This is a genomic window from Actinokineospora terrae (assembly GCF_900111175.1).
GTDB classification, from domain to species: domain Bacteria; phylum Actinomycetota; class Actinomycetes; order Mycobacteriales; family Pseudonocardiaceae; genus Actinokineospora; species Actinokineospora terrae.
Genome location: NZ_FOGI01000017.1, coordinates 115344 through 158325 on the forward strand (window position 1 = coordinate 115344; position 42982 = coordinate 158325).

General features: G+C 71.3%; 38 protein-coding genes, 1 rRNA gene and 2 pseudogenes (1 of these 41 running past the window's edge). 29 read left to right on the forward strand and 12 right to left on the reverse strand.

The genetic code is table 11. The features are described from left to right. Positions 1 to 449 carry the start of a PucR family transcriptional regulator gene (locus BMY07_RS31010; RefSeq protein WP_092786428.1) on the reverse strand. It extends 682 nt beyond the left edge of the window, so the window shows 449 of its 1131 coding nt (coding positions 1-449); its start codon is at positions 447 to 449; its stop codon lies off the left edge, out of view. Between the two features lie 264 nt (positions 450 to 713). Between BMY07_RS31010 and BMY07_RS31015 the strand changes: the two genes are divergently transcribed. The 10 genes from BMY07_RS31015 to BMY07_RS31060 are packed head-to-tail and all read left to right on the forward strand — an operon-like array spanning position 714 to position 10540. Then, the gene (locus BMY07_RS31015; protein ID WP_143073729.1) at positions 714 to 1490 is read left to right on the forward strand and encodes a hypothetical protein; all 777 of its coding nucleotides are present in this window, start codon (positions 714 to 716) and stop codon (positions 1488 to 1490) included. Positions 1491 to 1527: 37 nt separating this feature from the next. Continuing rightward, positions 1528 to 2610, forward strand: a complete 1083-nt coding sequence (locus tag BMY07_RS31020) for an ABC transporter ATP-binding protein (protein ID WP_092786432.1) — start codon at positions 1528 to 1530, stop codon at positions 2608 to 2610. Next, a complete protein-coding gene (locus tag BMY07_RS31025) occupies positions 2607 to 3389 on the forward strand; it encodes an MlaE family ABC transporter permease (protein ID WP_092786434.1) in 783 nt (260 codons plus the stop codon). The genes BMY07_RS31020 and BMY07_RS31025 overlap by 4 nt, the downstream gene beginning before the upstream one ends. Next, positions 3389 to 4198, forward strand: a complete 810-nt coding sequence (locus BMY07_RS31030) for an MlaE family ABC transporter permease (RefSeq protein WP_092786436.1) — start codon at positions 3389 to 3391, stop codon at positions 4196 to 4198. Before BMY07_RS31025 ends, BMY07_RS31030 begins: the two co-directional genes overlap by 1 nt. Beyond that, positions 4195 to 5397 (forward strand): MCE family protein, encoded by a 1203-nt coding sequence (locus tag BMY07_RS31035; protein ID WP_092786438.1) that lies wholly within the window; start codon positions 4195 to 4197, stop codon positions 5395 to 5397. Before BMY07_RS31030 ends, BMY07_RS31035 begins: the two co-directional genes overlap by 4 nt. After that, positions 5394 to 6416 carry an MCE family protein gene (locus BMY07_RS31040; RefSeq protein ID WP_092786440.1) on the forward strand — a complete coding sequence of 341 codons (1023 nt, stop codon included), beginning with the start codon at positions 5394 to 5396 and terminating at the stop codon, positions 6414 to 6416. Before BMY07_RS31035 ends, BMY07_RS31040 begins: the two co-directional genes overlap by 4 nt. Then, positions 6413 to 7405, forward strand: coding sequence for an MCE family protein (locus tag BMY07_RS31045; RefSeq protein ID WP_245782762.1), 993 nt, complete (start codon positions 6413 to 6415; stop codon positions 7403 to 7405). Before BMY07_RS31040 ends, BMY07_RS31045 begins: the two co-directional genes overlap by 4 nt. Continuing rightward, entirely contained in the window at positions 7405 to 8376 is a 972-nt protein-coding gene (locus tag BMY07_RS31050) for an MCE family protein (RefSeq protein ID WP_092786442.1), read from the forward strand. The genes BMY07_RS31045 and BMY07_RS31050 overlap by 1 nt, the downstream gene beginning before the upstream one ends. Beyond that, positions 8376 to 9341, forward strand: a complete 966-nt coding sequence (locus BMY07_RS31055; protein ID WP_092786444.1) for an MCE family protein — start codon at positions 8376 to 8378, stop codon at positions 9339 to 9341. Before BMY07_RS31050 ends, BMY07_RS31055 begins: the two co-directional genes overlap by 1 nt. After that, complete coding sequence (locus BMY07_RS31060; RefSeq protein ID WP_092786447.1) at positions 9341 to 10540, forward strand: MCE family protein; 1200 nt, start codon at positions 9341 to 9343, stop codon at positions 10538 to 10540. Before BMY07_RS31055 ends, BMY07_RS31060 begins: the two co-directional genes overlap by 1 nt. A gap of 46 nt (positions 10541 to 10586) precedes the next feature. Here the strand turns inward: BMY07_RS31060 and BMY07_RS31065 are convergent, their stop codons facing one another. Then, on the reverse strand, positions 10587 to 11135 hold the full coding sequence (locus BMY07_RS31065; RefSeq protein ID WP_143073730.1) for a hypothetical protein: 549 nt from the start codon (positions 11133 to 11135) through the stop codon (positions 10587 to 10589). Between the two features lie 367 nt (positions 11136 to 11502). Here BMY07_RS31065 and BMY07_RS31070 point away from each other — a divergent pair, with 367 nt between their 5' ends. After that, positions 11503 to 12825 (forward strand): PucR-like N-terminal domain-containing protein, encoded by a 1323-nt coding sequence (locus tag BMY07_RS31070; RefSeq protein ID WP_092786451.1) that lies wholly within the window; start codon positions 11503 to 11505, stop codon positions 12823 to 12825. A gap of 99 nt (positions 12826 to 12924) precedes the next feature. Continuing rightward, positions 12925 to 14205 carry a PucR family transcriptional regulator gene (locus tag BMY07_RS31075; protein ID WP_092786453.1) on the forward strand — a complete coding sequence of 427 codons (1281 nt, stop codon included), beginning with the start codon at positions 12925 to 12927 and terminating at the stop codon, positions 14203 to 14205. Between the two features lie 13 nt (positions 14206 to 14218). Here the strand turns inward: BMY07_RS31075 and BMY07_RS36005 are convergent, their stop codons facing one another. Further along, the gene (locus BMY07_RS36005; RefSeq protein WP_143073731.1) at positions 14219 to 15361 is read right to left on the reverse strand and encodes a PucR family transcriptional regulator; all 1143 of its coding nucleotides are present in this window, start codon (positions 15359 to 15361) and stop codon (positions 14219 to 14221) included. A gap of 194 nt (positions 15362 to 15555) precedes the next feature. Between BMY07_RS36005 and BMY07_RS31085 the strand changes: the two genes are divergently transcribed. Then, entirely contained in the window at positions 15556 to 16683 is a 1128-nt protein-coding gene (locus BMY07_RS31085; protein ID WP_092786457.1) for a hypothetical protein, read from the forward strand. A 151-nt stretch (positions 16684 to 16834) separates the two neighbouring features. Here the strand turns inward: BMY07_RS31085 and BMY07_RS36310 are convergent, their stop codons facing one another. The 4 genes and pseudogenes from BMY07_RS36310 to BMY07_RS31095 form a co-directional block, all read right to left on the reverse strand. Beyond that, on the reverse strand, positions 16835 to 17110 hold the full coding sequence (locus BMY07_RS36310) for a proprotein convertase P-domain-containing protein (protein WP_425426376.1): 276 nt from the start codon (positions 17108 to 17110) through the stop codon (positions 16835 to 16837). 144 nt (positions 17111 to 17254) lie between these two features. Beyond that, a pseudogene (locus tag BMY07_RS31090) lies at positions 17255 to 18055 on the reverse strand (S1 family peptidase); the annotation flags it as partial. A gap of 71 nt (positions 18056 to 18126) precedes the next feature. Further along, the gene (locus BMY07_RS36315) at positions 18127 to 18558 is read right to left on the reverse strand and encodes a proprotein convertase P-domain-containing protein (protein ID WP_425426377.1); all 432 of its coding nucleotides are present in this window, start codon (positions 18556 to 18558) and stop codon (positions 18127 to 18129) included. Next, positions 18541 to 19737: pseudogene (locus BMY07_RS31095) on the reverse strand (M14 family metallopeptidase); the annotation flags it as partial. The gene BMY07_RS36315 and the pseudogene BMY07_RS31095, both read right to left, overlap by 18 nt. A 621-nt stretch (positions 19738 to 20358) precedes the next feature. Here BMY07_RS31095 and BMY07_RS31100 point away from each other — a divergent pair. The 4 genes from BMY07_RS31100 (at position 20359) to BMY07_RS31115 (ending at position 23956) form a co-directional block, all read left to right on the forward strand. Further along, a complete protein-coding gene (locus BMY07_RS31100; protein WP_143073732.1) occupies positions 20359 to 21258 on the forward strand; it encodes an XRE family transcriptional regulator in 900 nt (299 codons plus the stop codon). Between the two features lie 236 nt (positions 21259 to 21494). Next, positions 21495 to 21818, forward strand: coding sequence for a hypothetical protein (locus BMY07_RS31105; RefSeq protein ID WP_092786461.1), 324 nt, complete (start codon positions 21495 to 21497; stop codon positions 21816 to 21818). Between the two features lie 115 nt (positions 21819 to 21933). After that, the gene (locus BMY07_RS31110; protein WP_177215898.1) at positions 21934 to 22872 is read left to right on the forward strand and encodes a carbohydrate kinase family protein; all 939 of its coding nucleotides are present in this window, start codon (positions 21934 to 21936) and stop codon (positions 22870 to 22872) included. 241 nt (positions 22873 to 23113) lie between these two features. Beyond that, positions 23114 to 23956, forward strand: a complete 843-nt coding sequence (locus BMY07_RS31115; RefSeq protein WP_092786465.1) for an SAM-dependent methyltransferase — start codon at positions 23114 to 23116, stop codon at positions 23954 to 23956. Between the two features lie 398 nt (positions 23957 to 24354). On the opposite strand, the gene BMY07_RS31120 is transcribed toward BMY07_RS31115, so the two are convergent. Continuing rightward, positions 24355 to 25398 carry a LysR family transcriptional regulator gene (locus BMY07_RS31120; RefSeq protein ID WP_092786518.1) on the reverse strand — a complete coding sequence of 348 codons (1044 nt, stop codon included), beginning with the start codon at positions 25396 to 25398 and terminating at the stop codon, positions 24355 to 24357. A 70-nt stretch (positions 25399 to 25468) separates the two neighbouring features. Between BMY07_RS31120 and BMY07_RS31125 the strand changes: the two genes are divergently transcribed. Beyond that, positions 25469 to 25774, forward strand: a complete 306-nt coding sequence (locus BMY07_RS31125) for a nuclear transport factor 2 family protein (protein WP_092786467.1) — start codon at positions 25469 to 25471, stop codon at positions 25772 to 25774. 1 nt (position 25775) lies between these two features. On the opposite strand, the gene BMY07_RS31130 is transcribed toward BMY07_RS31125, so the two are convergent. Next, positions 25776 to 26555, reverse strand: coding sequence for an EI24 domain-containing protein (locus tag BMY07_RS31130; RefSeq protein ID WP_177215899.1), 780 nt, complete (start codon positions 26553 to 26555; stop codon positions 25776 to 25778). Between the two features lie 79 nt (positions 26556 to 26634). On the opposite strand from BMY07_RS31130, the gene BMY07_RS31135 reads away from it, so the two are divergent. The 9 genes from BMY07_RS31135 to BMY07_RS31175 all read left to right on the forward strand — a co-directional run bounded on the left by BMY07_RS31135 (position 26635) and on the right by BMY07_RS31175 (position 37271). Next, positions 26635 to 28506 carry an ABC transporter ATP-binding protein gene (locus BMY07_RS31135; protein ID WP_245782765.1) on the forward strand — a complete coding sequence of 624 codons (1872 nt, stop codon included), beginning with the start codon at positions 26635 to 26637 and terminating at the stop codon, positions 28504 to 28506. A 174-nt stretch (positions 28507 to 28680) separates the two neighbouring features. Then, on the forward strand, positions 28681 to 28929 hold the full coding sequence (locus BMY07_RS31140) for a hypothetical protein (RefSeq protein WP_092786470.1): 249 nt from the start codon (positions 28681 to 28683) through the stop codon (positions 28927 to 28929). Positions 28930 to 29664: 735 nt separating this feature from the next. Continuing rightward, positions 29665 to 30744, forward strand: a complete 1080-nt coding sequence (locus BMY07_RS31145) for a sensor histidine kinase (RefSeq protein WP_092786472.1) — start codon at positions 29665 to 29667, stop codon at positions 30742 to 30744. Continuing rightward, positions 30741 to 31505 carry a LytR/AlgR family response regulator transcription factor gene (locus BMY07_RS31150; RefSeq protein WP_092786474.1) on the forward strand — a complete coding sequence of 255 codons (765 nt, stop codon included), beginning with the start codon at positions 30741 to 30743 and terminating at the stop codon, positions 31503 to 31505. The genes BMY07_RS31145 and BMY07_RS31150 overlap by 4 nt, the downstream gene beginning before the upstream one ends. 724 nt (positions 31506 to 32229) lie before the next feature. Beyond that, complete coding sequence (locus tag BMY07_RS31155) at positions 32230 to 32580, forward strand: hypothetical protein (RefSeq protein WP_092786476.1); 351 nt, start codon at positions 32230 to 32232, stop codon at positions 32578 to 32580. Next, a complete protein-coding gene (locus BMY07_RS31160; protein WP_092786478.1) occupies positions 32577 to 34328 on the forward strand; it encodes a sodium/solute symporter in 1752 nt (583 codons plus the stop codon). Before BMY07_RS31155 ends, BMY07_RS31160 begins: the two co-directional genes overlap by 4 nt. A gap of 64 nt (positions 34329 to 34392) precedes the next feature. Then, the gene (locus BMY07_RS31165) at positions 34393 to 34740 is read left to right on the forward strand and encodes a DUF485 domain-containing protein (protein WP_092786480.1); all 348 of its coding nucleotides are present in this window, start codon (positions 34393 to 34395) and stop codon (positions 34738 to 34740) included. Further along, positions 34737 to 36359 carry a solute symporter family protein gene (locus tag BMY07_RS31170; protein WP_092786482.1) on the forward strand — a complete coding sequence of 541 codons (1623 nt, stop codon included), beginning with the start codon at positions 34737 to 34739 and terminating at the stop codon, positions 36357 to 36359. The genes BMY07_RS31165 and BMY07_RS31170 overlap by 4 nt, the downstream gene beginning before the upstream one ends. A gap of 261 nt (positions 36360 to 36620) precedes the next feature. Continuing rightward, positions 36621 to 37271: an HNH endonuclease family protein gene (locus BMY07_RS31175; protein WP_092786522.1), complete on the forward strand. Its 651-nt coding sequence runs from the start codon at positions 36621 to 36623 to the stop codon at positions 37269 to 37271. A gap of 49 nt (positions 37272 to 37320) precedes the next feature. Here BMY07_RS31175 and BMY07_RS31180 read toward each other — a convergent pair whose 3' ends face one another. Beyond that, complete coding sequence (locus tag BMY07_RS31180) at positions 37321 to 38037, reverse strand: S1 family peptidase (protein WP_092786484.1); 717 nt, start codon at positions 38035 to 38037, stop codon at positions 37321 to 37323. Between the two features lie 425 nt (positions 38038 to 38462). Here BMY07_RS31180 and paaZ point away from each other — a divergent pair, with 425 nt between their 5' ends. Beyond that, on the forward strand, positions 38463 to 40490 hold the full coding sequence (paaZ, locus tag BMY07_RS31185; protein WP_092786486.1) for a phenylacetic acid degradation bifunctional protein PaaZ: 2028 nt from the start codon (positions 38463 to 38465) through the stop codon (positions 40488 to 40490). Between the two features lie 48 nt (positions 40491 to 40538). On the opposite strand, the gene BMY07_RS31190 is transcribed toward paaZ, so the two are convergent. Together BMY07_RS31190 and BMY07_RS31195 are read right to left on the reverse strand one after the other, a co-directional pair. Next, complete coding sequence (locus BMY07_RS31190; protein WP_092786488.1) at positions 40539 to 41420, reverse strand: hypothetical protein; 882 nt, start codon at positions 41418 to 41420, stop codon at positions 40539 to 40541. Positions 41421 to 41540: 120 nt separating this feature from the next. Beyond that, entirely contained in the window at positions 41541 to 42110 is a 570-nt protein-coding gene (locus BMY07_RS31195) for a snapalysin family zinc-dependent metalloprotease (RefSeq protein ID WP_092786524.1), read from the reverse strand. 677 nt (positions 42111 to 42787) lie between these two features. Here BMY07_RS31195 and BMY07_RS31200 point away from each other — a divergent pair. Beyond that, a 16S ribosomal RNA gene (locus tag BMY07_RS31200) occupies positions 42788 to 42982 on the forward strand; the annotation flags it as partial.

Below are 42982 nucleotides of genomic sequence, written 5' to 3' on the forward strand. Positions count from 1 at the left end.
TCGGCGGTGGCGTAACCCGCCATCGCGGTCGCGCACAACGCGTCGACGTGCGCGAACACCAGGTCGGCCAGGTCGAACAGCTCCGCGGTGGGCACGCCCGCGCCGCGGCCGAGTTCGCTGACGCGCCGCCACACCACCCGCGCGCCGACCCGCACCGCGGTCTGCAACGCGTCGAGCGTGCGGCCCTCGGCGTGCTCGACCCGCGCCGCGTACCGCAGGGCGGCCGCCCTCGTCGCGTGGTCGCCGTCCGGGCGCACCACCGCGGCCACCGAGTCCAGCAGCACCTGCCCGACCCGCCCGCGCAGCGGACCCGCGTACTCCGGCACCGCGGCCTGGATCTCGGCGACGACCTCCGCGACCAGCTCGGCCGGGCGGATCCGCCGCGCCACCTCCGCCGGGAGCGCCGCCCACAGCTCGGCGGGCCGTCCGGTGTCCGGCGTGCCTGCCAAGGTCCACCTCCCGCGGCGGGGTTGTGCTCGGCCGACGATAAATTCGCCCTTCCGCCGGTGTCAATCACCGCCCCCGGTTCAGCGGATCGCGACAAACCCGCGGTTCTCGGATCCCGCGCACAAAGCCGGGACCCGGTTTTGCGCGTGCGGTGACAACAACCGCGACCGGCGAAACGCGTCGTTGTCCGCCGTGGTGACCCGCTGGTAACGTCCCCGGAACCGGCGCGGAAAGCGTTGCGGCACAACGGATCCGGGGTGGTGACGATGACGCGGTCCGCAGTGGCGCGCCGGTGGGCGCTCGCCGCGGTGGCGGGGGTGGCCGGGCTGGTGGCGCACGTGGGCGTCGCCGATGGCGCCCCGGCGGTCATTCCCACGACGACAGCGGAATCGACCCCGCCCGCGCAAACCCCCGCCGCGGAGCCCGTCGAGGCCAAGCCTGTTGCACCAGCTGTCCCATCGGTGGACAAAGCAGCTGATCTGCCGTACAACTTCGACCTGACCGTCACCACCCGGCTGGCGAAGCTCAACTCCGACGTGGTCATCGGCCCCGGTTCGTTCCGCTCGGTGATCGGTTTCCTGCCCGGCCCCGACGGTCGTCTCCCCTTGACCGGCGACCTCGACCTCCCCCCGGCCAAGGCCGCCATGGTGGCCTTCCGGTTCATGCCGGTCACCAGCACCATCACCCTGACGCCCGCGGGCCAGGCGACCGGCAGCGCGGTGCTCACCATCGACGGCACCCCGAACGCCAACGCCGACATCGACGTCACGCTGCGGGTGGACCTACGGGTCTCGGCGGTGTTCCAGGACGGGCTGCCGCTGGCGGTGGGGGACGGGTGCCGCACGGTGAGCCCGCTGGAAATCCGGTTGCGCGGCAAGGTGCTGGTGGTCCCCGGCTCGGTCAGCACGCTCACCAGCACCGTCACCATCCCGCCGTTCACCGGCTGCGGCACCACCGAGGACCTCGACCCGCTGGTCACCGGCCTGGTCTCCGGCCCGGGCACCGGGCTGACCAACCGGCTCGTCACCCGGCCGCCGGTCTAGGGGGCGGGGATGGGCGTCGAGCCGAGCCGGAGGCGAGATGGGCGTTGAGGTCGTGGTCGAGGGGTTGGGCAAGTCGTTCGGCACGCAGGCGATCTGGCGGGACGTGACGCTCACCCTGCCCGCCGGTGAGGTCAGCGTGCTGCTCGGGCCGTCCGGCACCGGCAAGTCGGTGTTCCTCAAGTGCCTCATCGGGTTGCTGCGCCCGGAGCGCGGCCGGGTGCTGATCAACGGGGTCGACCTGTGCACGTGCGCCGAGCGCGACACCTACGAGATCCGCAAGCTGTTCGGCGTGCTGTTCCAGGACGGCGCCCTGTTCGGCTCGATGTCGGTCTACGACAACATCGCCTTCCCGCTGCGCGAGCACACCCGCAAGAGCGAGAAGGAGGTCAACCGGATCGTCATGTCCAAGGTGGACATGGTGGGGATGCTCGGCGCCGAGCGCAAGCTGCCCGGCGAGATCTCCGGCGGCATGCGCAAGCGGGCCGGGTTGGCCCGCGCGCTGGTGCTCGACCCGAGCATCATCCTGTGCGACGAGCCGGACTCCGGCCTCGACCCGGTCCGCACCGCGCTGCTGAGCCAGCTGCTCATCGACCTCAACGCCCAGCTCGACGCCACCATCCTGATCGTCACCCACAACATCACCGTCGCCCGCACCGTCCCGGACAACCTTGGCATGCTCTTCCGCCGCGAACTGGTGCTGTTCGGCCCCCGCGAACTGCTGCTGACCAGCGACGTCCCGGTGGTGGCGCAATTGCTCAACGGCCGCAAGAACGGCCCGATCGGCATGTCCGAGGAGCGCGACACCGCCGAGGACCCCGCCCTCCCACCGGAAGATCCGGACAACGTCCGCGGCATCGTCCCCCAGCTCGAACCCACCCCCGGCCTCCCCCGCCGAGACGCCGTCCGCCGCCGCAAACTCCGCCTCATGCAGTCCCTGCACACCCTCCCCACCCCAGCCCGACAAGCAGTCCTCACCACCATGACCCCCACCGACCTGGACGACTACGACACCTGGCGCCGCCGCACCTCCGCCATCCCCATCGCCACCCGGAAAACCACCACCCCGACAACCCGCGTCGAGGAACCGGCCCCCAGATCCCGTTGGTGGAGCAAGCGATGACCGCTCCTGCCCGGGCGCTCACCGGCGTCCTGCGCGAGTTCGGTGCCCTCTTCTCGATGGCGCTGGACGTGGTCGTCGGGGTGTTCCGGAGGCCGGTGCGGGTCAGAGAAGTGGTGCAGCAGTTCTGGTTCATCGCCAGTGTCTCGATCCTGCCCGCGGCGTTGGTGTCCATCCCGTTCGGTGCGGTGATCACGCTGCAGTTGGGGTCGTTGACCGCGCAGATCGGCGCGGACTCGTTCAACGGTGCCGCCAGCGTGCTCGCCGTCATCCAGCAGGCCAGTCCGATCGTCACCACGTTGGTGGTCGCGGGCGCGGGCGGGTCGGCGATCTGCGCGGATCTCGGGTCGCGCACCATCCGCGAGGAGATCGACGCCATGCGGGTCCTGGGGGTCTCGCCCGTCCACCGGCTCGTCGTCCCGCGGGTGGTGGCGGCGATGGCGGTCGCGGCGCTGCTCAACGGGATGGTCAGCGTCGTCGGGGTGTGCGGGGGCTATGTCTTCAACGTCGTGGTGCAGGACGGTACGCCCGGCGCGTTCCTGTCCAGCTTCTCCGCGCTCGCGCAGCTGCCGGACCTGTGGGTCGGCGAGCTCAAGGCGCTGGTGTTCGGGTTCCTCGCCGGGCTGGTCGCCGCCTACCGGGGCCTCAACCCCAGGGGCGGGCCGAAGGGCGTCGGCGATGTCGTCAACCAGTCCGTGGTGATCACCTTCCTGCTGCTGTTCTTCGTGAACTTCGTGATCAGCGTGGTGTACCTGCGGATCGTCCCGGCGAAGGGGGCCTGATGATCACCAGGACCGCGGGCGCGCTGGAGCGGCTCGGTGACCAGCTCCGCTTCTCGTTGCGTGCGCTGGCGTGGGTGCCGTTCACGGTGACCCGCTACTCCCGCGAGGTCGTGCGGCTGCTGGCCGAGGTCAGCTTCGGCAGCGGCGCGCTCGCGGTCATCGGCGGCACGATCGGCGTGATGGTCGGGCTGAGCGTGTTCACCGGCACCGTCGTCGGGCTGCAGGGCTTCTCCGCGCTCAACCAGATCGGCACCTCCGCCTTCGCCGGGTTCCTCTCCGCCTACTTCAACACCCGCGAGATCGCGCCGCTGGTGGCCGGGCTGGCGCTGTCGGCGACCGTGGGCTCCGGGTTCACCGCGCAGCTCGGCGCGATGCGGATCTCCGAGGAGATCGACGCGCTGGAGGTGATGGCCGTGCGGTCGATGCCGTACCTGGTGACCACCCGGATCGTCGCCGGGTTCGTGGCCGTCATCCCGCTCTACGTCATCGGCCTGCTCACCTCGTACCTCGCCGCCCGGGTCACCACCGTGGGCGTCTACGGCCAGTCGGCGGGCACCTACGACCACTACTTCTCGCTGTTCCTGCCGCCGGAGGACGTCCTCTGGTCGTTCGTGAAGGTGCTCGTGTTCAGCGTCGCGATCATCCTGACCCACTGCTTCCACGGCTACCGCGCCGCAGGCGGTCCGGCCGGAGTCGGTGTCGCGGTTGGACGGTCGGTGCGCACGGCCATCGTCGTCGTGTCCATCTTGGACTTCTTCCTCAGCCTCGCGATCTGGGGCGCCACCACGACCGTGCGGGTGGCGGGATGAGCCGCCGGGCCCGTGACCGGGCGCTCGGACTGGTCTTCGTCCTGCTGCTCGGCGCGCTCGGCTGGCTCGCGGTCGCGGTGTACGCCAAGCAGTTCACCTCCGCCGCCGTGGTGACGCTGCGCGTGGACCGGGTCGGCAGCCAGCTCAAGACGAACGCGGACGTGAAGGTGCGCGGCGTGGTCGTGGGCGCGGTCCGGGCCGTGCGGACGACCGGGGACGGCGTGGTCGTGGAGTTGGCCATCGACGAGGACAAGCTGGCGCAGTTGCCCAGCAACAGCACCGCCCGGCTGCTGCCCAAGACCCTGTTCGGCCAGCGCTACGTCAGCCTGGTCCTGCCCGCGGAGCCCGCAAGACCGCTGGCGGACGGCGATGTCATCCGGCAGGACAAGACCGTCCGCGCGATCGAGGTCGAGAAGGCGTTGCGCGACCTGATGCCGGTGTTGCAGGCGGTCCAGCCGCAGAAGCTGTCGAGCACCCTCGGCGCGCTGTCGCAGGCGCTGGCGGGCCGCGGGAAGTCGTTGGGGGAGACGCTGGTCGGGCTCAACCAGTACCTCGACCGGCTCAACCCGATGCTGCCGCAGGTCCAGGCCGACATCACCCGCCTCGCCGACACCCTGGCCGTCTACGAGACCGCCGGACCGGACATCGTCGACCCCCTCAACGGCCTGACCACCACGACCAAGACCTTCGCCGAGCAGCGCGACAGCGTGGCCGCCCTGCTCGCCACCATGACCGACACGGCCACCGACGTCGAGGCCTTCGTGCGCGCGAACCGGACCAACCTCATCGGCCTGTCCGCCGCGGGCCGACCCACCCTGGAACTGCTGGCCCGCTACGCGCCCGAGTTCCCCTGCCTCACCGAAGCGGCCGTCGCCCTCAAACCCAGGATCGACGCCGCGCTCGGCAAGGGCACCAACGAACCGGGCCTGCACGTCCGGCTCACCACCAAGCCCAGCCGCGGCCCGTACCAGCCGGGCCGCGACGCCCCCACCTACACGGCCACCGGCGGCCCCCGCTGCTTCACGGCCGGACTCAGCCAGGGCGGGTTCGTGCCCGCGGTGGCGAACTCACCGCAGGAGGGCCGGTTCATCGCGGAGCTCATCGCACCGGTCGAAGGGGTCAGTCCGAGCGAGGTCGGCGACTGGGGCGGGCTGCTCGTCGGGCCGTTGCTGCGCGGGGCGGAGGTGGAGCTGTCATGACGGAGAGCCTGCGCGGGCCGCTGGTCAAGGGTGCGATCTTCACGGTGGTGACCGCCCTGGCCACGGCGGTCCTGGGGATCACCATCGCCAACGGCGGCACCGGCGACACCGCGACCTACAGGGCCCGCTTCACCGACGTGACCTCCCTCAACGAGGGCGACGACATCCGGATGGCCGGGGTGCGGGTCGGCCGGGTGCGCGACATCTCGGTGGTGGACCGCCGCTTCAGCGAGGTGGAGTTCGAAGTGGACCGCCGCTACGCCCTCGCGCCCTCGGTGACCGCGACCGTCCGGTTCCGCAACCTCATCGGCCAGCGCTACATCGCCCTCGACCAGGGCGGTGAGTCCGGGCGGCTGGCCGAGGGCGTCACGATCCCCTTGGAACGGACCCGTCCCGCGCTCGACCTCACCGCCATGTTCAACGGCTTCAAGCCGCTGTTCCAGGCGCTGTCACCGGACGAGGTGAACAAGCTGTCCCTGGAGGTCGTCCAAGTGCTGCAAGGGGAAGGTGGCACGGTCGAGAACCTCTTGCGGCACATCGGTTCCCTGACCACGTCCTTGGCCGAGAAGGATGACGTGATCGGCCGGGTCATCGAGAACCTCAACACCGTGCTCGCCCAGGTCGACGCCAAGGACGACCAGCTGTCCACAGTGGTGCTCACCGCCCAGCAGCTGGTCAGCGGGCTCGCCGCCGACGCGAAGCCGATCGGCGACGCGATCGACGGCATCGCCGCGCTCACCAACGCCACCGCCGGTCTGCTCGACCAGGGCCGCGAACCCCTGCGCCGCGACATCGACGCCCTCGGGTCGTTGTCGAAGACGCTGGCCGACAACACCCCCGCGTTCGAGCAGTTCCTCGACCGGCTGCCCGTCAAGTACGAGGCCATCGGGCGGACCGCGTCCTACGGGTCCTGGCTCAACTTCTACCTCTGCTCGACCACCACCGACGCCGCGCCCGCCCCCGGCCAGACGCCGGGTGACCTCGGCATCCCGATCACCGACGCGAGGTGCCGCCCGTGAAGGCGTTCCAGGACCGCGACCCCGTCCGGATGGGCCTGGTCGGTGTGCTGCTGGTCGCGGTCACCGCGCTGGTGGTGCTGGGCTGGGAGCACCTGCCCGCGCTCGGCGGCACCACCTACCAGGCCCAGTTCCGCGAAGCCGTCGGGCTCAAGCCAGACGACGAGGTGCGGGTCGCGGGCGTGAAGGTCGGCGTGGTCACCTCGGTCGAGCTGACCGGCACCCACGTCACCGTCACCTTCCGGGCCAGGGACGTCTGGCTGGGCGACCGGACCGTGGCCGCCATCAAGATCAAGACGTTGCTGGGGCAGAAGAACCTGGCCCTCGACCCGCTCGGCACCACCGAGCTGGACCCGGACACCCCCATCCCGCTCGACCGGACCGTGACCGCCTACGACGTCAACGACGCGTTCGCCGACCTGGCCACGACCACCGGGCAGATCGATACGGGTCTCCTGGCGGAGAGCTTGCGCACCCTGTCGCAGACCTTCGACGCCACCACCCCGCAGAGCGTCCGCACCGCCCTCGACGGGCTCTCGCGCCTGTCGCACACCATCTCCAGCCGCGACCAGGACCTCAAGCGGCTGCTGGAGAGCGCCAAGGGCGTCAGCACGACGCTGGCCGACCGCGGCGAGCAGTTCCAGGCGTTGATCACCGATGGTGACACGCTGCTCACCGAGTTCGCCCGCCGCCGTGACGCCATCAGCGGGCTGCTCACCGGGACCAGGGACCTGTCCCGGCAGCTCTCCGGGCTGGTCGCGGAGAACCAGGCGCAACTGGCACCCGCGTTGCGCCAGTTGGAGCGGGTCACGGAAGTGTTGCGCCGCAACCAGGACGACCTCGACCGCAGCCTGCGCCTCGCCGGACCGTTCTACCGGCTCGTCGGCAACGCGGTCGGCAACGGGCACTGGATCGACAGCTACATCTGCGGCCTCATCCCGGTCGCCGACGGGTCGGCGGGCTGCGTCCCGCCCAAGGCAGGGGGGCGCTGATGGCACGCCGCGTGCTCAAGTTCCTGGCGCTCGGCGCGGTCGCGGTGCTGCTCGTGGTCGTCGGCACGGCCGCGCTGTTCGACACCGGCAAGTACCGCACCGTGACCGCCTACTTCACCGCCGCGATCGGCCTCTACCCCGGATCGGACGTGCGGGTACTCGGCGTGGCGGTCGGGACGGTCGACGCCGTGCAGCCGCTGGGGCCGAACGTGAAGGTCACCATGACCATCGACGCCGCCGCGCCCGTGCCGCCCGACGCCACCGCGCTGGTCATCACCCCGAGCCTGGTCAGCGACCGTTACGTCCAACTCGCCCCGGTCGCCACCGACGACCGCCGCATCCCCGATGGCGCCGTGATCCCGCAGACCCGCACGGTGGTCCCGGTCGAGCTGGACCAGCTGTTCTCCAGCCTCGACCGGCTCACCACCGCGCTGGGCCCGGACGGCGCCAACGCCGATGGCGCGCTCAGCGAGCTGATCCGCACCAGCCAGGCCTACCTGGAGGGCAACGGCGCCGACATGGGCCGCACGATCCGCGACCTCGGTGACCTCGCCCGCACCCTCAACGGCTCCCAGGACGACCTGTTCACCACCGTCGACGGCCTGTCCCGGTTCACCGCCGTGCTCGCCGCCAACGACCGCCAACTGCGCCAGGTCAACGAGAAGCTGTCCACCGTCACCGGGTTCCTGGTCGACGAACGGGCGAACTTCGACGCGGCACTGCACGAGCTGGCGGGCGCCCTGGGCGTCGTGCAGGGCTTCGTGCGGGACAACCGCGGCCTGGTCAAGTCCGATGTGGACAACCTGGTGGTGATGACCCGGCTGCTGGTCGACCAACGCGCGTCGCTGGCCGAGGCGCTGGACGCCACCCCGCTCGCCCTGTCGAACCTGCTGCGCGCCTACGACCCGGCCACCCGCACCATCGACAGCCGGGCCAACCTCAACGAGTACTCGACGCCGGGAGGCCGCTGATGCGAGTGCTGACCCTTCTGTTGGTCGCGATCCTCGCCTCCGGGTGCGGCTCCGGGCTCTACGGCGTCGACCTCCCGGGCGGCGCGGACGTGGGGGACCGGCCGTACCGGGTCGCCGCGGTGTTCCGGGACGTGCTCGACCTGGTGCCGCAGGCGGGGGTGCAGGTCGAGGACGTCCCCGTGGGGGAGGTGGAGCGGATCGACCTGGAGCCCGATGGGCGGTCGGCGCGGGTGACGATGGTGGTCAACGGCTCGGTGCGGCTCTCGGGCACCGCGCTGGCCCGGCTGCGGCAGTCGAGCGTGCTGGGGGAGAAGTTCGTCGAACTCGACGACCCGGTCGAGGAAGCCAGGGCGGGCACGCTGGTCGACGGCGCCGTCATCCCGTTGGAGCGCACCAACCGCAACCCCGAGATCGAAGAGGTGTTCGGCGCGCTGTCGATGCTGCTCAACGGTGGTGGCGTCGCCCAACTGCGCGAGATCACCCGCGAGCTGAACAACGCCCTGGGCGGCAACACCGGCGACATCCGCGCTCTGCTGTCCAATCTGGACACCTTCGCCGGTGGCCTGGACACGCACCGCGCCGAGATCACCCGCGCGCTCGACGGCCTCGACCGGCTCTCGAGGTCGCTGGGGGAGCGGGCGCCGCGGATCGCCGGGCTGCTCGACGGGCTCGGGCCGGGCATCCAGGTGCTGGTCGACCAGCGCGGCCAGTTCGTCGGCATGCTCACCGCGCTCGACTCGCTGTCCGGGGTCGCGACCGACACCGTCACCCGCGTCCGCGCCGACCTGGTCGCCTCGCTGCGCGCGCTCGAACCCACGCTGCGGCAACTGGAGAAGGCGGGCAACCAGCTCCCGCAGGCCATGGACCTGCTGTTCACCTTCCCCTTCACCGACGCCGCGCTCGACGCCATCAAGGGCGACTACCTCAACGCGCACCTCGCGTTCGACTCCCGCGGCGGTCGCTGATGATCACGCGGCGGGTCCGGGTGCAGGTGGTCGCGTTCGTGCTGATCGCGCTGGTCGGCGTCAGCTACGTCGGCGCGCGCTACGCGGGGCTGGACACGCTGTTCGGCGCCAACGCGTACGTGGTGAAGGCGCGGCTGGCGGACTCCGGCGGCGTGTTCACCAACGCCGAGGTGACCTACCGGGGCGTCGGGATCGGCCGGGTCGGTGAGTTGCACCTGGTCGCGGACGGCGTCGAGGTGGACCTGCGGCTGCGCGACGACGCGCCCCGGGTGCCGGCGGACGTGGACGTCATCGTCGCCAACCGGTCCGCGGTCGGCGAGCAGTACCTCGACCTGCGCCCGCGCCGCGACGGCGAGCCGTACCTGCGCGACGGGTCGGTGATCTCCCGCGACCGCGCCACGCTCCCGCTGCCCAGCGAGACCGTGCTGCTCAACCTGGACCGGCTCGTCGAGTCCGTGCCGGGTGACGAACTGCGGTCGGTGGTCGACGAGCTGTACCTGGCCACCCAGGGCACCGGCCCCAGCCTGCAAGCGCTGCTGGACGCCTCCACCAGCGTCACCAAGGCCGCCACCGAGCACCTGCCGCAGACGACCGCGCTCATCACCGACGCGGGCACCGTTCTCGCCACCCAGGTCGCCACTGGCGCCGCCATCAAGGACTTCGCGGCCAACACCAAGCTCATCGCCGAGCAACTGGGCCGATCGGACGGGGACCTGCGCGCCGTCCTGGCCACCGCGCCCGGGGCGGCAGCCGAGATCAGCACCCTGCTCCGCGACACCGGGCCGACCCTGGGTGTGTTGTTCGCCGACCTGCTCACGACCGCGAACGTCCTGGCTCCCCGTCGCGCGGGTCTGGAGCAACTGCTCGTCGCCACACCCCAGGCTGTGGCCGCCGCTGCGGATGTCATCCGACCCGATGGCGCCCACTTTGCCCTGACCACAACGTTTTTCGACCCCATGCCGTGTGTGGCGGGTTACGAGGGCACCCGGTACCGCAATGGCCTCGACACCTCTCCGGCCCCGTGGAACACCAACGCGCGGTGCGCCCTGCCTCCGGGGGCGGGCAATGTGCGTGGTTCCCAGAACGCCCCGTCACCGGGAGTGCCCCCGGCCACCAAACCCGGCAGCTACCTCCCCACCCAGGACACGCCGCGCCTCCGCAGCTCCCTCACCGAGCTGCTTTCCCTGGACGGCGGCTGAAGTCGGGCGGGAGCCGGAGATCTCGGCTCCCGCCAGGTGGTGAGGGTCAGGAAACCCCATCCAGGGTGTGGCAGGTGGGGGCTTGGTGGTAGGCGTCGTTGATTTCCGGGTTTTCGCGGAGGTCTCGCACTGGGCCTTGGTTGTCTTGTAGTGCGCCCAGGTTTGGTGCGAGGGCGTCTACCGCTTGTTGGAATGCCACCGGGTCGGTTGCCGGCGCGGCGGCCAGCGTGGTCTTGGCCGAGTCGACGGAGGTGCGGGCGCCGTCGAGGTTCGCCATGGCCTTGCCGACCGCTGCCGCGCCGTCGGTGACCGGGGGAGTGCCCGCGTTGGTGATGCCGTCGCCCACGGCGGTGAGGGAGTCGCTGAGCGAGGTGAGGAACGCGAGCATGCCTTCCTTGGCCTTCACCGGGTCGGTCGGGTCGATCGCGGGCAGTTGGGAGAGCCGGGCGCCGTTGATGACCACGGCCTGGCAGACCCGGTCCACCCAGCCGACCGCCGGGTCCTGCCGGGGCGGTTCGCCGGACGGTCCCGCCGAGCAGGCCGCGCACAGCGCCAGGCCGCTCGCGAACAGGGTCAGCACACGCGACGATGTCATTCGTCCTCCTCGCGGGAGAGCCATTTCGGGGTGGGGTTGGCGAAACCGTACTGAAACCGCGCGCCGCGCGGATAGGTCCGGGGCCGGTTTTGTCACCCGCGTATGGATCTCGCCGGTGACTTTGTCCGATCGCGCAGTCCCGGGGTCGCGGCGTTCTTGTCACGAACGCACAAGACGGTGATCCGATTTCCGCCCTGACCGCACCTCGTGGCCCCGGTTTCTGCGCCGGACGAGTGTTGTTGCCGCCGGGTAACGGCATTGTTTGACACGTCGACTCGGCCGAACTTATGGTCGCTGGCACGAATACACGTCACCGCGACCGGCTGTTCTTCGCACCACCACCCCGCTCGACGACCAGGGGACGACCATGCCGATTCCGCCGTACACACCGACCAGACCCCATTCCGGTGCCGTCGCGCCCTATCGTCCCGCGACGCTCGACGAACGCGCCACGGCGTTGTGGGCGAGTCTGCCCAGGGAGTTGGTCGCCCGGTTCCGGCCGGTGGTCGGTCGGCTCACCCAGGACATGATCCGCGAGATCCAGCGCGCGGTGCCCGCCTACGCCCAGCCGCTGGAGGGCCACTTCGGCGCGATCATGACGGCGGGTGTGGAGCAGTCGGTGCTGCGCATCCTCGACACGGTCGGCATCGGCGGCCCGTCCGACGAGAACTGGGCCGCGGTGTTCCGCAGGCTCGGCCGGGTCGAGTACGGCGAGGGCCGCAGCCTGGACTGCCTGCAGACCGCCTACCGGGTCGGTGGCCGGGTCGCGTGGCGCCACCTGGCCGCCTGGGGCCAGCAGCAGCGGCTGCCCACCGCCATGCTCACCGTCGCAGCCGAGGCGATCTTCGCCTACGTCGACGAGATCTCCACGCTGTCCATCGAGGGCTACACCGCCGCGCAGGCCCAGTCGGCCGGGGTGGTCGACCGCGGCAGGCGCAGGCTGGTCGAACTGGTGCTGGGTGAACCGCCCGCCTCGATGGCCGCGATCACGAAACTCGCGGCCACCGCGCGGTGGCGGGTGCCGGACACCGTGTCCGTGGTCGTCGTCGAGCAGCCCGCGGCGGGGGAGCCGGACGAGCTGACCGGCCCGCACGGCGACCACCTCACCGACGTCCTGCTCGACCTCGACGGCGACCTGCCGTGCCTGGTGCTGTCCGACCCCGGCAGGCAGTTGCGGGCGCTGCGGCCCCAGCTGCGCGGCAGGCGCGTGTGCGTCGGACCGCTCGTGCCGCTGCGGGAAGCGTTCACGTCGCTGGACTGGGCGCGGCGCGCGATGACCCTGGTGCGGCGCGGCATCATCGGCGCGGACGGGGCGCCGATCACCTGGTGCGGCGACCACCTGTCCACGCTCTGGCTGCTCGCCGACGAGTTCCTGGTGCGCGAACTGCTGCGCCGCGCCCTCGCGCCGCTGGCCGAGCTGACCGCCAAGCAGCGCGCCCGCACCGCCGAGACCCTGCTGGCGTGGCTGGAGACCAGGGGCAGCGCCCCGGAGATCGCCCGCCGGTTGGCGATCCACCCGCAGACCGTGCGGTACCGCATGCGGCAGGTGGACAAGCTCTTCGGCGACCAGCTCGCCGACCCGGACGCGCGACTGGACCTGGAGATCGCGTTGCGGGCGGACCGGTTGCTGCGCACCGCGGTTGTTGCGCCGCGGCCGCGTGCGGGAGCGGCGCGGGTTGTCCACAGGTGACAACTGTTCGCAGGCCGGGTACTGGCTCCTGGAGAATCGCGCCGCCGCGCCGGTAGATTCGCCTCCGGCACGCTGGACGGTCCCCTCAGGAGGCACGCGGTGGCGCAGCGCACGGAGCACGTCGCACCGCTCGGCCCCACCGCGGACCTCTGGTCGCAGTTGCCACCCGGGCTGGCGGCCGTGCTCCGGCCCGGGGTGGGGGACCTGACCAGGGAGATCCGCGCCGAGCTGGACCGGGTCATCCCCGCGTTCGCCAAGCGCCCCAGCGGCCGGGTGGTGACCGAGGGGATCCAGCAGGCCCTGCTGTGGTTCCTCGACCGCGTCGCCGATCCCGGCGCGGTGCGCGACGAGGGCTGGCCGAGCCTGTTCCGCGACTTCGGCCTCCCCGCCCTGGACACCCGGGCCCTGGACGTCGTGCAGACCGCGTACCGCGTCGGCGCCCGCGTGGCCTGGCGCCGAATGGCCCGCATCGGCGAGGAAGCGGGGGTACCGACCGACACGCTGTGCCTGCTCGCGGAAGCCATCTTCGCCTACATAGACGAACTCTCCGCCCTCTCCGTCCGCGGCCACGCCACCGCCAGAGCCGCCGAACTCACCGCCCAGCAACGCCGCCGCACCCAACTCCTGACCGCCCTGCTCACCCCCACCACCTCCCCACAAACCCTCACCCGCCTAGCCGACACCGCCCAATGGCCCCTACCCGAATCCGTTGTCGCCGTGGCCATCGACCCCACCGGCCCCGATCTCTCCACAGTGGACCTCCCCAACACCCTGGCCGACCTGGATTCCCCCCATCCCTGCCTACTCCTGCCCACCGACTCGCTGTCGCCTCCCGAGGTCGCCGATCAAGGTGGATCGGCAGAGCTGCCCACCCTCACTGACCGCGGAACGGGTCCACTGAGCCTTGCCGACCGCCGCACTGGTCCGCCGATCCTTCTCCACCTCGCCGACCACCGCACCGCGATCGGCCCCGCCGTCCCCTTGGCCGCCGCGGCCCAATCCCTGTACTGGGCCCGGCGAACGCTGTCCCTGGTCGCCGAGGGTGTCCTGCCCGCGAGCCCGGTGACGTGGTTCGACCACCACCTCTCCACCCTCTGGCTCCGCAACGACCCACCCCTGCTCCGCGAGATGGCGACCCAGGCCTTGGCCCCCCTTGCCACCCTCAACCCCCACCAGGCCGCCAAACTGGCCGCCACGCTCCTGACCTGGCTGCACACCCGCGGCGGCGCCCCCGGGGTGGCCCAGCACCTCGACGTCCACCCCCAGACCGTCCGCTACCGCCTCCGCCAGTTGACCCGACTCTTCGGCACCCGCCTGACCGATCCCGACCACCGCTTCACCCTGGAGGTGGCCCTCCGCGCCCGCGCCCTGGGCGGCTAGCCGATCACCGCGCTCAGGGCGCGGACCAGATGTGCGCGGTGAGTTCCATGAGGAACCGCTGTTCGGGGTCGGCGAGGCGGGGGCCCAGGAGCGCGTCCACGTGGTGCATCCGGTAGCGGACGGTCTGGGGGTGGACGGACAGGCGGCTGGCGGTCTCGGTGATGTCGCCCCGGGTGTGCAGCCAGGTCCGCAGGGTCGTGGCGATGCGGCCGCGCTGCTTGTCGGTGAGGGTGTCGAGGGCGGCGAGCACCGGGCCCGCGGCCTGCCGGACCAGGGTCTCGTCGGTGAACAGCAGCAGGGTGGACAGGTGCTGGTCGCACCACAGGACCGGGTCGTCCGGCAGCACTCCGCGCCGCGCGAGGGCCAGGGCGTGGCGGGCCGACCCGAGTGAGCGGTGGGCGTCGCCCGCCGGGACTGACGGGCCGACCACCACCCGGACCGCCCAGTCGCCCGGCTCGACCGGCGCGGGGGCGACCAGGCACGGTTCGGCGCCGTCGAGGTCGGCCAGGATTCCCTCCGGCAGCCGCGCGTCGACCGGGCGGTCGAGCAGGACAACACAAAGCCGTTCTGGCAGGGGCCATCGCGCCGCCGCGGCGAGATCCTCGACGGCCGTGGACGGACCGGCGAGCAACGCGCGCAGCAGCCGCTTGCGGTTCTGTTCGCGCGAGCCGCCCGCGCGCGCCTCGGTGTAGCCCGCGACGGCGATGACGCACAGGTCGTCGACGTAGGCGAAGATCGCCTCGGCCACGGTGAGCAGCGTGTCCGCCTCGACGCCGAGTTCCTGGCCCACCGCGCTGACGTGCCGCCACACCGCCCTGGCGCCGACCCGGACCGCGGTCTGCAGGGCGTCCATGGTGCGGCCCTCGTGGTACTCGACCCGGCCCGCGTGCCGCAGCACCGCGTACCACTCGTCGCGGCAGGCGCCGGGGTCGGCGATGCAGGCGAGGCACTGGAGCACGGCCGCGCGCACCGACCCCACCAGCACCTCCCGGAACCGGCCCGCCAACGGCCGCCGGTACTCGGGCACCGCTTCCTGGATGGCCAGCACCGCGTCGCGGATCAGCGTCGGCGCCAGCGGCCGCACCCGCTCCGCCAGCTCGGGCACGACCGACGCCCACAGCGGGACCGCCGTGCGCCCCGGCGGCTCCAGTGCCATCGCGCCTCCCATGGGGGTGTCCCGCGACGCTAGGAACCGGCGGGACGCGGTGTCAACGAAGTCCAGCCGGGGTTGTCTGCCGGGACAAACCTCGGGCGAACCCCTTGCGCGGCAAGAGGTTCGAGGTTCGAGACGACCACTTTGGGCTGTCCGGGTGCTGTTTGCGGTGGTCGCGCCGCCGCTAGATTCGGACCATGAAGCGCAAGCAAGCGGTAGTCGGGGTCGTGCTGGTCGGTTTCGTGGCGCCGTTCCTGGGGCTCGCCGCGGCGGAGGGCGCGGTCCGCAGCCCGCTGCTGTCCGACGCGGTGTTGCCGTTGCCGCCGGGGTACACGAGCGCGTCCGTGATCGACCTCAACGACCGCGGTGACGTCATCGCCGGTGGTTACGGGACAGGGCCGCAGCAGGCGTTGTTGTGGCAGGGTGGCTCGGTGAGCGTGCTCGGGCCCGGGGCGCCGACCGGGCTCAACAACCGCGGGCAGGTCGTGGGGACCGAGTACGTGAGCAGCACCAGCGGCACCTACGAGCAGACACCGAAGCTGTGGCAGGACGGGACGACGCAGGTGCTGAACGGCCCCAGCAAGTCGTACGTGATCACCGGGGACATCACCGACAGCGGCTACGTCCCGATCACCTACCCCAACTCCAACCAGGGTTACCACATGGAGAACATCGGCCTCTGGCAGAACGGGTCGTTCGCCCGGCTCGGCGCCCCGACATCCGGACCGCACGTCAGCCTGCCGGTGGTCACGGAGAACGGCACCGCGGCGGGCTCGTTCCTGCCCATGTTCGGCACCGGCCCGTACGCGTTCCGGTGCGTCGCGCGGCAGTGCGCCCGGCTGCCCACCGGCGGCAGCGGCGAGGTGGGGGTGGTGGCGGCCAACGACAGCGGGACCATCGTCGGCAACCAGGGCAACACCGGGTACCGCTGGGTCGGCGACCAGGTCCTCGCGCTGCCCGCGCTCCCGGGGGCGACGACCGCGACGGTGTCGAACAACCGCCGGGCGATCAACGCCAACGGCGACATCGTCGGCTCCTCCGGCGGCCGGGCCGTCCTCTGGCGCGACGGGGTGGCCATCGAACTCGGATCTCCAGGGGGTGGGGCGAGCGCTGCCGTCGCGGTGAACGACCTGGGCGACGTCGTGGGCTGGTCGGAGACCCCCCTTGGCCAGAGCCGCGCCTTCCTGTGGCGCGCGGGCAAGTCCTACGACCTGGGCACGGCGGGCCAGGCGAGCGTGACCCCGGTCGCCATCAACAACACCGGCACGGTCCTCGGCGCCGCGGGCCCCGCTCCCGTGATCTGGAAGGTCAAGCTCCCCCGCTAGGCGCACTTCCCGAACGGCACCGCGGGCACGCCTGCGGTGCCGTTCGGCTTCCGGGACATCCCACTGACCCGGGAACGGCGACACCCCCGCCTGACCGACCAAGGCGGGGGTGTCATGTCCGGACTGTCCAGGCCCGAGGGGCCCGGTACGGCTAGAAGGTGAGCTTCCAGCTGTTGATGTAACCGGTGTCCTGGCGGTAGGTGTCCTGGACCCGCAGCTTCCACGTGCCGTTGGCGACCTCGGTGGAGGCGTTCACGGTGTAGGTGGCGACCACGTTGTCCGCCGAGTCGCTGGTGGACGAGTTCTTCAGCCGGTAGGCGGAACCGTCCGGCGCGACCAGGTCGATGACGAGGTCACCGCGGTAGGTGTGCACGATGTTGACGTCGACCTTGAGCGTCGCCGGGGCGTTGCCCGAGATGCCCGACACCGCGATGTCGCTGGTGATGGCGGCGCCCGCGTCCGGGATGGTGACGTCGTTGGTGTTCTCGAACGTGCGGCCCGACGGCGGGTTGGTCGTCGTGGTCGGCGGGGTCGTGGTGGTCGGCGGCGTGGTGGTCGGCGGGGTGCCGCCGAGCTCACTGGCCTTCGCCGCGATCGCCGACGAGAGCGCGCTCACCTCGGCGTACACGCCGGGGTAGTTCGGGCGGGCGCAGCCCTGGCCGTAGGAGACGATGCCGACCTGGACCCAGTTGTTCGCGTTGTCGCGGCGGAACATCGGGCCACCGGAGTCGCCCTGGCAGGTGTCGGTGCCGCCCTGGGTGTAGCCCGCGCAGATCTCGACGGCGGACTTCAGGCTCGGGTACGCCGACTTGCACGACGAGTCCGACACGAACGGGACCTGGGCCTTGAGCAGGTACCGCTGCTGCGCGCCGCCCTCGGACGCCGCGCCCCAGCCCGCGATGCTGAACGTGCCGGAGTCGTAGGCGGTGGTGGTGGCGATGGGCAGGGTCGCCGCGCCGGTGATCGGGCTGGACAGCTGGATCAGCGCCCAGTCACCACCGGTGGAGGTCGAGTAGCCCGGGTTGCGGTACACGTACTTCGACGTGCGGGTCACCCGACCGGAGTCCTGCAGGTCGACCACGCCGTAGGTCGCGGTGATGCCGGTGTTGTTGCCCGTGCTGTTGACGCAGTGCGCCGCGGTCAGCACCAGGCTCTCGGAGTACATGGCGCCACCGCAGCCCATCGACAGCCGCACCATCCAGGGGAACTCCCCCTGGGCGGCGCGGGTGCCGCCGACGACCTGCGGGCTCATGTCGGTGGGCGGTTGCGCGCTCGGGGGCGCGGCGAGTGCCTGGCCCGCCACGGCAGCGGCGGCGGCCACTGTCCCGACGGCCAGCACCAGCGCCTTCTGGAGCTTGGTCAACCTCTTCAAGGGTCTGTCCTCTCATGTCCACACAGCACCGGGTCGTGGCGCTGTAGCAGGGTGTGGAATCCGGGGGACGGCTAGAAGGTGAGCTTCCAGCTGTCGATGTAACCGGTGTCGGAGCGGTAGGTGTCCTGGGCGCGCAGCTTCCAGGTGCCGTTCGCGACCTCGGTCGAGGCGTTCACCGTGTAGGTGGCGATGATGTTGTCCGCCGAGTCGCTGGTGGACGAGTTCTTCAGCCGGTAGGCCGAACCGTCCGGCGCGACCAGGTCGAGCACGACGTCACCGCGGTAGGTGTGCTTGATGTCGACGTCGACCTTGAGCGTGGCAGGGGCGTTGCCGGTGACCCCGGAGACCGCGATGTCGCTGGTGATCGCGGCACCGCCGTCCGGGATGGTGACGTCGTTGGTGTTCTCGAAGACCTTGCCGCCGGGGTCGGGCGGGGTGGTGCCACCGCAGGTCTTGCCGATCGCCCGCGGCGGGCAGTCGGAGTAGTCGAGCAGGTTGAGCACGGCCGCCTTGTTGCGCGCGGTCTCCCTGGCGATCACCTCGTCGGGCGGGTAGAAACCGCCGCCGCTGGACCCGGTCGGGTACATCTCGAAGGTGAACGCCCAGATCTTGTGCGCGCCCCACAGGTAGTCGTCGATCGCGCCGTCGGTGATGTAGAGCGTCGAGTCCTGCTCCGGGGTGTAGCCGTTGGTCGCCGCCATCGACTTGCCCAGCGTCTGGAAGGTGTTGTACTCGTCGCGGGTCATGCCGGGCACGACCTGGTCGTAGGTCCAGCCGAACGGCCACATGACCAGCTCGCCGTAGGAGTGGAAGTCGATCGCGGTGCTGATCTGCTGCTTGCCGCCGACGACCCGGCTCTTGACGAAGTTCTGCACCGTCGACACCTCGGGCGCCGAGCCCGCCGACGGGCCGCGGTAGGTGTCGGAGCTGGGGCTGGTCGACGAGCCGCCGCAGCAGCCCCACTTGAAGTCCCAGTTGCGGTTGAGGTCGGTGCCCACCGCGGTCGAGCCCGAGTTGGGCTGCCGGTTCTTGCGCCAGCTGCGGTAGGACCCGGTGGCGATGTCGTACTCGCCGCCGTCGGGGTTGAGGTCGGGCAGGATCCAGATCTCCCGCGAGTCGACCAGGCCCTTGATCCGGCTGTCGGTGGCGTAGTTGTCGGTGAACAGGTTCACCAGGTACACCGCCATCTCCACGGTGATGTGCTCACGCGCGTGCTGGTGGTGGGTGAACAGGACCTCGGGCTCGTTCTCGTCGGTCGCGGCGTTGTCGGAGATCTTGAACGCGTACAGGTCGCGGTTCTGGTACGACTTGCCGATGACCTGCTTGCTGATCAGGCCGGGGTGGTCGGTGACCGCCTTGTTCAGCTCGGCGACCATCTCGGCGTAGTTGTGGTAGCCGGCGTCGGCGCTGGGGAAGTCCATCGTCCCGGCCCCGCCGCGGTCGGTGGGCGTCGTCGTCGCGTCGGCCACGACCCCGAACCCGAGCGCGCGGATCCTGGTGACCTCGGCGGGCGTCGCGGTGATCAGCAGCCTGCTGTCCTCCCGGCCGTTCACCGCCGCCCCGGTCGCCGCGATCGCGCTGCGTTGCTGCGCGGTGCGCACACCGGACACGGCGTACTCGGCCGTCGCGCGCTGCTCGGCCTGGGTCGACTGACCGCCACTGGCGACGCCGCCGGTGGACATGACCACCGCTGCCGCCGCGGTGATCGCGGCGATCAGGGTGAATCGAGTGCGTTTCAACGTTCCTCCCACAGGGAGCGCCGCGGACGGCGCTGGAGGGTTTGCCGCCACCGGGTCGAGTCCGCACCGGACACGACACCAACAGCGTTACCGGCGAATACTGGCCCCTCTTCCGCGCACTCGGCAAGAGCGCGGCGGGGGTGGGATGTTGCCGTTTCTTCCCATCTGTTGATCTGCGTCCGGGCCGCGGTGGGAAATCGCTGGTATGACCGGGCGACACCGGTGTCCAGTACCCGCACGGGCACGCACGATCGTCGGGCCGGTGTGGCCCAACCGCTGGTCAGGCCGGTGACGGACCGAAAGCGTGGCTATCTGTCAACAGTGAAAACCCTTGCATACCCGGTCGGCCGATACCGGGTACCTGCCTTGTCCGGCTCCGGTTTCGGTAGGTGTCGGGATATCGCTGCCGTTACCGGATCGGGTATCTCTCAATCGGGGGCCGGATACGTAGTGAATAACGCGGTGATTTCGCAAAGGGCGGCCCCGATATCGAACGTGGCCGTGGGCGGTCGTGCAACGAACCACCCCTTCCACTTCCGGGCGGCCGGGGCTACCTTCCGGTAGGTGGACCCGGCCCCGCACTGCTTCGCCGACGCCCTGCGCGCGGCTATTGCCGACAGTGAGACAACCCTCGAACGGGTAGCCCAACAGCTGCGCGCCAGGGGGACTCCTGTCAGCCTCGCGACGCTGAGCTACTGGCAGACCGGCCGCAGCCGACCGGAGCGACCCCGGTCGATGGCCGCGTTGGGCCACCTGGAGGAATTGCTCGGCCTGGCCGGGGGAGCGCTGCGCGGACTCCTGGAGGCGCCCCGGCCCCGCGGCCGCTCCGCCCGCCGCGCCCCGCAGCCGCTGGCCGCGTCCGCCCCGTGGGCCGACACCACCGAGTTCCGCCGCCTGGTCGCCGAACTCGACCTGTCCCACGACGCCGCGCTGACCCGCCTCTCCGCCCACGACCGGGTCGAGATCGGCGCCGACCGCGCCAAGCGCGTCCAGCGCACCCGCCAGGTCCTGCGCGCCGAACGCGACGGCGTCGACCGCCTGGTGGTCACCGGCTGGGCCGAGCGCGAGGGCGGCCGGCCGCCGTCGCTGACCGGCACCAGGAACTGCTCCCTCGGCAAGGTCAACGTCGACCTGCGCGGCGGCCAGGTCGCCGCCGAGCTGCTGTTCGACCGCCCCCTCGGCCGCCGCGAGACGATCATCGTCGAGCACGAGTCGCACCTGCCGACCCCGCGCCAGACCGCCTACGGCCACCAGCGCGTGAGTCGTATGCCGGTGCGCGAGTACCTGCTGGAGGTCCGCTTCGACCCCCGAGCCCTCCCGCGCTACTGCGTCCAGTTCGCCGAGGTCGACGGCCGCGAGCAGGTCCGCGCCCTCACCCTCGACTCCGCCTACACCGCCCACGCCCTGGCCCTGGACCTCGAACCCGGCCGCTACGGCATCCGCTGGGCCTGGGGCACCCCGTAGTTTCCCCACCGCTCCCGACTCGCGGAGGCCATCCCCGGACCCCTCCCAGCCCCCACCCTCTCCGGGGGGCGTCCCCTAGGCCAGTCTAGTGGGTGCGCAAGATCGACGGGGCGAGTTGGCCGGATCTGTGGACAACCTCGGGGTTGTGGACAACGCGACCTGGGGGAACACGCGGGTCCACGCGCGGGTCTCACTCGTGCGGGGGGATTGTCGGGGCGGTGCGGCATGCTGGGGAGGTGACCACCGAGCCGCTGATCCCGGACCCGCTCTACGCGGGCCTGTCGTCGCTCGCCGCCCAGGAGACCACCCGCTTCACCGACCGCAACCTGCGCGTCCGCCGATCCCCGGTCGTGCACGCCGTCCGGATGACCCCCTGGGTCGCGGGCCTCGCGATGCCCGCCCCCGCCTGCGGCCAGGGCTGGTCCGGCGCGGGCGCGGGCGAGCTGCACCCGGTGGCCGAACCGGTCAACTGCGGCCACTGCCTCGCCTCCGCCGAAGCCCGCGCGGCCGCCATCACCAGCTCCGCGGCCTCCCAACCCCAGCTGCCGTTCCCGTCCTAGCCGCGGTCCCACACGGCCCGATTCCCGCGCGCACCGGGGTTTCCGCCGTACAGCCATGAACCCAGCGCGTGCCGGACGGCGTGTGCCGGACGGCGGTAGGGCTACCGTGCTCGGCATGGATCAGCAGGGCGTCATCAGCGTGGTCGGCGAGGCGTTGGTCGACCTGGTCGCCGCGGCGGACGGGCGGACGTTCACCGCGCACCCCGGTGGTGGCCCCGCCAACGCCGCGATCGCCGTCGCCAGGCTGGGCGGGCGGGCGGTGCTGAGCACCAGCCTCGGCACGGACCTGTTCGGCGCCATGGTCCGCGCGCACCTCGACGAGTCCGGTGTGGACACCCGGGTGCTCCCGGCGGCGACCGGCGCGACCAGTGCGACCAGCGTCGCCTTCGCCGCGACCGACGAGCACGGCGTCGCCCGCTACGACTTGCGGGTCGCCTGGGACGTCCGCGAGGTCCCGCCGGTCCCCGGCGCCGCGTTCCTGCACACCGGCTCGCTCGCCGCCGCCCTCGCCCCCAGCGTCGTCGAGGCCGCCATGCGCGCGGCCAGGGCGGCGGGCACCCCCGTGAGCCTCGACCCGAACATCCGCCCCACCCTCGCCGGACGCCCTGAGGTCGCCCGAGCGCGGTTCGAGCGCCAGGCCGGGCTCGCGGACGTGCTGAAGGTAAGCGAAGAGGACCTTGAATGGCTCTACCCGGGCACAGACCCGGTCAGCCGTGCCGAGTCGCTGCTCATCCTCGGCCCGCGCCTCGTGGTGCTGACTAGAGGCCCGCGCGGCGCTCTAGCCGTAACGACCTCGTTCGCCGTCGAGCGCGCCGCCCCCGAGATCGACGTCGTTGACACTGTCGGCGCCGGCGACGCGTTCACCGCGGGCCTGCTGATGGTGCTCGCCGGCCGTCGAGTTCCGCTCGGCAGGCTCGACAAGATCACCGTGGGTGACGCTCTCGCCGTCGCCACCACGGTCGGGGCGGTCACCTGTTCCCGTGCGGGTGCCGACTCGCCCCGGGCGTCCGAACTGGGTGTGGTGGCCGAGGTGCTCGGTCCGACATCCGGCTGACACTCGGTGGTCGCCTACCACCCTTACGGGTTAACCCGACCCCGGTTGTCAGAGGTCCGACAACGCCGCCATTCGGCCCAATATGACCCCTACCGTGCTCCGTCATCCGGGTGACGGTTGCGCCAGGGGGCGCGCGGGAACCACTCTGACGAGTACGACGTACGGTGGGGTCCGTTCGAAGCGGTCGCCGCGTGTCCTAGTCTGTTCACCGTCCGTTGCCGCTTCCTGTGGAGTCAGTCACATGCCTGCTGCCGAGTCCGAGCCCTGGGAAGACTGCGCCAAGGGCATGGCGATCGACTTCGACGCGCCGAACCAGGCGCGCCTGTTCGACGCCCTTCTCGGTGGTAGGGACAACTACGCGGCCGACAGGGCGGCCGTCGAGCAGCTCGCGGTGCTGGCCCCCGGTGTTCGGCAGATGGCGAAGGACCACCGTGAGTGGTTCTGCCGGGCGCTGCGGCTGCTGGTCACCCAGCGTGGTGTGGACCAGTTCATCGACCTCGGGTCGGGGCTGCCCACCGTGGACAACACCCACCAGATCGTGCAGCGGCACAACCCGGACGCCAAGGTCGTCTACGTCGACAACGACCCGGTGGTCCTCGCGCACGGGCGGGCGTTGCTCGAGGAGAACGACAACACGCACATGCTCGACTACGACATCACCGAGCCCGAGTACGTCACCACCGACCCCGACCTGCGCCGCCGGATCGACTTCGACCGCCCGGTCGGCCTGATGTTGTGCGCGGTCACCGGCCACCTGCTCGACGACGTCGTCGCTCGCGCCACCGTCCACGGCTGGGTCGACGCCCTCGCCCCCGGCTCGTACGTCGTCATCAGCCAGCAGTACGACCCCGCCGACGGCAGCCACCACTCCACCCTCGCCGCCACCCTCCGCGACGTCTTCCGCAGCACCAAGATCGCCACCGCCTTCCGCGACCGCACCGAGATCGAGTGCTGGTTCAAGGGCCTGGAAATGGTCGAACCCGGCCTCTCCTACCTGCACGAGTGGTGGCCAGACGGCCCCCGCATGACCCCCTTGAACGACATGAACTTCATGATGCTCTGCGGCATGGGTCAAAAACTCTGACTCCGCCCCCTCCCGCCCCCTGACCTGCGCGACCCCCGCGCCGGTCACCTCGCCACGTCCCAGACTTTCACCCATCCCAGCGACAGAAGTCATCCACATCTGGATCTTGTGGGCCCCTGTTTCAAGATCCACTGTCGGGGGGTGCCGATAGACTGGCACTGGGACGCCCCCCGGAGAGGGTGGGGGCTGGGGCCGGACTGGCGTGCGCGCGCGAAGCGGTTGCGGTGGGGCTAAGGCGCTCGGGCTGGGTAAGAGGGTGCGGCGTAAGAGTGTTGGTGGGCCTGGGATTGGCTGCGGCGGAGGCCGTTGAGCTGTGTGACCGGGAACTGTCGCTGCGAGGTAGACCTGGGCAGGCGTGCCTGAAGCGCGGACCTGGCTGATCCGCGGACACCGCAGTATCAGCGCCCCACCAGGCCGGCCCGCACCGTCTCCACCAAGACCCGAGCAGCCGGCCCGAGCCCATCCCCGCCACGCCAGGCCAACACCACCCGCCCCACCGGCACCGGATGCGTCAACCGGACCACCCGCACCTGCCCCCCACGACCCGCATCCTCGGCCGCTGAGCCCGCACCTTCGGAACCGGCAACCGTGCCCACCGAACCCGGAACCGCTGAGGCCGCCCCAGCCGCCGCGTCCCCTGTCGCCGCGCGCACCGAATCCGGTCCAGTCGACGCTGCCGCCGCCCCTCCGCCCGCCGCTGCCGCGCCCACCGCCGCGGGAACGACCGCCACCCCCATCCCCGCCGCCGCCAGTGACACCACCACCTCCGGCGAACTCGCCTCGAACCCCACCCGCGGCTGAAACCCCGCCGCCCCGCAAGCCGTCTCCAGGGCCGCCCGCAACCCCGTCCCCACCGGCAAGCACCCCAGCACCCGGTCCCGCAGCGCCGAGACCCGCACGCTCGCGGACCCGCCCAACGCGTCCGGAGCCCCCACGACGGCCACCAAAGGCTGCTCCGTCAACACAACGCTCTCCAGCCCCGCGGGCACCTCCCCGGCCACACTCACCCACGCCACGTCCACCGCCCCCGCGAGCAGCGACGAGATCAACCGGTCCGACGTGTCCTCCCGCAGGCTGATCTCCACCCCCGGGTGCGCCGCGTGGAACTCCGCCAGCAGCCGCACCAGGTCCCCGGCGGGTGTCGCCGTCAGCATGCCCACGGTGACCCGTCCCCGCAGCAGGCCCGACAGCGCGTCCACGGCCACCCGAGCGTCCACAGTGGCCCGAATCGCCGCCCGTGCGTACGGCAGGAACACCTCGCCCGCCTGTGTCAGCCGCACCTCGCGCCCCGAGCGGTCGAACAAGGCCTGCCCGAGTTCCCGCTCCAACCGCCGCACCTGGGCGCTGATCCCCGGTTGCGCCACCCGTTCCCGCGCCGCGGCCCGGGTGAAGCCACCCTCCTCGGCCACCGCGATGAAGTACTCCAGCTGACGCAGCTCCATAAGCACCAGTTCTAGCACCTGGAACAAGCCGCTATTCGACTTCTACCCGAATCCGGTCGACACTCGACGCATGACTCCTGAAGAGACAGTGCGGACCTACTTCGACTCCTGGAACGCCAAGGACTTCGACCGCCTCCAGCAGATCCTCGCCGACGACGTCACCTTCCAAGGCCCCCTGGGGCAGGCGAACGGCGCCCAGGAGTGCCGCAAGGGCATCGAGGGCCTGTCGGCGATCGTCACCGATGCCAAGGTGCGGCACAGGTTCGTCGACGGACCGGACGTGCTCACCTGGTTCGAACTCCACACCACCCAGGCGCCCCCGTTGCAGACCGCCAACTGGAGTCACGTGGTGGACGGCGAGGTCACCCGGATCTAGGTCACCTTCGACCCGCGGGAGCTCCTGCGCTGACCCGGTGCGCGAGCAGCGTGCCGCCCGCCATCGCCGCCGGGAACACCAGCAGGGCCGCGAACGGGATGAGGCACAGCAGGTACACCGGGATGCCGAACCCCAGCGTCAACGCCCGGCGGCCGCGCAGCACCCGGCGGCGGTCGCGCAGGCTCGCGCCGCGCCGGACGAACGGGATGGCGGTCATCTCGATGGTCAGCAGCCACGCGCCGACGCACACCGCCAGCACCGGGACGACCGTCTGCCCCAGCACCGGGATGAAGCCCAGCGCGAACAGCACGACCGCCCACACCAGCGCGCGCAGCACCAGCAGCACCCCGTCGCGCAGCCCGATCCACGCCGAGCGGCCCCACCCGATCTCCTGCGCCGAGGGCACCCCGCCCAGTTCCCGGTCCTCGACCTCCTCGGCGATGCTCTCGTAGAACGGTCCGCCCACGATCAGCGTCAACGCCGCGAACAGCAGCAGCGAGAGCGCGACCGCGCCCACCACCAGCGAGATCCCCGCCCCGATCCGCAGCACCGTCCGCCACGTCTGCGACCAGTCGTCGGCGAACGGCGTCGCCCAGGTGACCAGGTCGTCGGCGAACAGGGCCAGCGCGGTGAGCCCGGCGAAGAGCAGGACGCTGGTCAGCAGCGCGGGCAGCGCGCCCCGCACGAGCAGCCGCCGGTTGCCCAGGACGAGGGCGAACCCGCGCCCGAGCAGGCCGACACCGGTTCCGAGGTCGCGCAGCACTGTGATCACGAGCGGCATCCTACGGAGTCCTTGACCTCGACATTGCTGGAGCTTTTACCGTCTGGGCAGGACAACGGCCGAGGAGGCTGGCGTGGACATGCAGATGGCGGCGTGGGAGTCGCTCTACCGCACGGTGAACACCAGGGTGGACGGACGGCCGACGACCGCCGCGACACTGCGCAGGGTGGTCGGCTTCGCCCGGCCGCACCGGCGCCGGATCGGCTGGTTCCTGCTGGTCAGCGTGGTGCTCTCGGCGCTGGCGGTGGCCGCGCCGGTGCTGGCCGGGCGGGTGGTCGACGCCATCGTCGGCCGGGCCGACCCCGGGGTGGTGGTGTGGCTGGCGGTCGTGATCGCCTGCGCCGCGGTGGCCGAGGCCGGGATCGGGCTGCTGGCCAGGTACCTGTCCGCGGGCATCGGCGAGGGCCTGATCCTGGACCTGCGCACCAGGGTGTTCGACCACGTGCAGCGGATGCCGGTCGCGTTCTTCACCCGCACCCGCACCGGCGCCCTGGTCAGCAGGCTCAACAACGACGTGATCGGGGCGCAACGAGCCTTCAGCGACACCCTCTCCGGCGTGGTCGGCAACCTCGTCACGCTGACCCTCACCCTGATCGTCATGCTCGGCATCTCCTGGCAGGTGACCGTGCTCGCGCTGGTGCTGCTGCCGGTGTTCGTCGTCCCCGCGCGCCGGATGGGCACGCGGCTGGCCTGCCTGCGCCGGGAGGCCGCCGAGCACAACGCCGCGATGGGCACCCGGATGACCGAGCGGTTCTCCGCGCCCGGCGCCACCCTGGTCAAGCTGTTCGGCCGCCCCGACCACGAGTCGGCCGAGTTCGCCGCCACCGCCGCCAGGGTCCGCGACATCGGGCTGCGCTCGGCGATGGTGCAGACGGTGTTCGTCACCGCGCTGACCCTCGTCTCCGCGCTGGCGCTGGCCCTGGTCTACGGCCTCGGCGGGCACCTCGCGCTCACCGGCGCGCTCGAACCGGGCGCCGTTGTCGCCCTCGCACTGCTGCTGACCAGGCTCTACGCGCCGCTGACCGCGCTGGCCGGGGCCAGGGTCGAGGTGATGAGCGCGCTGGTCAGCTTCGAGCGGGTCTTCGAGGTGCTCGACCTGCCGCCGCTGATCGCCGACGCCCCCGACGCGCGCCCGGTGCCCGCCGGTGGGGTGGCGGTCGAGTTCGACCACGTCGGCTTCGCCTACCCCGCCGCGGACAAGGTGTCGCTCGCCTCGCTGGAGGAGGTCGCCACCCTCGACACCCGCGGCGGCGAGCAGGTGCTGCACGACATCTCCTTCCGCGCCGAGGCGGGGACGCTGACCGCCCTGGTCGGCTCGTCCGGCGCGGGCAAGTCGACCATCGCCCAGCTCATGAACCGGCTCTACGACGTCGACACCGGCGCGGTCCGGCTCTCCGGGGTCGACGTGCGGGACCTGACCGCCGAGTCGGTGCGCGACACGGTCGGCCTGGTCACCCAGGACGGGCACCTGTTCCACGAGTCGATCCGGTCGAACCTGCTGCTGGCCAGGCCGGACGCGGGCGAGGACGACCTGTGGGACGCGCTGCGCCGGGCCAGGCTCGTCGACCTCGTCACCGCCCTGCCCGACGGCCTCGACACCGTCGTCGGCGAACGCGGCTACCGCCTCTCCGGCGGCGAGCGCCAGCGGCTGACCATCGCCAGGCTGCTGCTCGCCCGCCCCAGGGTCGTCGTGCTCGACGAGGCCACCGCGCACCTGGACGCCACCTCCGAGGCCGCCGTGCAGGCCGCGCTCACCGAGGCGCTCGCCGGGCGGACCGCGGTCGTCATCGCGCACCGGCTGGCCACCATCCGCGCCGCCGACCAGATCCTGGTCGTCGAGGCGGGCCGGATCGTCGAACGCGGCGGCCACGCCGACCTCCTCGCCGCCGGTGGCCGCTACGCCGAGCTGTACCGCACCCAGTTCGCCGACGAGGTCCCCGCCGCGGCCTGAGGCCGCGATCCCGTCACCCGATCGTCGCGCGCCGAACGGGTGAAGTACTCGCCGACTTCACCCGTTCGTCCGCTGTGGACAGTCAGCCGATCGTGGATGCGTTGCAGCTCAACGCCAGGGGAGCGGTAACACTACGGCAACCGGGGGACTTCACAGCCACGTCATGCTTGACCAATGCCACCTGCCGCCCGCCAAGCGAACACCCCGGACCCGCGCCAGATCACCGAGGACGCCTGTTCGGCCCTGGTCGGCGCGCACACCACCATCGGCGCCGACGTGGTCACCGCCGTGGTCCTGCAGGCAGCGGGCGAACTGGTCAACCGAGCCCGCGCCCCCGAGGAGTTCCGCCGCCTCCTCCACCGCCGAGCCACCGCCCGCCTAGCCGCCATGACCGGCGTCCTCACCCCCATCAAGTCGGGCTGACCCCACCCCAGCGCCTCGGCTCCGCAGCGCCCCCCACAGGGTCACCCGACCTTCGCCAACCCTCACGGCCCCACCCAACTCACGGCGTACGCGGTGAGTTGGGTGGGGCCGTCGAGGAGGGCGCCTTGGAGTGGGTCCAGCCCGCGGGTCCTCGACCGTGCGGCACCTGGTGGCGCACGGTCGAGGACCCGCCCCGAGCACCCCGCCGCCCCAAGCGCCCCTGGACTCCCCGCCCAAGACCCCCACCCCGACGCGCCCGAACCTCGACTGTTCTCCGCCAGGAGCCACCACCCGCCCGGAGCCGGCCACCGGACCTGCCCAACGACGGCCGTTCCCCTGCCCTCGCCAGGCCCGGCTCTGCCCTGGCCCCTCGGCCTTCCTGGGCCCTAACCCTGCCCCGGCCCTCGGCCTTTTCCAGGCCCCAACCCTGCCACGACCCCCGGCCTTTCCGGGCCCCAACCCGGCTCCGACCCCCGGCCGTCCCCGTGAAATCCCGGCGCTCAGCCCACCCTCGGCGGACGGCAGACCCCCGCCCACCCGGGGGCCACCCGCATCCAGCGTATCGCTTCGCGGCTTTTGTCAAGAGGGTGAACCGAGGGCCTGTGGACAGGTCAGGCCCATGGGGACAACTCGACCGCCGCCGTGAGTCGGGGAGGTGGTGGTGGGGGTGCGGGGAGGGTCGGCTCGGTGTGCCGTGGGCGCTTAACATCTACGAAACTGCCGAAGGGGACAGCGATGTCGGAGGACGACGAGCCAGTGCGCCCGCGTGCGCGGCTGCCGTTCGCCCGAAGACCCCCGGTCGACCCCGCGGCCGTGTTGGCCGTGGCCAGGCGGGTTACCGAGGACCTCGCCGAGGGGCTGACCGGTGCCGGGGTCGCGTCCGCCGCGCGGGGGTTGCGGGGGTTGCTCGGTGCCGACGCGGTGGGGTTGGCGGATCTTTCCGGGCGGTCGACGTGGGCGGGGCCGGTTCCCGGGGGGACGCGCTGGGCGGCGCTCGTCGACGAGGTCATGCACAGCGAGGCCCGCGCGGGCAGGCCGCCGCTGGTCGTCCTCCCGCTGCACGTGCACGACGAGCTGGCCGGGACGCTGCTCATCGCGGGCAAGGTCCCCGCGCGCGCCACCCGCGAGGCGACTGAACTAGTGGTCGCCGCCCTCAGCCGCGCCAGGCTTGAGGCCTCCGCGGAGCACGCCGCCCGCGCCGAGCTGCGGGCCCTGCGCGCGGAGATCTCGCCGCACTTCGTCTACAACGCGCTCACCGTCATCGCCGCGCTCGTGCACTCCGACCCGGAGCGGTCGCACGAGCTGATGCTCGACTTCGCCGACTACAACCGCTACAGCCTGGCCCGCCACGGCGAGTACACCACCGTGGCCGAGGAGTTCCACGCGATCGAGACGTACCTGGCGCTGCAGCGGGCGGTGCTCGGCGAGCGGCTGCGGGTGCAGGTGCGGGTCGCCCCCGAGGTGCTGGCCGTGGCGATCCCGTACCTGGTGCTGCAACCGCTGGTGGAGAACGCCGTCCGGCACGGCGTCGAACCGCGCGCCACCGGCGGCCTGGTCCAGGTCCGCGGCGAGGCCGAGGGCGGCGACTGCGTCATCACCGTGGACGACGACGGGGTCGGCATGGCCCCGGCGCACGCCGAGGCGATCCTGGCCGGGCGCGGACCCGAGGGCAGCGTCGGGCTGTCCAACGTCGACCGCAGGCTGCGCACCGTCTACGGCTCCTGGTACGGGCTGGTGGTCGAGACCGAGCGCGACGCGGGCACCAAGGTGGTCGTCCGGATGCCGATGTTCGCCCCGGGGGTGGTGGTGCCGTGACCGGAGTGCGGGTGCTGGCCGTCGACGACGTGCGGGCCGCGCTGGACGAGCTGTGCCGGTTGCTGCGCGCCGCCCCGGACGTGGCGCAGGTGCGCGGCGCCGGTGACGCGCTCAGCGCGCTGAAGGTGATCCAGGCCGAGCCGTTCGACGCGGTGTTCCTCGACATCTCCATGCCCGGCCTCAACGGCCTGGAACTGGCCTCGCTGCTGGCCAAGCTCAGCGACCCGCCGGTGATCGTGTTCGTCACCGCCTACGACGGCCACGCGGTGTCCGCCTACGGCATCGGCGCCGTGGACTACCTGCTCAAGCCGGTCCGCGCCGAACGCCTCGCCGACGCGCTGACCAGGGTCGTCCGCGCCACCGCCGCCCGCAGGGCCACCGTCGCCGAGTCCGTCCGCCCCGACGCCATGCCCGCGCTGCCGGTCGAGTCCGACGGCCGCACCCGCTACGTCCGCCGCGCCGAGGTCGAGTTCGCCGAGGCCCACGGCGACTACGTCCGCCTGCACACCTTGTCGGGCGTGCACCTGGTCCGCATGCCGATCTCCCGCCTCCAGGAGTACTGGGAGGGCTCCGGCTTCGCCCGCGTCCACCGCGGCTTCCTCGTCGCCCTCGACGCCGTCCGCGAACTCCGCTCGGACTCCGTGGGCGGCATGCTCGCCCACACCGCCCTAGGCGACGTCCCCGTCAGCCGCCGCCACGCCCGCGAACTCCGCGAACGCCTCCTCCTAGCCGCCCAACGCGGCGAACTAGGCAAACGATGACCCCCGCCTCCCCCCGCCCAAGATCAACTCCGCTCCGGGGACCCACCCTCCCGGGGCCCGGGGCCCCATCTCTGAACCTATCGCTTTCCCGCTCTTGTCAATACCCTTCGCGCCCAGACTGTGGATGGCTGGTCCGTTGTGGACAACTACCGCAATGGTCCGCCGACGTTGGTCCCCGCGCGGCCCTCGGAGCCTCCGCTCCCGACCGTTCGGGACTTGGCGATGCTGGTCCTCACGCCCCCGCCACGATCGTCAGCCTCAACGCGCCCCTCCACAACGTTGGCCGACAAGCGCGCCTCACAGAGGTTGGCCCCAACGAGCCCCACTGCAGCATTGGCCTAACGCGCCCTTCTGCAACGTTGGTCCAACGTGCCCCTCTACCGCATTGGTCCCACCTGCCCCCAAACGACGTTGGCCGACAACCGCCCCCAAACAACGTTGGCCGAACCACGCTCCTCGGATCCGCTGGTGCCAACCCGGCTCGATGGGGCGGACTTGTTTTGTGTGGGGGAGGACTGCCCGTAGCGTCGTTCGCGGACAGGGCCATGCTTTTCGGCCCCTGCTTTGCGGTCCTGCCACGGGTGGTTCAGGGGCCCCGCGCAAAACAAGTTCGCCGCATCGAGCAAAGCTCGAAACTCGCGTCCCAGCGCAATGCCGAAGGCGAGCCGTTGACCGTCGACGGCGAAGCCGAGCACGAGAGCCGGACAAGCCAGGCGGTGACAACATGACCCCCCACCGCCGCATCGCCGTCACCAGCCCCCAAACCCGCCTGGCCCACGCCCGCAGACGACACCGGACAGCCTGGCGCCCACCCACCCTGGACCCAGCCGAAACCCGCCAAGCCCAACGCGTCTACCGAGCCCAACGCATCCCCGCCCTCACAGCCCTGGCAGCCCTGGCAGCCCTCCTCTTCGGACTCCCCGTACTCCTGGACCTCACCCCCACATGGGACGACGTCCGAGTACTAGGCATCCCCCTGTCCTGGATCGCCATCGTCGCCGTCCCGTTCCCCGCCATGGTCGCCATCTCCCGCTGGCAGCTGCGGCGCGCCGAGCGAGCCGAGGAACCCGAGTGATCGCCCTGTTCGCGGTCGCGCCGGTGGTGCTGCTCACGCTCCTGGTCGGCCTGCGCGGAGTAGCCGCCGTGCGCACCACGTCCGACTTCCTGGTCGCCTCCCGCCGCGTCTCCCCGCTGCTCAACTCGGCCGCCGTGTCAGGCGAGTACCTCTCCGCGGCCTCTTTCCTCGGCGTAGCAGGACTTGTGGTCAAGGACGGCATGGGCGCGCTCTGGTACCCGGTCGGCTTCACCGCGGGCTACGTCGCGATGCTCGTCCTGGTCGCCGCCCCCATGCGCCGTTCCGGGGCCGTCACCGTCCCCGACTTCGCCGAGGCGCGGCTGGCCTCCACCCCGTTGCGCAAGCTCGCCGCCGTGACCGTGCTGGTGATCGCGGGGCTCTACCTCGTGCCCCAGTTCCGCACCGCCGGGCTCGTGCTCAGCGTCGTCAGCGACGGCCCGTACTGGGTGGGGGTCGTGATCGCCGCGGTCGTGGTGAGCGTGACGCTGGCCGTGGGCGGGATGCGCGCGGCGACCTACGTGCAGGCGTTCCAGTTCTGCTTCAAGCTGGTGCTGTTCATCGTCCCCGCGATCTGGCTGCTGCTCCAGGTCGGCCCCCAGGTGCGCCACGAGGCCGTGCACCCGGTCGAGTTCACCCACTTCACCCGCGACACCCCGGTGGACTTCGGCCTCGAGGTGACGCTGCTGCTCGACGACCCGCTGACCGTCCAGTCCGCCACCGGCGCGCCCATCCCGATCCCAGCGGGGGAGTACCGCGTCTCCGAAGGCACCACCCTCGTCTTCCCCGCGGGCGCCCCGGTCCCCGGCGTGCGCGGCGGCGCGGCCCCCGGCGGACCCGACTGGCAGCGGCCCCTGCTCGACCCGCACGACGCGGGCCACCCCGTCCTGGGCACCTGGGCCGTGCTGATCGCGACCATGCTCGGCACCATGGGGCTGCCGCACGTGCTGATGCGCTTCCACACCAGTCCGGACGGCCGCTCCGCCCGCCGCACCGCCGCGATCACCGTCGGCCTGCTCAGCGTCTTCTACCTGTTCCCCGGCATCTACGGCACCCTCGCCAAGGTCCTCGTCCCGCAGCTCTACCTCTCCGGCGCCACCGACACCGCCGTCGTCGCCCTACCGTCCCAAGTGGACGACGGGCTGACCGGAACCGTGTTCACCGGCCTGCTCACCGCGGGCGCGTTCGCCGCGTTCCTGGCCACCTCGCTCGGGTTGCTGCTCGTCGTGGCCGGGGCGATCTCGCACGACCTGGTCCCCGGCGGGCTGGCCAGGCTCCGGTTCACCGTCGTGGCCGCGGCCGCCGTGGTGGTGCTGCTCGCGCTGCCCTCGGCGCGGTTGGACGCGGGCGTGCTGGTCACCTGGGGGTTCACCGTCGCCGCCGCCACCTTCTGCCCGTTGCTGGTGCTGGGCATCTGGTGGTCGAGGCTCACCGCGGCGGGCGCCATCGCCGGGGTCGCCGCCGGGCTCGCGGGCACGGCGGGCGCGATCGCGTTCGCCCTGTTCGGCCCGCCGGTGTCGGGGCTGCCCGCGATCCTCATCGCCCAGCCCGCGCCGTGGGCGGTGCCGCTCGCCTTCGCCACCATGGTCGGGGTGTCGCTGCTCGGCAGGCCCCCGGCCTGGTCGCAGGCCGCCATGTTGCGGCTGCACCTGCGGGAACGGCGCGACACCGGCCGTGACCCGGGCCACTCGTCGTCCCCGACCCGCCGTTCGTCGGCCACTCGTCGCGTCATCCGTCGTTTGGGCCGCTGACCTCTCCCGGCCGTCGAGCGCCCTCCCTACCGTGACGCGGACCACCATCGAGGGGAGGCGCCCGATGAGCACACCGAACCAATCCGAGCCCGACAGCACCGCGGTCGACTGGGAGAAGGTGCACGACTCGGCCGAGTTCGTCGAACTGCGCGGCAGATTACGCCGGTTCGTGTTCCCGATGACCGTGCTGTTCCTGGTCTGGTACCTGGTCTACGTCCTGCTCGCCGACTACGCGCACGGGTTCATGGCCACCAAGCTCGTCGGCAACATCACCGTCGGCCTCGTGCTCGGCCTGCTCCAGTTCGTCTCCACCTTCGTGATCACCAGCCTCTACGTGCGCTACGCCGACCGCAAACTCGACCCGCTGGCCACCCGGATCCGCGAGTCCGTCGAGGAAGGGGCAGGCAGGTGAGCGCCGTCGCCGCCGGGGTCACCGGCAACAACCCCGCCCTCAACATCGGCATCTTCGCCGCCTTCGTCGCGATCACCCTCGTGGTGGTGTTCCGCGCCAGCCGCAACACCAAGACCGCCGCCGACTACTACGCCGCGGGCCGCGCCTTCACCGGACCGCAGAACGGCGTCGCCATCGCGGGCGACTACCTCTCCGCCGCCTCGTTCCTGGGCATCGCGGGCGCCATCGCGCTCAACGGCTACGACGGCTTCCTCTACTCCATCGGCTTCCTGGTCGCCTGGCTGGTCGCGCTGCTGCTGGTCGCCGAACTGCTGCGCAACACCGGCAAGTACACGATGGGCGACGTGCTGGCGTTCCGGATGCGCCAGCGCCCTGTCCGCGCCGCCGCGGCCACCTCGACGCTGGTCGTCTCCTTCTTCTACCTGCTGGCCCAGATGGCGGGCGCGGGCGGCCTGGTCGCGCTGCTGCTGGGCATCACCAACAAGACCGGCCAGGCCGTGGTGATCGCCGCGGTCGGCGTCATCATGATCGTCTACGTGCTGGTCGGCGGCATGAAGGGCACCACCTGGGTGCAGATCATCAAGGCGGCGCTGCTGATCACCGGCGCGCTGGCGATGACCATCTGGGTGCTGGCCAAGTTCGGCTTCAACCTCTCCAGCCTGCTCGGCAGCGCGGTCGACGCGGGCGGCAAGACCGGTGAGGCGCTGCTGAGCCCCGGCAAGCAGTACGGCGCCACGGAGACCAGCAAGCTCGACTTCCTGTCCCTGGGCCTGGCGCTCGTGCTCGGCACCGCGGGCCTGCCGCACATCCTGATGCGCTTCTACACCGTGCCCACCGCCAAGGAGGCCCGCCGCTCGGTGGTCTGGGCGATCTGGCTGATCGGCATCTTCTACCTGTTCACCCTGGTCCTGGGCTACGGCGCCGGTGCCATCGTCGGCCCCGAGGCCATCAGGAACGCGCCGGGCAAGGGCAACTCCGCGGCACCGCTGCTGGCCCAGGCCCTGGGCGGACCCGTCCTGTTGGGACTGATCGCGGCGGTCGCCTTCGCCACCATCCTGGCCGTGGTCGCCGGGCTGACCATCACCGCGTCGGCCTCCTTCGCCCACGACATCTACGCCAACATCATCAAGAAGGACAAGCTGACCGACAAGAACGCCGAGGTCAGGGTCGCCAGGATCACCGCGGTGGTGATCGGGATCGTCGCCATCGTCGGCGGTATCGTGGCCAACGGGCAGAACGTGGCGTTCCTGGTGGCGCTGGCCTTCGCGGTGGCGGCCTCGGCGAACCTGCCGACCATCCTGTACTCGCTGTTCTGGAAGCGGTTCAACACCTCCGGCGCGCTGTGGAGCACCTACGGCGGCCTGGTGGCGAGCATCGTGCTGATCGTGTTCTCGCCCGCGGTGTCCGGCAAGCCGTCCACGGCGTCCACCCCGTCGATGATCCAGGGCGTCGACTTCCACTGGTTCCCGCTGGAGAACCCCGGCCTGGTCTCCATCCCGCTGGCCTTCCTGCTCGGCTTCCTCGGCACCGTCCTGTCCAAGGAACGCCGCGACGACAAGTACGCCGAGATGGAGGTCCGCGCCCTCACCGGCACGGGCGCGGAGAAGGCAAGTCAGTAACACTCCCTCCCGCCACCCGCCCCCTCGTCCCCGCCCGGCATCGTTCCCGACTTGGCTGGGCGGGTCGCCCGCACCGTTTCGGGCTTGGCATGGCGGGGTACAAACCAAGCCCCCGGGTTCGCCCGGGTAGTGAAGGCCCCGTCGGCTCCCCTGCGGCCGACGGGGCCTTCGCATGTCACGCAACGCTGTTCGGCGCGCCTCCCCGGATCGGGAGATGATCAATGGAATGTATGCAGTCAATCCTGCATCTCGGGAGTGATCATGCGTTCCGTTGTCCCCACCCTGGCCGTGCTCGCCACCCTCGTGCTGACCGGCTGCGACCCCAACGCGCTCGGCGCGGGCGGCACCTCGGTCCCCGCACCGGCCCCCGGCGCGGCAGGCAACCACCAGGCCCAACTCGCCGCGTTGGGCCAACCCCGCCCGGAAGACACCGGCGCTCACTACAACCGCGACGAGTGGGGCGAGTGGGTCACCGACCGGGCCAACAGCTGCAGCACCCGTGAGCAGATCCTGGTGCGCGACGGCGACGGCGAGACCGTGGACGGCAGGTGCAAGTCGACCTGCCCCAAGGCCTTCTGCTGGACCAGCCGCTACGACGGGGTCACCACCAAGGACCCGGCCGACCTGCAGATCGACCACATCGTGCCGCTCGCCGAGGCCGCCCGCTCCGGGGCCCGCGACTGGACCGGCGCCCAGCGCAAGGCCTACTACAACGACCCGATCAACCTGGTCGCGGTGTCCGCGCGCTCCAACCAGCAGAAGAGCGACGGCGACCCCGGCAAGTGGCGCCCGATGCGCGAGTACTGGTGCGACTACGCCACCGGCTACGTCGCGGTGAAGACGAAGTACCAGCTCAGCGTGGACGACGTGGAGCTCGCCGAGCTGACCCGGATGCTCAACACCTGCCCGTAACGAGAGAGAGGGCCGCGACCAGTGGTCGCGGCCCTCTACGGGGTCTGGATCAGACGCCCGCGATGCTCTGGATCCAGCTGCGGTACGAGCCCACCGAGGTGTAGTTGGTGATGCTCTGCCGGTCGCTGGTGGAGGCGACGCCGATCTGGCGGCCGTTGCCGAACATCGGGCCACCCGAGTCGCCACCGGCGGTGATGCCGTTGACCCGGCGGGCCTGCACGGCGACACCGTTGTAGGCGTCGCGCGCGTTGGTCGAGGTCACCTGCACGGTCGCGACCTTGAGGTAGCGCGACTGGCAGTTGATCTCGGGCTGGCCGGTGCAGGTGGCGCCCCAGCCGTAGACCTGGACCTGCTGGCCGACGCGGGCGTCGGCGGTGGTGCCCAGCGGCGCGTAGGTCGCCGACACGCTGCGGTCCAGGCGCGCGATGGCCAGGTCCGAGGCGGAGTGCCGGTAGATCTGCGAGGCGTTGGCGGTGGTGCCACCGGTGGTCTGGTCGAGGCTGCCGACCCGGAAGCTGATCGTGCCGCTGGCCACGCAGTGCTTGGCGGTCAGGATGTACTGCGGGGCGATGATGGTCGCCGAGCAGGACTGCTGGCCGTTGCTGAACAGCCGCGCCGCCCAGGGCGCGTTGCTCGCCGTACCGCCACCGATGATGGCGGGGGTCTGCACCGGGTCACCGGCGGGCGCCGCCGACGAGGTCGGCGCCGCGGCCAGCACCGCGAGCGCGGCACTGGCGATCGCCACAGCGAACTTGGTCTTCTTCATGCGTTTCTCGATTCTGCGGCCGAGGCCGCGGCAGGGGTGAATCGGGAATCGTCCACAGAGTCGGCCCCGTGTGGACTGTTGGCGACGGCGACCCGATCCGGCAGGCGCGCTCAGGGGAACCCCAGGTCAGCTAGGCCTGGCACTGTGCGCACTCGGACCGTCACACCGTCCGGAAGTCACTTTTTCACCCAAAACCGGCTAATCGCAAGGGTCGGATGTTCCCACCACGTTCACAGTCACCGAATTGGCAATTGGTAACGACGACCCACGGATTGCGTGAATGTGTTTCCACATTCGCCCGGTCGGCCGCGCGGGGGTGACGGGGTTCGCGCCCGGCCGCCTGCGGGGTCCGCCGCCACTAGCATCGGGCTCGCGGGGCGCGGCGACGAGGCCGCGTCCGCGATCGACTCAGGAGGTCGACCCCGATGGCGCTGCTGCGCAGCTACGTATCCGGCCGATGGCACACCCCCGGCGTGGACGGGACCCCGCTGCTGGACGCGGTCACCGGTGACGAGGTAGCCCGGATCTCCTCCGACGGCGTCGACATGCGCGCCGCGCTCGAGCACGGTCGCCGGATCGGCGGGCCCGCGCTGCGGGAGCTGACCTTCCACCAGCGCGCCGCCCTGCTCAAGGTCCTCGCGACCTACCTCACCGAGCACAAGGCCGAGCTCTACGCCCTCTCCGCCCGCACCGGCGCCACCCAGCGCGACTCGCTCGTCGACATCGACGGCGGTATCGGCGTCCTGTTCACCTACAGCAGCAAGGGGCGCCGCGAACTCCCGAACGCCAAGGTCCTCGCCGAGGGGCCGGTCGAGCGCCTCAGCCGCGAGGGCACCTTCGTCGGCCGCCACATCGCCGCCCCCCTGCACGGCGTCGCGGTGCAGATCAACGCCTTCAACTTCCCCGTGTGGGGACCGCTGGAGAAGTTCGCCCCCGCGTTCCTGGCGGGCGTCCCCAGCCTGATCAAGCCCGCCAGCCAGACCGCCTACGTCACCGCCAGGCTGGTCGAGCTGATGCTCGCCTCCGGCGCCCTCCCCGAGGGCAGCCTCCAGCTGGTCAGCGGCAGCGCGGGCGACCTGCTCGACCACCTCACCCCGCAGGACCTGGTCGGCTTCACCGGCTCGGCGGGCACCGCCCGCAAGCTGCGCGGCCACCCCGTCGTCATCGCCAACTCCGTGCGGTTCACCGCCGAGGCCGACTCGCTCAACTGCTCGATCCTGGGCCCCGACGCCACCGACGGCACCCCCGAGTTCGACCTGTTCGTCAAGCAGCTCGTCGCCGAGATGACGGTCAAGGCGGGCCAGAAGTGCACCGCCATCCGCCGCGCGTTCGTGCCCAGCGGCCTGCTGGACGCCGTGACCGACGCCGTCACCGCCCGCCTCGCCAAGATCGCCATCGGCAACCCGGCCAACCCGGACGTCCGGATGGGCGCCCTGGCCAGCCTCGACCAGCGCGAGGAGGTCCGCCGCTCGGTCCGCGCCCTCACCGACGCGGGCACCCTCGTCTACGGCAACCTCGACCGGGTCGACACCGTCGACGCCGACTCCGAGCGTGGCGCCTTCCTGTCCCCGCTGCTCGTACGCGCTAACGACCCCGGCCGGGCCGAACCGCACGAGGTCGAGGCGTTTGGCCCGGTCAGCACCCTCTTGCCCTATGACGGCGTCGACGAGGTGGTAGCGCTAGCCGCGCGCGGCCAGGGCAGCCTCGTTGGCTCCATCGTCACCGGTGACGTCGACTTCGCCACCGCCGTCACCCTCGGCGTCGCGCCGTGGCACGGCCGGCTGTTGGTGCTCGACACCGACAACGCCAAGGAGTCCACCGGACACGGCTCCCCGCTGCCCGCTCTTATCCACGGCGGCCCCGGTCGCGCGGGCGGCGGCGAGGAGATGGGCGGCATCCGCGGCGTCTTGCACCACCTGCAGCGCACCGCGATCCAGGCCAGCCCCCGGGTGCTTGCGGCGATCACGGGGGAGTGGGTCCCCGGCGCGCCCCGCGCCGAGGGCGACGTGCACCCGTTCCGCAAGTCCCTGGCCGAGCTGCGCGTCGGCGACAGCGTGACCGCGGGCCCCCGTACCGTCACCCAGGCCGACATCGACCACTTCTCCGAGTTCACCGGCGACACCTTCTACGCCCACACCAACCCCGAGGCGGCCGCGGCCAACGAGTTCTTCGGCGGCATCGTCGCCCACGGCTACCTGATCGTCTCCTTCGCCGCGGGCCTGTTCGTCTCCCCGGAACCCGGCCCGGTGCTGGCCAACTACGGCCTGGAGAACCTGCGGTTCACCACCCCGGTGTTCCCCGGTGACGAGCTGACGGTGACGCTGACCGCCAAGCAGATCATCCCCAGGGAGAACGCCGAGTACGGCGAGGTCCGCTGGGACGCCGACGTCACCAAGCAGGACGGCACCTCCGCCGCCCGCTACGACGTGCTCACCCTCGTCGCCAAGTCCTGACAGAGCAGGAGGCGACCCCGGGCGGGGTCGCCTCCTGCCGTTCAGGGGCTACTTGACCTTGGCGCCCGTCGCGTCCAGGGCGAACCAGGTGCCGCCGACACCCTGGCCGTTGGTGTCGCACGGGACCTTGTCGCCCGAGAAGCGGTAGACCGGCCAGCCGCCGACCGTGACCTGCTTGCTGCCGTCCGGCCTGGTCACGCTGCCGACCACCGACGGGTCCAGCCCGGCGACCGCCGCGCCGTCGGGCAGCAGCACCGGCGGCCACTTGACCGCGCAGTCACCGGCGCAGGTCGTGGTCGACGGCTTGGCGGTGTCCTTGTCGAACCGGTACAGGGTCATACCCGCCTGGTCGGTGACGATCTGCCCCAGCTTGCCGACCTTCATCACCGTCAGCGGCACCGTCTTGGCCGCCTCCGCTGTCTTGGCCACGGCCTTCTTGCCGTCCGGCTGGAAGGCGAACCAGGTGCCGCCCGCGCCCTGGCCCTTGAGGTCACCGGCCGCCACGTCCTTGGCGAAGCGGTAGGCGGGCCAACCCGCGATCGTCAGCTGCCTGCCGCCCTCCGGGCGCTCGATGGTGCCGAGCAGCGCCTGGTCGATCCCGGTCACCTGCAGCGCGATCGGGTCCTCGACCATCACCGGCGGCCACGCGGTGGCGCACTCACCGGCGCACGCGGTCGTCGGCGGCTTCGCGGTGTCCTTGTCGAAGCGGTAGAGCGAACGGCCGTCGCCATCGGTCACGAACGCGCCGACCTCGGCGGACTCCGCGGTCGCCAGGCCCGCGGTCAGCGCCACGGCGGCCGCCCGCGGCTCGATGTCCACTGTGGACCGGGCGGCGGACTGGGCCGCGCCGGGGACGGCCTGCTCCTGACCGCACGCGGCAAGGCCTGCGGCGAGGGCGATGGCGGACACGGTCAGGATCAGCTTGCGCATCGGGTGTCTCCCGTGGGGATCGAAGGTACGCATCCCACACGGGGCCGGGGCCGGACCGGTTCACCCCGGATGTGCGACGGCGGCCGCCCCCTCGTGGGGACGGCCGCCGTCGGTGCTCGATCAGGCCGCGTCGTGGATGACGACGGTCAGCGGCTGCTGGTTCGCCGCGATCCCGGTCGCGTAGTTGCGCTGCACCCTGGCCCGCTCCGCGGCGCTCGGCTGCGCGTTCGCGCAGCTGACCGGGGCGGAGCTGCCCGACATCAGGTCCGAGCACAGCCCGGTCCGGTTGTCGGGCAGGCCCAGGTTGTGGCCGAGCTCGTGGGTGATGATGCGGGTCTTGTTGTAGCCCTGGTCGACGGCCTGCTTGCCGAACCACACCTGCGCCGATCCGGTGGAGCGGACCGGTCCGAGGGTGGCCCGCGGCCAGCCCGGGTCGGACACGATGCGGATGTTGACCCGCTGGCCCGAGGTCGCCTTCACGAGCTTGACGTTCGGCGCCGCCGCGTTCCAGATGCCCGCGGCCGCGGCGATCTCGGTGCGGTACTGGCTGGCGCCGGAGTCGTCGTAGGTCAGGGTGGTGACCAGTGCCGCCGAGTCCTGGGCCGCGGTGGCCGGGGTGGCGACCCCGACCACGACGGCGGCGCCGAGGAAGGCGTTCGCCGCGATCAACGCGAGCGTTCGTCGTTGCATGGGTATCTCCTGGTGTTGTGCGACCCGCCGGGACGGGTCGAACCCGGGTGGTTGCCATGCGGTCGGCCACGCCGAAGGGACGGCGACGACGTCGAACCTGCCGCTGCTCAACGCACGGGGCACCCGGTCGACGCGGTGCCCCGTGACCATGGGTACTCGGTGCTCCTGGAGATCCAGTGCAATAGTGACCGCGATCACAGGGTTTGACTTTCCCAGGGCGGGGAAGCTCCATAAGTGAACGACGGGTGTCCGCGCGGCTATCGTGATCAGCGGAAACTCCCCTTCCGGGGTGGTCGTGGCCCGTGTCGGGCGGTTTGCGGGCCCGGCGCTGGTGATTGCGCCGGATGTGTTGGGGCGCAAGGGTTTCCGGGGTTGCGTTGGCGCTAGGGGACCCCCGATTTGATCCCGCGTTGGCGGCCGTGTAACTTTCTTCTTGTCAGCGGAACGGGCCGGGAAAACCGGAACGGAGCGGACACAAGAACTTCAGCGGTAACCAGCCTCGGATGAGGTCGCCCTTCGGTGGCGGTTGATTCGGATGTGCGTGTGTTGTTTGAGAACTCAACAGTGTGCCGATTTAAGCCAGTAGAGCTTGAATGATTGAACCCCATTTGTGGGTTCCTTTGAGATGAATTGATGCCAGTTTGGTGTCTTTTTGTCAGGCAATAACTCTTAAAGCATCTTTGGAGAGTTTGATCCTGGCTCAGGACGAACGCTGGCGGCGTGCTTAACACATGCAAGTCGAGCGGTAAGGCCCTTCGGGGTACACGAGCGGCGAACGGGTGAGTAACACGTGGGTAATCTGCCCCATACTCTGGGATAAGCCCGGGAAACTGGGTCTAATACCGGATATGACCCTGCACCGCATGGTGTGG

Bases quoted from the DNA above. Each gene is read 5' to 3' on its own strand.
- BMY07_RS31015 (WP_143073729.1), top strand. From the start codon at position 714: ATGACGCGGTCCGCAGTGGCGCGCCGGTGGGCGCTCGCCGCGGTGGCG.
- BMY07_RS31020 (WP_092786432.1), top strand. From the start codon at position 1,528: ATGGGCGTTGAGGTCGTGGTCGAGGGGTTGGGCAAGTCGTTCGGCACG.
- BMY07_RS31025 (WP_092786434.1), top strand. From the start codon at position 2,607: ATGACCGCTCCTGCCCGGGCGCTCACCGGCGTCCTGCGCGAGTTCGGT.
- BMY07_RS31030 (WP_092786436.1), top strand. From the start codon at position 3,389: ATGATCACCAGGACCGCGGGCGCGCTGGAGCGGCTCGGTGACCAGCTC.
- BMY07_RS31035 (WP_092786438.1), top strand. From the start codon at position 4,195: ATGAGCCGCCGGGCCCGTGACCGGGCGCTCGGACTGGTCTTCGTCCTG.
- BMY07_RS31040 (WP_092786440.1), top strand. From the start codon at position 5,394: ATGACGGAGAGCCTGCGCGGGCCGCTGGTCAAGGGTGCGATCTTCACG.
- BMY07_RS31050 (WP_092786442.1), top strand. From the start codon at position 7,405: ATGGCACGCCGCGTGCTCAAGTTCCTGGCGCTCGGCGCGGTCGCGGTG.
- BMY07_RS31055 (WP_092786444.1), top strand. From the start codon at position 8,376: ATGCGAGTGCTGACCCTTCTGTTGGTCGCGATCCTCGCCTCCGGGTGC.
- BMY07_RS31060 (WP_092786447.1), top strand. From the start codon at position 9,341: ATGATCACGCGGCGGGTCCGGGTGCAGGTGGTCGCGTTCGTGCTGATC.
- BMY07_RS31065 (WP_143073730.1), bottom strand. From the start codon at position 11,135: ATGACATCGTCGCGTGTGCTGACCCTGTTCGCGAGCGGCCTGGCGCTG.
- BMY07_RS31070 (WP_092786451.1), top strand. From the start codon at position 11,503: ATGCCGATTCCGCCGTACACACCGACCAGACCCCATTCCGGTGCCGTC.
- BMY07_RS36005 (WP_143073731.1), bottom strand. From the start codon at position 15,361: ATGGCACTGGAGCCGCCGGGGCGCACGGCGGTCCCGCTGTGGGCGTCG.
- BMY07_RS31085 (WP_092786457.1), top strand. From the start codon at position 15,556: ATGAAGCGCAAGCAAGCGGTAGTCGGGGTCGTGCTGGTCGGTTTCGTG.
- BMY07_RS31110 (WP_177215898.1), top strand. From the start codon at position 21,934: ATGGATCAGCAGGGCGTCATCAGCGTGGTCGGCGAGGCGTTGGTCGAC.
- BMY07_RS31115 (WP_092786465.1), top strand. From the start codon at position 23,114: ATGCCTGCTGCCGAGTCCGAGCCCTGGGAAGACTGCGCCAAGGGCATG.
- BMY07_RS31120 (WP_092786518.1), bottom strand. From the start codon at position 25,398: ATGGAGCTGCGTCAGCTGGAGTACTTCATCGCGGTGGCCGAGGAGGGT.
- BMY07_RS31125 (WP_092786467.1), top strand. From the start codon at position 25,469: ATGACTCCTGAAGAGACAGTGCGGACCTACTTCGACTCCTGGAACGCC.
- BMY07_RS31130 (WP_177215899.1), bottom strand. From the start codon at position 26,555: ATGCCGCTCGTGATCACAGTGCTGCGCGACCTCGGAACCGGTGTCGGC.
- BMY07_RS31135 (WP_245782765.1), top strand. From the start codon at position 26,635: ATGCAGATGGCGGCGTGGGAGTCGCTCTACCGCACGGTGAACACCAGG.
- BMY07_RS31140 (WP_092786470.1), top strand. From the start codon at position 28,681: ATGCCACCTGCCGCCCGCCAAGCGAACACCCCGGACCCGCGCCAGATC.
- BMY07_RS31145 (WP_092786472.1), top strand. From the start codon at position 29,665: ATGTCGGAGGACGACGAGCCAGTGCGCCCGCGTGCGCGGCTGCCGTTC.
- BMY07_RS31155 (WP_092786476.1), top strand. From the start codon at position 32,230: ATGACCCCCCACCGCCGCATCGCCGTCACCAGCCCCCAAACCCGCCTG.
- BMY07_RS31165 (WP_092786480.1), top strand. From the start codon at position 34,393: ATGAGCACACCGAACCAATCCGAGCCCGACAGCACCGCGGTCGACTGG.
- BMY07_RS31175 (WP_092786522.1), top strand. From the start codon at position 36,621: ATGCGTTCCGTTGTCCCCACCCTGGCCGTGCTCGCCACCCTCGTGCTG.
- BMY07_RS31180 (WP_092786484.1), bottom strand. From the start codon at position 38,037: ATGAAGAAGACCAAGTTCGCTGTGGCGATCGCCAGTGCCGCGCTCGCG.
- paaZ (WP_092786486.1), top strand. From the start codon at position 38,463: ATGGCGCTGCTGCGCAGCTACGTATCCGGCCGATGGCACACCCCCGGC.
- BMY07_RS31190 (WP_092786488.1), bottom strand. From the start codon at position 41,420: ATGCGCAAGCTGATCCTGACCGTGTCCGCCATCGCCCTCGCCGCAGGC.
- BMY07_RS31195 (WP_092786524.1), bottom strand. From the start codon at position 42,110: ATGCAACGACGAACGCTCGCGTTGATCGCGGCGAACGCCTTCCTCGGC.